Origin of the sequence: Streptomyces sp. NPDC002181, from assembly GCF_042890485.1 — a bacterium.
Taxonomy (GTDB): Bacteria; Actinomycetota; Actinomycetes; order Streptomycetales; family Streptomycetaceae; genus Streptomyces.
In genome coordinates this window covers 1-55,105 of the sequence record NZ_JBIASC010000009.1, presented here as the reverse complement: position 1 = coordinate 55,105, position 55,105 = coordinate 1, and the positions used below count along the sequence as shown (strand labels likewise).

The following is a 55,105-nucleotide window of genomic DNA, read 5'->3' as shown; positions in this document are numbered from 1 at the left end:
ATGGCCCGCGAAGGACATCCGGGTGCCGGGGGTGCGGATGTCGACGACCCCGCGCTCGGGGTCGTCGACGAACACCGTCTCGCTGTAGCCGAGTTCGGCGGCGAGGGCCTGCCGCGACGCGTCGTCGGGGCAGGTCCGGCCGTCACGGACGACGCCGAGCAGGTTGCCGTGCCGTCCGTCTCCCGCGCAGAAGACCTTGAGCACATCGAGATCGTTCACGCGGAAATTGAAACACGGTTCAGATCTGGGCCGCGCGCCGCCGGCGGGCGAGGAAGACGGCGCCGGCACCGGCCGCGACGACCGCGCCGGAGGTGGCGAGCAGGGCTCCGGCCGGGACTTCGGCGCCGGTGCTGGCGAGGTTGCCGCCGACGCTGCCGCCGCCGCCCACGGTGCCGCCCGTACCGCCCGTCCCGCCGGTCCCGCCGGTGGTGGAGGTGGTGGAGGTGGGCGCCGAGGTGGGGACGACCACGTCCTTGTCGACGGACACCGAGAGGGTGACGGGGTCGGTCGGCTTGCCCTCGGCGTAGTCCGGGCTCGGGGCGCCGATGGCGGTCGCGCCCTCGGCCGTGAAGGCGGCCGGGACGGCGTTCAGGGTGAGCAGACCGCCCGAGGTCCGGTACTCGGCCTTCGACAGGTCGAGGGTGGCGAAGGGGACGTTCGTCTTGGTGGCGGTGGGCGACTTGACGTCCAGGACGAGCGTTCCCTTCTTGCCCTCGGCGTTGATGCGCAGGTTCGAGAAGGTCATGTCGACGCCGTGGTCGGCCCGCTGGAAGCGCAGGTTGCCGGCGAAAGCGGCGCTCAGCTTCTGCTTCTTGACGTCGAGCTCGCCCTTGCCGAGGGCGAAGGCGAAGGTGTCGCCGCTCGCGACGGCCCCGTCGGCCGGGGTGACCGAGCCGCCACCCTTCACCACGTACGAGCGGAAACCTTCCTTCACGCCCCAGGTGAGGCGGCCGCCGAGGAGCTGCTGCGGGCCGTCGGCCGCGGGGGAGCTCGCGTTCTGCGAGGGTGTCGCGGAGTTCGACGGACCCGAGGGGGTCGGGGACGGGGAGGCGGAGGCGGAGGACGAAGGCGACGGGGTCACGGACGGGGACGGGGAGGGGGACGGCTGTCCGAACCGCAGGGCGGCCGTGAGCGGGTCGCCGGCCAGGCCGACGTACTTGTCCGAACCGAGCTGGTCCGCGGCCTCCTTGGTGAGGGTGGTGCCCAGCTTCTCCATGGACTGCCCGCCGAAGGCCACGTCGGCCATGGGGACGTTCGGGGTGAGGGTGCCGTTCTTGGTGACGTCGGCGGTCAGCTTCTTCGTGCCGGTGTCGAAGCGGAGGTTGGCGAGGGTCACCTTGAAGCCGTGCATGGGGGCGTCGAAGGTGACGCTGCCCTTGAAGGCGGCGGTCACGATGTGCCCGCCGTCCTTGTCGTACTGGCCGGTCGCCGAGCTGAAGCGGAAGGTGCCGTCCGCGTTCAGGGTGGCCCCGTCCGCCGGGGTGATCTTGCCCTTGGCGATGTTCAGGACGTACGAGCGGTAGCCGGCCAGGACTCCCCAGTCGAGGGTGCCGTTCACGATCGGCATCGGCGCGGAGGCGACGGCCGCGGAGGACTGCCCGCCGCCCACCGCCGTGGCGGGCAGGACGAAGGCGGTGGCGCCGAGTGCGGCTGCCGTGGCGACGGCGGCAGCGATTGCGAGCGAACGGCGGTGGGACGAGGACATGCGAGGGCCTCCTGGAAGGCAGCGGGGGTGACGGTCGGGACGGGGTGAGGAGAGGAGAGGCAAGGAGAGGAGAGGAGAGGAGAGGGAGCGCGTCAGGGCCGGGACGGCGGCGGCGCGTCGGCGGCTTCGGCGCCTCCGGCGGCTCCGGCGGCTTCCGACGCCTCCGCGGCGCGGTTGCGGCGCAGGAGGAGGAAGGCGGCGCCGGCGGCCAGCACCAGGACGGCCACGCCGAGGGCGGCGTACAGGCCGGCGTTCGAGGACTTCTCGGCCTTCGCCACGGGGGCGGGCGACGGGCCGGAGACCGCCGGTGAAGCGGGCGGGGCCGTCGAACCGAGGTCGGGCAGGGCCGGCAGCTTCGCGGTGGCGTCCAGCGCCACGGAGAGCGAGACGGGGTCCATCTCGGTGCCGGCCTTGTACATCGAGTTGAAGGCCTGCGCGCCGCCCTCGGTGAGGGTGGCGGGGGCCTCGGTGAGCGTGGCGAGCGCACCCTCGGCCTTGAGCCCCTTGGCGTCGAACTCCACCAGCGCGACGGCGTTCTTCGTCTCGGTGCCGGTCGTGACGTCGGCGGACAGCACTCCCCTGCCGTTCTCCACCTTGACGCCCAGCTTGCCGAGCTTCAGGTCCAGATGGGCGCCGGTGAAGTGGACCGTGCCCGCGAAGGCGGCGTCAAGCGTGCCCTTCCCGCCGTCGTACGTGCCCTTGCCCTGCGGGAAGCGGAACAGTGCGCCGCCGTCCTGGGCCCCTTCGGCGAGGGTCCACTTGCCCTGCCCGATGGCGCCGGTGACGTACTCGCGGAACGTACGCCGCACACCCCAGTCGACGGCGGCGTCGGCGAACGACCCCTGGGGGGCCTGCGCATCCTGCGAGGGCTGGGCGGGCGCGCTCGCGGACGGCGCGGGCTCGGCGGCAGGGGCGGCCTTGACGTCGGCGGAGAGCGAGACCGGGTCGAGCTGCGCGCCCGCCGAGTAATAGCCGGCGAAGGCCTTGGCGCCCTGTTCGGTGAGGGTGGCCGGGATGTTGTTCAGGGCGATGGGACTGCCGCCGCCCTTCATGTCGACCCCGCCGAGCCCGAGCGCGGCGAACGGCACCTGGGTCCGGGTGGTGACCGCGCCGGTGTCCTTGGCCTTGCTGGAGACGTCCGCGTAGAGGGTGCCGCTGCCGCCGCTGATCCTGACGGTGGGGCGGCTGAGCGTCAGGTCCAGCTCGTACGTGCCGTCGGGCTTCTGGTGGCCCTGGAAGCCGACGCCGCCGCTGAACGCCGCCTCGAACGCACCGGATTCCGGGTCGTAGGAGCCGGTGGCCGAGTGGAAGCGGAACAGGCTGCCGCCGACCGTGGCGGCTCCGTTCTTCAGCTTGAAAGCGCCTTTCGCGACGGGACCGGTGACATAACTCTGGAAAGACGACTTGATGCCCCAGTCCAGCCGGCCCCCTTGCACGGTGCGGCCGGCCGCATGGGCGGCGGTGACCGGAAGCAGGGCGCCGAGCAAGGCCGCCAGGATCGCCAACAGGGCGACTGCCGACGCGCGGGCGGGTCTTGCGGGCATGGATGTCCCCTCCAGGGCTGGTTAATAAGGTTAGGCTAACCTAAGCTACCTCCAGTCAGAGGGGAACCCCCGCTTCCCCGGAACCTCAGAGCCTGGAACCCCACAGCCCAGCCGGACGATCAGGACGGTGCCTTCGTGCCTACGCCCGCCGCGTCAACCCGCTTCCCCCGCCGCGCCCTTGCCCTCGCGGTCACCTTCTCCGCGCTGGCACTGGCCACCCTGACGGGCTGCGGAGGCACGTCCGCCACCGGACCCGGTGCGGCGGCCGCCGCCCGCCCGGCCTCCGCGCCCGACCGGGTGGAGCCGCTCACCCCGGCCCCGCTGCCCGTACTGCCCGTCACCGTGCCCTCGGCGGACGGCCGCCAGGTGACGGTGACGGCCGCGGACCGGATCGTTCCGCTGACCGGCAGCCTGAACGAGATCGTCCAGACCCTGGGCCTCGGCCCGCAGGTCGTCGCCCGCGACATCACGGCCACCTTCGAACAGGCCGCGCAGCTGCCGGTGGTGACCCGGGGCCATGACGTCTCGGCGGAGAGCGTCCTGTCGCTGCGCCCCACGCTGGTGCTGGCCGAGACCACCTCCGGCCCGGCCGAGGCGATCCGGCAGATCCGCGACGCGGGCATCCCGCTGCTCGTGGTGGCCCCGGCCAAATCGCTGGAGGACGTGCCCAAGCGGATCGAGACCGTCGCCGCCGCGCTGGGCGTCAAGGACGCCGGGGTCCGGCTCAACGAGCGCACCACCGAGCGGATCGCGGCCGCCCGCAAGGGGATCCCCGCCTCCGCGGCCTCCGGGAAGAAGCCCCGGGTGGCCTTCCTCTACCTGCGCGGCACCGCCTCCGTCTACCTGCTGGGCGGCTCCGACTCGGGAGCGGCCTCGCTTCTCGAAGCGGCCGGCGCGGTGGACACGGGCAAGGAGTCGGGGCTCGGCAAGGACTTCACCCCGATCACGAGCGAAGCGCTGGCGGCCGCCGCGCCCGACGCCATCCTCGTCATGTCCAAAGGGCTGGAGTCGGTGGGCGGTACGGACGGCCTGGTGAAGATCCCGGGCGTCGCCCAGACCCCGGCGGGAATGGACCGCAGGGTCGTCACCGTGGACGACGGGGTCCTGTTGAACTACGGCCCGCGCACCGACCAGGTGCTCAGCTCGCTGATCTCCCAGCTGTACGGAAAGACCGCGTGACGTGACGGAACAGAACACGGGGGCGGCCACACTGCCCGCGCCCGGCCCCCGAACACCCGCGCCCGGAACTCCGGCACGGCCGCGGGCCGCCAGGGCGCCCGGGGCCCGGACCGGCGCCGTGCTGATCGTGGCGCTCGTCCTCGCGCTCGCGGGGCTCGCCCTGGTGTCCGCCGGGGTCGGGGCCTACGGGATTCCCGTCGGGGACGTGCTCGGCTCGGTTCAGCACCGCCTCGGGCTCGGCGGGGCCGCGCTCGACCGGGTCGGCGAGAGCGTGCTGTGGAACGTACGGCTCCCCCGGGTCGTGCTGGCCCTGCTCGTCGGCGCCAGCCTGGGCTGCGCGGGGGCCCTGATGCAGGGTGTGTTCGGCAACCCGCTCGCCGAACCCGGGGTCATCGGGATCTCCGCGGGCGCCGCCGTCGGCGCGGTGGCCTCCATCGGGCTCGGGCTCAGCTTCTTCGGCAACTGGACGATCACCGCCTGCGCGTTCGTCGCCGGGCTCGTCACCGTCGCCTCCGTCTACCTCCTCTCCCGCAACGGCGGGAAGACCGAGGTGGTCACCCTCATCCTCACCGGCATCGCCGTCAACGCCTTCGCCGGCGCCCTGATCGGCCTGTTCGTCTTCTTCGCGGACAGCGGCCAGGTCAACCAGATCACCTTCTGGCAGCTCGGCTCCCTCGCCCAGGCCACCTGGCCCAAGGTGCTCGCCGTCCTGCCCTGCGCGCTCGCCGGCCTGCTGGTCGCCCCCTTCCACGCCCGCAAGCTGGACCTGCTCTCCCTCGGCGAACGCCCCGCCCGCCACCTCGGCGTGGACGTGGAGCGGCTGCGCCTCGCACTGATCCTCGTCGTGGCGCTGCTCACCGCGGCCGCCGTCGCCGTGGCCGGCATCATCACCTTCGTCGGGCTGCTCGTCCCGCACCTGCTGCGCATGGCAAACGGACCCGGCCACCGCTTCCTGGTCCCGGGCAGCGCGCTGGCCGGAGCCGTGGTCCTGCTCGCGGGCGATCTGGCCGCCCGGACCGTCGCCCGGCCCGCCGAACTGCCGCTCGGGGTGCTGACCGCGCTGATCGGCAGCCCCTTCTTCTTCTGGCTGCTGCGCCGCACCCGCCGCAAGCAGGGGGGCTGGGCATGAACATCCCGTTCCCGCGCCGGGGCAGGCGCACCCTCCCCACCCGCCCGGCCCCCGGCACGGCCTTCGCCGAAGCCGCCGGCCTCCGGGTCCGGCTCGGCGAGCGCGAGGTGCTGGCCGGGATCGGCCTGACCGTCCGGGCCGGCGAGGTGCTGGCGCTGGTCGGCCCGAACGGCGCCGGCAAGTCCACGCTGCTGGCCGCCCTCTCCGGGGACCTGCCCGCCGCCGGGGGGCTCGTACGGATCGACGGGCGCCCGGTGGGCGACTGGGCGGCCCCCGATCTGGCCCTGCGCCGCTCCGTGCTCCCCCAGTCGGCCGAGATGTCCTTCCCGTTCCCGGTCGGGGACGTCGTACGGATGGGCCGCGCCCCCTGGGCCGGCACCGAGCGCGCCGACGCCGACGGGGAGGCGGTGGCCGCCGCCATGGCCGCCACGGAGGTGGCCGGCTTCGCCGCCCGCCCCTTCTCGGCGCTCTCCGGCGGCGAACGGGCCCGCGTCGCGCTGGCCCGCGTACTGGCCCAGCGGGCCCCGCTGCTGCTGCTCGACGAGCCCACCGCGGCCCTGGACCTGCGCCACCAGGAGCTGGTGCTGCGGATCTGCCGTGAGCGGGCCGCGGCCGGGGACGCGGTGGTCGTCGTCCTGCACGATCTGGGCCTGGCCGCCGCGTACGCCGACCGGGCCGCCGTTCTGCACGACGGCCGGATTGCGGTGGACGGGCCGCCGGCCGAGGTGTTCGAGGGCGGACTGCTGAGCCGGGTCTACCGGCAGCCCGTGGAAGTGCTGCCCCATCCGCGGACCGGGGTTCCGCTCGTGGTCCCCGTACGCAACGGGGAGCGGGTTCCGATCCCGGATGACGACCGTCCCGCCGTACGGCACGGCCACCCCGCTTGACCTCCGCTTGACCCTCCCATGGGTTGGCCCTGAAGGCCCCGTGACGGCCCCGTGTCCGGCGGCCCGGCGTGTGCGCTGAATCACTGGACGTGCGGGTATGAGTCAGGTAAGCCTCGGTTAAGTTAGGTCCGCCTCACCGGCCGCCCCTCCCGATCGGGGCGGCCGTCTGCCGAACGCCAGACAGCCAGGAGCCCGCATGCGTCCCGCCCGCCTCACCGTCCTCACCGCGGTCGCCGCCGTGGCCGCGCTCACCGCCGTCACCGGCTGCGCCGAGAAGAGCACCGGCGGCGACGGCACGATCAAGGTGGCGGCCTCCGACACCGCCTGCGAGCTCTCCAAGACCGAGTTCCCGGCCGGCAAGGTCTCCATCGAGGTCGAGAACAAGGGCTCCAAGGTCACCGAGCTGTACGTCCTCTTCCCGGACGACCGCATCGTCGCCGAGCGCGAGAACATCGGCCCCGGCACCAAGGCGACCATCACCGCCGAGATCAAGGCCGGCGAGTACGAGTTCGCCTGCAAGCCCGGCATGAAGGGCGACGGCATCCGCCAGAAGGTCAAGGCCACCGGCGGCGCCGCCGAGAAGCGCAGCCCGGAGCTGGACGCCGCGGTCGCCGAGTACCGCAAGTACGTGCAGGCACAGGCCGACGAGACGCTCCCCAAGGCGCAGGCCTTCGCGGACGCGGTCAAGGCCGGTGACCTGGAGGCCGCCAAGAAGGCGTACGCCGCGTCCCGCATCGGCTGGGAGCGCACCGAGCCGGTCGCCGAGTCCTTCGGCGACATCGACCCGAAGGTCGACGTCCGCGAGGACGGTCTGGAGGCCGGTCAGGACCCGGCGAAGGACTGGACCGGCTGGCACCGCCTGGAGAAGGCCCTGTTCGCCGACAAGAAGATCGGCGACGACGAGAAGAAGCTCGCCGACCAGCTGATGACCGACCTCACCGAATGGCAGAAGAAGGTCGGCCAGGCGGAGATCACCCCCACCTCGATGGCCAACGGTGCCAAGGAGCTGCTGGACGAGGTCGCCAGCGGCAAGGTCACCGGTGAGGAAGAGCGCTACAGCCACACCGACCTGGTCGACTTCAAGGCCAACGTCGAGGGCGCCGAGAAGGCGTACGAGCTGCTGAAGCCGATCGCCGCGAAGAACGACCCGGCCCTCTCCGCCGAGCTGGACAAGCAGTTCGCCGCGATGAACACGCTGCTCGACAAGTACCGCGCCGACAAGAACGGCTACGACTTCGTGGCCTACGACACGGTCGGCAAGGACCAGCAGAAGGAGCTCTCGGACGCCGTCAGCGCCCTCGGTGAGCCGCTGTCCAAGCTCGCCGCGGCCGTCGCCAAGTAGCGCGCGATCAAGGGTAGGGACCATGTCTGACGACACCAGCACCACCGGCTCGGACGCAGGGGCCGCCGAACCGGCCGACTCGGCGGCCCCCGCCGCCGGCGGGCCGTCGCGCCGGTCCGTACTCGGCTGGGGCGGTGCCGGGCTTGCGCTCGGTGCCGCCGCGGCGGGCGGTACCGCCGCCGTACTGACCGGCGGCGGCGACCCCGTACCGGCCGCGCTCAGCGGCTCCGCGGTGCCCTTCCACGGAGAGCACCAGGCCGGCATCGCCTCCGCCGTCCAGGACCGGCTGCACTTCGCCGCGTTCGACGTGAAGACCAAGGACCGCGCCGAGCTCGTCCGGCTCCTGAAGGACTGGACGCGGGCGGCCGAGCGGATGACCGCCGGGCTGCCCGTCGGCGAGGGCGCCGTCGGCGGCCTCCCCGAGGCCCCGCCGGACGACACGGGCGAGGCCCTCGGCCTCAAGCCGTCCCGGCTGACGCTGACCGTCGGCTTCGGCGCCTCGCTCTTCGCCAAGGACCGCTTCGGCCTGGAGGGCAGGCGCCCCGAGGCCCTGGTCGACCTGGAGCAGTTCCCCGGCGACAACCTCGACCCCGCCAAGAGCGGCGGCGACCTGTGCGTGCAGGCCTGCGCGGACGACCCGCAGGTCGCGGTGCACGCCATCCGCCAGCTCGCCCGCATCGGGTTCGGCAAGGTCGCGGTGCGCTGGTCGCAGCTCGGCTTCGGCAAGACCTCCTCCACCACCCCGGACGAGCAGACCCCGCGCAACATGATGGGCTTCAAGGACGGCACCCGGAACGTCTCGGGCACCGACCAGACCGCCCTCGCCGAGTTCGTCTGGGTCGGGGACGAGGCCAAGGACGGCTCGGCGTGGATGGCCGGCGGCTCCTACCTGGTCGCCCGCCGGATCCGGATGCACATCGAGACCTGGGACCGCACTCCGCTCCAGGAGCAGGAGGACATCTTCGGCCGGGACAAGGGCGAGGGCGCCCCGGTCGGCAAGTCGAAGGAGCGCGACGAGCCGTTCCTGAAGGCGATGAAGCCGCAGGCGCACGTGCGCCTCGCGCACCCGGACACCAACAGCGGTGCCACGATCCTGCGCCGCGGCTACTCCTTCACCGACGGATCGGACGGGCTGGGCCGCCTCGACGCGGGCCTGTTCTTCCTCGCCTACCAGCGCGACGTCCGCAAGGGCTTCATCCCGATCCAGCGCAACCTCTCCAAGAACGACGGGCTCAACGAGTACATCCAGCACGTGAGCTCGGCCCTCTTCGCCATCCCGCCGGGCGTCCGCGACAAGGACGACTGGTGGGGCCGGGCGCTGTTCGCGTAGTTCCGCGGACTCGAAAGGAACCGACGTGTTCAGCAACTATCTGATCGGCCTGCGCGAGGGGCTGGAGGCCAGCCTGGTCGTCTGCATCCTCATCGCGTACCTGGTGAAGACCGGGAACAAGGACAAGCTGGGTCCGCTGTGGCTCGGCGTCGGCCTCGCGGCCGCGCTCAGCCTGGCCTTCGGCGCGGGGCTCGAATTCGGCACCTCGGAGCTGACGTTCCAGGCCCAGGAGGCGATCGGCGGCAGCCTGTCGATCGTCTCGGTGGCCCTGGTGACGTGGATGGTCTTCTGGATGAAGCGCACCGCGCGGCACATGAAGTCCGAGCTCCAGGACAAGCTCGACGCGGCCCTCGCGATGGGCACGGGCGCCCTGGTGACGACGGCGTTCCTGGCCGTCGGCCGGGAGGGCCTGGAGACCTCGCTGTTCGTGTGGCGCTCGGTGCACGCGGCCGGCGACGGCGCGGGTCCGCTGGTGGGCGTGCTGCTCGGCATCGGCTCGTCGATCCTGCTGGGCTGGCTGTTCTACCGGGGCGCGCTGAAGATCAACCTGTCCAAGTTCTTCACGTGGACCGGCGGGATGCTGGTCGTGGTCGCGGCGGGCGTGCTCGCGTACGGGGTGCACGACCTCCAGGAGGCCGAGTTCCTGCCGGGCCTGACGAACAAGGCCTTCGACGTCACCACGGCCGTCCCGCCGGACAGCTGGTACGGGACCCTGCTGAAGGGCACGTTCAACTTCCAGCCGGACCCGACCTGGCTCCAGACGGGCGTGTGGCTGGCCTACCTGGTCCCGACACTGCTGCTGTTCTTCGGGGTCTTCGCCCGTACGAAGGCGCCGGCGCCGGCCTCGCCCGCGCGGACCGGGAGCGGCTCGTAGGACTGCGGCTCGCAGGACTGCGGCTGGACGGCGTGCGGCCGGCACGGCATGCGGAAGGGGCCCGGATCATCTCGATCCGGGCCCCTTCCGCACGTCCGGGTCCGGGGCACGGCCCCGACCCGGTCACCACAGCCGGTCGACGAGCCCCGGGTACAGGGCGATCCGCGCACCCTCGAAGGCGGCGGCCCCGGTGTCCGCTCCGGGGAAGTCGGCCAGGACCTCCTTGGCGAACCCGGGCGCGTCCGTGGCCAGCGGCTGCCCCGGCGTCCCGCCGACCAGCACGGTCCCGGGCAGCCGGGTGAAACCGGCCGCCTCGTAGAAGGGGACGAGCGGCCGGTCGCAGCTGAACAGGACGAGGTCCACGGCCGGATCGGCGGCCAGCGCCGCCCGGGCCGCCGCCACGAGGTGCCCGCCGTACCCGCGGCCCCGCGCGGTGTCCCGGGTCACCACGGCGCTGAGCCCGGCGGCCCGGTACGTCCGCCCGCCGTGCCGGACCGGCTTGAACAGCAGCGCGAGGGAGGCGGCCACCGTGCCCTCCTCGTCGACGAGCACCATCGCCCGCGGGGCCAGCGCCGGGTCGTGCCCGAACGCGGCGCCGGGCCAGGCCTGTGCCTCCAGGCTCGCGACCTGCGCCGCGAGATGCGGCGGCAGCTCGGCTTCCGCGTACGTCAGCACCCTCATCCGATGCGGACCGCGCTGCCGCCCACCCGCACCCGGGGCTCCCCCGCGCGCAGTTCCACGGTCAGCACCCCCGGGCGGCCCATGTCCTCGCCCTGGCGGAGGGTGAGGACGGCGGCCGCCGGGATCAGGCCGAGCTCGCGCGCGTACGCGCCGAAGGCGGCCGCGGCGGCTCCGGTCGCGGGGTCCTCGACGACGCCGCCGACCGGGAAGGGGTCCCGTACGTCGAACTCGGCCGGGCCCGCGCGGTGCACCAGCTGGACCGTGGTGAGGTCCAGGCGCCGCATCAGCGCCTCCAGCCGGGGGAAGTCGTACGCGAGGTCCGCGAGGCGGGCCCGGGTGGCCGCGCCGAGCACCAGGTGGCGGGCTCCGGCGTAGGCGATCCGCGGCGGGACGCCCGGGTCCAGATCGGCCTCCGGCCAGTCCAGCGCGGCCAGCGCCTCGGCGAGGTCGGCCGGGGCGACGTCCTCGACGTACGGCTCGACGCTGGTCAGGACGGCCCGCAGGCCCTCCTCGGACGAGGTGACCGAGACGGGCACCGTACCGGCCGGGGTCGCGAACACCAGCTCGCCGGGCCCGATCCGCTCCGCCAGCGCCACGGCGGTGGCCACGGTGGCGTGCCCGCAGAACGGGACCTCCGCCTTCGGGCTGAAGTACCGCACGGTGAAGGACCTGCCCTCCGCACCGCCGTGGCCCTCGGGCGGCGCGGTCAGGAAGGCCGTCTCGCTGTAGCCCAGACCGGCGGCGATCCGGAGCATGCCGGCCTCGTCCAGCCCGGTCGCGTCGAGCACGACCCCGGCGGGGTTGCCCCCGGCCGGGTCGGCGGAGAAGGCGGTGTAACGCAGTACCTCAGTCATGATCGCCCCAACTCCCGGCCCGGCGCCCGCATTCCCGGCCGGGACCGGCCGGCACCCGGAGCGGCCCGGCCGGGCCCGCCCAGGGGGATCAGCCGCGCCCGATGTACGGCATCGCCGTCGCCATCACCGTCGCGAACTGCACGTTCGCCTCCAGCGGCAGCTCCGCCATGTGCAGCACGGTGCGCGCCACGTCCGCCGCGTCCATCACCGGCTCCACGGCCAGCTGCCCGTTCGCCTGGAGGATCCCGGTCTGCATCCGCTCGGTCATCTCGGTGGCCGCGTTGCCGATGTCGATCTGCCCGCAGGCGATCCGGTGCGGCCGCCCGTCCAGCGAGAGGGACTTCGTCAGGCCCGTCATCGCGTGCTTGGTCGCGGTGTAGGCGATCGAGTTCGGGCGGGGCACGTGCGCGGAGATCGAGCCGTTGTTGATGATCCGGCCGCCCTTCGGGTCCTGCGCCTTCATCTGGCGGAAGGCGGCCTGCGCGCACAGGAAGGCCCCGGTGAGGTTGACGTCCACCACCTGGCGCCACGCCTCGTACGTGATGTCCTCCAGCGGGACGCCGCCCGGGCCGAAGGTCCCGGCGTTGTTGAAGAGGAGGTCGAGGCGCCCGTACCGCTCCCGTACCGCCGCGAACAGCGCGGCCACGTCGTCCGGATCGCTCACGTCCGCCCGTGCGCACAGCACGTCCGCCCCGGCTCCGGCCGCCTTCGCCGTCTCCTCCAGCGGTTCGGTCCGGCGGCCGGCGACGGCCACGGACCAGCCGGCGGCGGCCAGGGTGAGGGCCACGGAACGGCCGATGCCCGAGCCCGCGCCGGTCACGACGGCGATCTTCTTCCCACTTGCGCTCATGGGGCCGCAGGGTACGTCACATGTCGCGTCGGTCCACGGACGTTCCGATAGCTGAGAGCATGGGGCGGTCGGGGGTGTGAAAAGACGACGAAAAGACTGGAGTTCCGCATGTCGGAGAGAGGCCCCGCGACGGCCCCCTCGCACGAGCCGCCGCACGAAGAGCCCTCCGCACCGCAGACCGCTGCCACGCCGAAGACCGTCGCCGTACCGCCGGGGGCCCCTTCCGCACCGCTCACGGCCGCCCGCCGTACCGGACTGCTCGTCACCTTCATACTCGGGGGGCTCAGTGCTCTCCCGCCGCTGTCCATGGACATGTACCTGCCGGCCCTGCCGCAGGTCACCGGCGCCCTGCACAGCCCGGCCGCCACGATCCAGCTCACCCTCACCGCCTGCCTCGCCGGCATGGCGCTGGGCCAGCTCGTCATCGGCCCGATGAGCGACAAGTGGGGCCGCCGCAAGCCCCTGCTGATCGGCATGGTCGTCTACGTCCTCGCCACCGCGATCTGCGCCCTCGCTCCGAGCGCCGAGCTGCTGATCGGCTTCCGGCTGCTCCAGGGCCTGGCCGGATCGGCCGCGATCGTCATCGCGCGTGCCGTCGTGCGCGACCTGTACGACGGGGTCGAGATGGCCCGGTTCTTCTCCACGCTGATGCTCATCTCGGGCGTCGCCCCGATCATCGCCCCGCTCATCGGCGGCCAGATCCTGCGCTTCGCGGACTGGCGCGGGGTGTTCGTCGTCCTCACCGGGGTCGGTGCCGTGCTCACCCTCGTCGTGTGGCGCAGCCTCGGCGAGACCCTGCCGCCCGAGCAGCGGCAGACCGGCGGCGTGGGCTCCGCGCTGCGGACCATGCGCGGGCTGCTCGGCGACCGCGTGTTCGCCGGGTACACACTGGCCGGCGGCTTCGCCTTCGCCACGCTGTTCTCGTACATCTCGGCCTCGCCGTTCGTGGTCCAGGAGATCTACGGGGCCTCGCCGCAGGCCTTCAGCCTGCTGTTCGGCCTCAACTCCGTCGGCCTGATCGCCGCCGGCCAGATCAACGGCAAGCTGCTGGTCGGCCGGGTCCGGCTGGACAAGGTGCTGGGCTTCGGGCTCGCCGTCATCACGGCGGCTTCCGTCTCGCTGCTCCTGATGTCCACCGGGGTCTTCGGGGAGGTCGGGCTGGTCCCGATCGCGTCGGCGCTGTTCGTGCTGATGTCCGCGATGGGCCTGGTCCTGCCGAACACCAACGCGCTGGCCCTGATGCGCACCCCGCACGCGGCCGGCTCGGCCTCGGCCCTGCTGGGCACCTCCTCCTTCCTGGTCGGGGCGATCGCCTCGCCGCTGGTCGGGATCGCGGGCGAGGACACGGCGGTGCCGATGGCACTGGTCCAGCTGGTGTGCTCGCTGCTGGCGGTGGCCTGCTTCGCCGCCATGTGCCGGCCCTGGCAGAACCGGGACGCCGCCGTCTGAGCCGGGCTTCCGGGGCGCCCGCGCGGCGTCCCGGACCCCGCGGGCGCCGTAAACTTCGCTGGTGAACGCCTCCGCTTCCGCCCCCGTGCCCACCACCGCCGAAACCCTGCGCACCGCGCTGGGCGGGCTGCTCGGCGGGCTCCCGCCGAAGCAGGCCACGGCCGCCGTCGACCGGCTGATCGCCAACTACCGCGGCCGGACCCCGACCGACGCGCCCGTCCTGCGCGACCGCTCCGACGTGGCGGCGTACGCGGCGTACCGGATGCCGGCCACCTTCGAGGCCGTACGGTCCGCCCTGGACGCCCTCGCCGAGGCCGCCCCGGGGTGGTCCCCGGGCTCCCACGTGGACGTGGGCGGCGGTACGGGCGCGGCGACCTGGGCCGTCGACGCCATCTGGGACGGGCCGCGCGACACCGCGGTCCTGGACTGGGCGGAGCCGGCTCTGGCCCTCGGCAAGGAGCTCGCGGCCTCCTCCGGCTCGCCGGTGCTGCGCGCGGCCGAGTGGCGCCGGGCCGTCATCGGGGCGGGGCTCGTCCTGCCGGAGGCGGATCTCGTGACGGTCTCGTACGTACTCGGCGAGCTGACGCCGGAGGCCCGCCGGGCCGTCGTCGCCGAGGCGGCCCGCGCCGGGCAGGCCGTGGTGCTGATCGAGCCGGGCACGCCCGAGGGGTACCTGCGCGTCCGCGAGGCCCGCGACCAGCTGATCGAGGCGGGGCTGAAGGTCGCCGCCCCGTGCCCGCACGACGGCACCTGCCCGATCGAGGTCGGCCAGGACTGGTGCCACTTCTCGGCGCGGGTCAGCCGCTCCTCCCTGCACCGGCAGGTCAAGGGCGGGTCCCTCCCGTACGAGGACGAGAAGTTCAGCTACGTGGCCGCGACCCGCTTCCCGGTGGAGCCGGCCCCCTCCCGGATCACGCGGAGGCCGCAGATCCGGAAGGGGCTCGTCCTGCTGGAACTGTGCGGTCCGCAGGACGGTGACTCATCGGGACTGACCCGGGTCAACGTGACCAAGCGCCACGGTGACCTCTACAAGGCGGCGCGGGACGCCGACTGGGGCCAGGAGTGGCCGCCGGCGGCCACCTCGTAACCCGACCCGCGGCGCTACATCCGCAGCTCCTGGGTGCAGCACTTCACGCTGCCGCCGCCCTTGAGCAGCTCGCCCAGGTCCATCGGCACCGGCTCGAAGCCCCGCTCGCGCAGGGGGTCGAACAGACCGGTCGCCGCCTGCGGGAGCAGCACGTTCAGGCCGTCCGAGACCGCGTTCAGGCCGAGGGCCGCCGCGTCCTCGTCGCCGGCGATCAGCGCGTCCGGGAAGAGCCGCTCCAGCACGGCGCGGCTGCCGGGCGAGAAGGCGGGCGGGTAGTACATGACCTCGTCGCCGTCGAGCACGCACAGCGCCGTGTCCAGGTGGTAGTAGCGCGGGTCCACCAGGTCGAGGCCGATGACCGGGCGGCCGAAGAACTCCTGGGCCTCGTCGTGCGAGAGCGGGCTGGAGCGGAAGCCCCGGCCGGCCAGGATGTAGGTGGCGGTGACGGCGAAATCGCCCTCGCCCTCGTTGACGTGGGACGGCTCGTGGACGTGCTCGAAGCCGTGGGACCGGAACCAGTCGAGGTGGATCTCCGCCTCGGCGGCGCGCTCGGGGTAGGCGAACCGGGCGCCGAGCACCCGGCCGTCGACGACGAGGGCGCCGTTCGCGGCGAAGACCATGTCGGGGAGCTCGGGGTCCGGTACGAGCGTCTCGACGGTGTGGCCGAGCGAGCGGTAGCGGTCCCGGAGGTCCTCCCACTGGGCCTGTGCGAGGGGCAGGTCCACCGGTTTCGTGGGGTCCATCCACGGATTGATGGAGTACGTGACCTTGAAGTGTGCGGGTGGGCACATCAAGTAGCGCCGGGGTGTGGCGACTCTGCGCAAAGAAGGCTCCTCACGGCTCACGAGAGATGTCGAGAGAATCGTCTCTCCTCAACGGAAACCGCGCAGTGAACTGATTGGGTGGTTTACGGAATGACACAAAGACGAGACGTCTCACGTTGATAATTTGTCCGAATGAGCAGCAGATCGCCTGACGCGAAGGCCCCCGACCCCGCCCGCCGCAGCGACCGCTCGCGGCGGGCCATCCTCGACGCGGCGCTCGCACTGGTCTGCGAGGTCGGCTACAACAAGCTGACGATCGAGGCCATCGCCGCCCGCGCGGGCGTCGGCAAGCAGACCATCTACCGCTGGTGGCCGTCGAAGGCGGCGGTGCTGCTGGACGCCTCGCTCGCGCTCGCCGACGACGCGAAGGCGGAGGTCGAGGGCGGCTGGACCGGCTTCCCGGACACCGGGGACCTCGCGGCGGACCTCAAGCTGGTGCTGCGGGCGACGGTGGACCAGTTCAACGACGGGAGGTACGAGGCGCCCATGCGCGCCCTGACCGCCGCCGGGGCGACCGATCCCGATCTGAGCGCCCGCTTCACCGAGCAGCTGCTGAAGCCGCAGCTGGCCCTGTACGAGGAGCGGTTGCGGGCGGCCCGGGAAACCGGGGGTCTCGCACCGGACGTGGACCTGCCCCTGACGGTGGAGATGCTGGTGGGGCCGCTGACGTACCGCTGGCTGATGGGGACGGCGCCGCTGACGCACGCGTTCGCGGACGAGCTCGTGGACCGGGTGCTGGGCGGGGTCGCCGGGGTGTCGAAGGTCACCGAGGGCTGAAGGGCCGGCCGCCGGCCGGAACAATTGGCCGAATTTCACCGGTATGTGACGGTATTCAGCCTGCTGGTGTGCGCTCCCCGTGCACCTGTCCCCCACCCCCCGGTGGGGGAGTGCGGTCACCCGGACCGCAGGATGGTGGGACCATGTGAGGGTCTGCCGGGGAAACGGTGAGGTGAGGGGATAGATGGGGTCTGAGTCCGGCCGCGTCAAACGCGGCGAGCAGAGCAGGATTTCCCAGTGGCTGCGCCGGCGGCCCAAACCCTCCCCCGAAGATCCCGAGCGCGCACGCGAGGCCCTTCTGCTGTCGGCGGCCGCCGCGGGCCTGCCGCTCGCCCCCGCCGCCCATCCCGCCGGCTACCGGTGTTCGTGCGACCGGATCGGCTGTCCCACCCCCGCACGGCACCCCCTCTCCTTCGCCTGGCAGACGCAGTCGACGACCGACCCCGCGCAGGTCGAACGCTGGGCACTCAACCAGCCGCAGGCGAACTTCATCACCGCGACCGGCATGGTCCACGACGTGCTGGACGTCCCCCTCGAAGCCGGGGCGAGCGCGCTGAGCCGCCTGCTGGCGGCGGGCGTGGAGGTCGGCCCGGTCGCGGAATCGGGCGGTACGGGCGACCAGGCCCGGATGCTCTTCTTCACGGCCACGCGCGGCACCCCCGAGGACGAGGACGAGTGGTGGCCGTGCGAGCTGGACTGCCACCCCGAGACGATGGACGAGCACCCGGGCCTGCGGTGGCACTGCCGCGGCAGCTACGTCCTGGTCCCCCCGGCCGCCCTTCCCGGTGACCTCGCGGTGACCTGGATCCGCGGCCCGGAGCACCCCCTCCCGGACCCCCTGACCCTCCTGGAAACCCTGACGGACGCCTGCGCCGCGTACGCGGTCGCGGCCGAGCAGTCCCCCTCGGCGGCCTGGCCCCTGAGCCGGTAGGACGTGTCCCCCGGCTCGCGGCGGGGCTGATGCCGGCCCCGCCGCCGGTCCCGCCGCCGGTCAGTGGATCTGGGTGACGACCACGTCGAGGGACCAGGCCCTGGCCGGCTTGGCGGGGGCATCGGCCTCGACGGCGTAACCGAGGTCGCGCAGCGCCGCGACCAGCTCGGCCGGGGACTCGGGGACCGCCCCGGCGACGAGCAGGTCCCGCACCAGCCGCCCCTTCGTCGCCTTGTTGAAGTGGCTCACCACCGACCGCTTCTCCACCCCGTCCACGATCTGCGAGTGCAGCACCCGCACCGTGGCCGTGCGCCCCGCCACCTCGCCCTTCGGCTTCCACGCCGAGGCGTAGGCCGAGGACCGCAGGTCGAGCACCAGTCCGTCCCCCGCCGCCTCCGGCATCACGGCCGCCATCGGCTCCCGCCAGTACGCCCCCAGCGCGCCCAGCCCCGGCAGCTTCACGCCCATCGAGCAGCGGTACGAGGGGATCCGGTCCGTCACCCGGACCGCGCCCCACAGGCCCGAGAACACCATCAGCGACCGCTCCGCCGCCGTCCGGGCCGCCGCCGGCAGGCCGGCCAGGCCCAGCGCGTCGTACAGGACTCCGGTGTAGACCTCCCCCGCGGGCCGGGCCGCCGCGGAGAGCAGCCCGGCGTTCTTCGCCACCTCGCCGCGCAGCCCCTCGCTCAGGCCGAGCACCTCGCGGGCCTTCAGCTCGTCACCCGCGCACAGCTCGACCAGTTCCTCCAGCACGGCCGCCCGCGCCCCGGCCAGTCCCGGCAGTGACAGCGTCTCCGGCTCCAGGGGCGCGCCGGAACCGCCGGCGGCCTTTCCCTCGGACGGCGGCAGCAGCACGAGCACGGTGGTTCTCCTTCAGTACGACACGGCGCAGGGGGTGCGGCCCCCGAGCCAGGGTAAGGCTCTCGCCGCGCCCCGGGCCGCCACCCGCCATACGCTCGACCCATGCCACGCCGTCATATGCACATGACCGGCGCAGACGGGGCTGCCCTGCGGGCCGCGCTGCGTGACCTGAGGACGGAGCTGGGCGTGCCCGGGGAGTTCCCGGCCCCGGTGCTGGCCGAGGCCGAGCGGGCGGCCGGCGCCCCGCGCCTCCCGGACCTCGACGCCACCGACCTCGCCCTGTTCACCATCGACCCGCCCGCCTCCCGCGACCTGGACCAGGCCATGCACCTGGCCCGGCGGGCGAACGGCGGCTACCGCGTGCACTACGCCATCGCCGACGTCGCCGCCTTCGTCACCCCGGGCGGGGCCCTCGACGCCGAGGCCGGCCGCCGCGTCACCACCCTGTACTTCCCCGACGGCAAGGTCCCCCTCCATCCCCCCGTCCTCTCCGAGGGCGCGGCCAGCCTGCTGCCCGGCCAGACCTGCCCGGCACTGCTGTGGCGCTTCGACCTGGACTCCGGCGGCCGCGTCGAGACCACGGACGTCCGCCGCGCCCTGGTTCGCAGCCGGGCCAGGCTGGACTACGACGGAGTCCAGCGGGCCGTCGACTCCGGCACCGCCGAGGAGCCCCTCGCCCTCCTGCGGGAGATCGGCCGGCTCCGCGAGACCCTGGAGCAGGAGCGGGGCGGGGTCTCGCTGAACGTGCCCGAGCAGGAGATCGTCGCCCGGGACGGCTCGTACACCCTCGCCTACCGGGCCCCGCTCCCCGCCAACGGCTGGAACGCCCAGATCTCCCTCATGGCCGGCATGGCCGCCGCCGATCTGATGCTCTCCGCGGGCACCGGCATCCTGCGCACCCTCCCCAGCGCCCCCGACGGCGCGGTGGGGCGGCTCCGGCTCACCGCCGCCGCCCTGCGGATCGACTGGCCGCACCACGTGCCGTACGCCGAACTCGTCCGCACCCTCGACCCGCACCTCCCCGCCCACGCCGCCTTCCTCCAGGAGTGCACGGCCCTGCTGCGCGGCGCGGGCTACACGGTGTTCACCGGCGGCAGGACCCCGGACCCCCTCCTGCACGCCGCGGTGGCGGCCCCGTACGCGCACTGCACGGCCCCGCTGCGCCGCCTCGTCGACCGGTACGCGGGCGAACTGTGCGTGGCGGCGGTGGCGGGGGCCGCGCCCCCGCAGTGGGCCACGGCCGCCCTCGACGCCCTGCCGCAGCGGATGGCGGAGGGCAGCAGGCTGGCCAACACGGCCGAGCGGGAGTGCGTGGACCTCGTCGAGGCGGCCCTGCTGAAGGACCACGTCGGGGAGAGCTTCGAGGCGACCGTGATCGACGTCAAGGAGCACGAACCGCAGGTGGGAACCGTCCACCTGGAGGAGCCGGCGGTGGTCGGCCGGGTCGAGTCCCCGTCCGGGCGGCTGCCGCTGGGCGAACGCATCAGGGTCCGGCTGACCCAGGCCGACCCGGGCCGGGCGAAGGTGCTGTTCGCCCCCGCGTGAAGCCACGGCCCACGCCGGCCCCGGCCCGCCCGCCCCGCCGGCCGCGGCCGGCGGGCCGTGCCCCGGCCCGTCACGAGGGTGCGGGTTGCCTCAGCGCGGCCACCAGGGCGCGCGGGTCGTCGGCGTGGAAGCGGATGGTGCGGGCCTGCGCCCGGGAGCCGAGGGGCCGGGTGAAGGGGAGCGGCCGGTTCAGCTCCAGGGTCACCGTGGTCTGGCTGCCCACGATCAGGTCGAGCACCCCGTCGTCGGAGAGCGCGACGAGCCGCCCCTGCGGATAGCGCCGGTCCACCCGGGCCGAAGCCACCGCCTCCGCCGGGACGACGAGGTCGAACAGGGCCCCGTACCGGATCCGCAGGGAGCCGTCCCGGCGGACCACGTGCGGCCGGGTCACGCAGGCGGCGTGCATCGCGAGCACCATCAGCACCCCGTACACGTCGAGGACGAGCACCACCCGGTGCACGGACGGCCAGGGGATCAGGACGGACAGCGCGACGGTCTCGATCAGCGACACGAACAGGAGCCCGTACATCATGGCCGTCTGCGGTCCGGTGTACGCGGCGGCGAGCTCGCCCCCGGCCACCCCGTGCGGTGGCCGGCGCAGCACCCACCTCCCCAGCGAGGCGACCGAGCGCAGCTCGTGCGCCAGCAGCCTGCGCACGGGCAGGGGTGCTCGGCCCCACGCCCTGTGGATTCCCGTCATTCCCGTCATTCCCCTCGTTCCCCTCATTCCCCGCCCCTCTCCGTGAAGGCCTCCATGACCCGGCGGACGACCTCCGCCTGCGCCGGGGTGAACTCCGCGAGCAGCGCCTCCTTGAACCCCTCCCCGGCCACCCGGCCGTGGGCCGGGATCGCGTCGAAGATCCCGTCGGGCACGGCCGCCACCATCGCGGCGGCGAGCGGCGCGATGCGCGGGTCGTCGACGGCGGCGCCGGCGAGTTCGTCGAGCCGCTCGTACAGGGCGAGGACCGCCGGATCGGCGGCCACCCGGCCGAGCGCCGCGTACAGCTCGGGGCCGCCGACGCCCGCCGAGTCCAGCAGCGTCAGGTGCTCGCGGTCCAGCGCGGCGGTCGGCGAGTCCGTCTCCGGGGCCTTGGCGAGCAGTGCGGCGAGGGCGGGCGAGAGCGGCCCGTCCTCCCCGGGCGGCGCGGCGCGCAGCGCTGCGAGCCGTCGGCGGCGCTCCCCGATCGCGGCCTCCTGCCGGGCCAGGTCGGCGTCGAGCTCTTCGAGTACGTCGGCCAGCTCGCGCCCCTCGTCGTCCGCGAGGACGTCCCGGACCTCGTCGAGGCCCAGCCCGAGCTCGGTGAGCCGGCGCACCCGCGCCAGCAGGACGGCGTCGCGCACGCTGTACGCGCGGTATCCGTTGGGGCGCCGCTGCGGCTCCGGGAGCAGCCCGACGTGGTGGTAGTGCCGGATGGCCCGGGTGGTGACCCCGACCAGCGCGGCGATCTCTCCGATCCGCATGCCCTCCAGTAGAAACCCTGCCGCTGCGTCAAGGTCAAGCGCGGCGCCGGGCGCGGGTAGCATGGTCCCTCGCAGAACAACCGGAGCGGGCGGCCGCGTCGGGATCCCCGGATCCCGCCGAGGAACGTCCGGGCTCCACAGGGCAGGGTGGTGGCTAACGGCCACCCGGGGTGACCCGCGGGACAGTGCCACAGAAAACAGACCGCCGGGGCTTCGGCCCTCGGTAAGGGTGAAACGGTGGTGTAAGAGACCACCAGCGCCTGGGGTGACCCAGGCGGCTAGGTAAACCCCACCCGGAGCAAGGTCAAGAGGAGTCGTTTTCGGACGGCTCTGCGCGAACGTTCGAGGGCTGCCCGCCCGAGTTCGCGGGTAGACCGCACGAGGCCGGCGGCAACGCCGGCCCTAGATGGATGGCCGTCTCCCCGGCGACCGCGAGGTCACCGGGCGACAGAACCCGGCGTACAGCTCCGGTTGTTCTGCACTCGACGAAGCCGAAGGGCCCGTCCCCGTCAGGGGGCGGGCCCTTCGGCGTCTCCGCCGTGCGTCTCGGCGCCTCCGCCGTACGTCTCGCCGTCTCCGCCGTACGTCTCGCCGTCTCCGCCGTACGTCTCGGCGCCTTCGCCGTACGTCCTCGACCCGGCCCGCCGTCGCCTAGCGCAGGTGCGAGGTGTCGTTCAGGAGGCGGACCGAGGCGTTGCCGTCGGCGTAGTAGGCCACCGCCGAGAGGGAGGCCGCGGAGAGCTCCATCTTGAACAGCGCCTCCGGCGGGGCGCCCAGCGCGAGCCGGACCAGGATCTTGACCGGGGTCACGTGCGTGACCAGCAGCACCGTGCGGCCCGCGTGCGCGGCCAGCAGCCGGTCCCGGGTCGCCGAGATCCGGCGGGTGGCGGCCGTGAAGCTCTCGCCGCCGCCCGTCGGGGCCGCCCTCGGGGAGTCCAGCCAGGCCTGGAGGTCCTCCGGGAAGCGCTCGCGCACCTCGCCGAACGTCAGGCCCTCCCAGGCCCCGAAGTCCACCTCGCGCAGCCCCTCCTCGACGGTGACCGTGAGGCCGAGGCGGTCCGCCACGGCCTGCGCGGTCTCCCGGCAGCGGCGCAGCGGGGAGCTGACGATCGTCTGGACGGTGCCGCGCGCGGCCAGGGCCTCGGCCACCGCCGAAGCCTGGCGGCGGCCGGCCTCGGACAGTTCCGGGTCGGTGCCGCCACTGCCGGAGAAACGCTTCTGCGGGGTGAGGGCCGTCTCCCCGTGGCGCAGCAGCACGAAGGTCGCCGGGGTCCCCATGTCGGGGCCCCAGCCCGGCGTGGCGGACGGGGCCTGGGCCGGGCCCGGTGCCGGGGCGGGGATGCGTCCCGGTGTGGTGGCGTCGTGCTCCGCGAACAGGGTGTCGGCCCCTGCCTCCTCGCGTGCCGGCGCGGTGGCCGGCGTACCGGAGGCGGTGGCGAGGGCCGCCCGTACGGCCGCGGCGCCCTTCGCGGCGTCACCGGGAGGGCCCGGCTCGGGCGGGGTCGCCAGGGCGCGCGCCGCCGAGGCGTCCAGGGCCGCCGAAGAGGCCGACGGCTCCCACTGCCTGCCGCGCTTGCCCGCGTCCATCGCCTCGTTGGCGAGCCGGTCCGCGTGCTTGTTGCGCTCGCGCGGGATCCACTCGTACGTGACCTGCGCGCGCGGCAGGATCTTCGCCGCCTCCGCCGCGAGCGGCTTCATGTCCGGGTGCTTGATCTTCCAGCGGCCCGACATCTGCTCGACGACCAGCTTGGAGTCCATGCGGACCTGCACCGCGGCGTCCGGGGACAGCTCGCGGGCCGCCTTGAGCCCGGCGATCAGGCCCTTGTACTCGGCCACGTTGTTCGTCGCGACGCCGATGTACTCGGCGCGCTCGGCCAGCGTCTCGCCCGTCGCCGGGTCGAGGACGACCGCGCCGTAGCCGGCGGGCCCCGGATTGCCCCGGGAACCGCCGTCCGCCTCCACGACGAACCGGACAGGCCCCTGCATCAGATGCCCGAGTCGGCCGTACGGACCAGGATGCGGCCGCAGTTCTCGTGGCGCACGACCTGGTCGCGGGCCGCGGCCTTGATCTCGTTGACCTCGGCCATGTCGAGCTCCAGGCGGCAGCCCTCGCAGCGGCGCTGGTACAGGCGGGCGGCGCCGACGCCGCCCTGCTTGACGCGGATCTTCTCGTACAGGGCCATGAGGTCGGCCGGCATCGACGCGACGATGACCTCGCGGTCCTTGGTGACCTTCGCGGCCTCGGCGTCGAGTTCGCCGGTGGCCGCGTCACGGCGGGCGGTGGCGTCCGTCAGCTTGGCTTCGAGGGCAGCGACCCGCTCGGTGAGCTCGGTGACCCGCTCCTGGGCGCCCTCCAGGCGCTCCATGACCTCCAGGACCACGTCCTCCAGGTCGGCCTGGCGCTTGGCGAGGGAGACGACCTCGCTCTGCAGGTTCGCCAGGTCGCGGGCGGAGATGCCCGCGCCGGAGTCGAGCCGCTGCTGGTCGCGGGCCGCGCGCTGGCGCACCTGGTCGACGTCCTGCTCCGCCTTGGTCTGCTCGCGGGCGGCGTCGCTCGCCTGCGTCTGGGCCGCCACGAGCAGGTCGCGCTGCTGGGTCAGGTCCTTGGTCAGGGACTCGACCTCGGTGTGCTCCGGCAGCGACTTGCGCTTGTGGGCGAGCTGAGACAGCCGGACGTCCAGGGCCTGGACGTCGAGGAGTCGGATCTGGTCGGCGGGCTCGGCGTTCAGTTGGGGGCTCCTGAGATAGAAGAGGGAGATGAAGGAAGATCGGACGGCGCGTGCACCGTCCAGGGGTCGGTGACCGTGCGCGAGACGTGGGTGCGCAGACCCCAGCCGTGGCGCTCGGAGATCGCGTCGAGCTGCGCGGCCGCCTGCTCGCACCAGGGCCACTCGGTGGCCCAGTGCGCGGCGTCGACGAGGGCGAGCGGGCCGCGCTCGCGGGCCTCGGACACGGGGTGGTGGCGCAGGTCGGCGGTGAGGAACACGTCCACGCCGGCGGCCCGGACCTGGTCGAAGAGGCTGTCACCGGAGCCGCCGCTGACGGCGACGGTGCGCACGAGCGCTTCCGGGTCGCCGGCTGCCCGGATGCCCTGGGCGGTCCGCGGCAGCCGGGCGGCGGCGCGCGCGGCGAACTCCCGCAGGGTCTCGGGACGGTCCAGCTCGCAGATCCGGCCGAGGCCCCGCCGGCCCTCGGGGTCGGTGGGGTCGGGGACCAGCGGGCCGGTGATGCGCAGGTCGAGGGCGCCGGCGAGGGCGTCGGAGACGCCGGGGTCGGCGGTGTCGGCGTTGGTGTGGGCGACGTGCAGCGCGATGTCGTTCTTGATCAGCGTGTGCACGACGCGGCCCTTGAAGGTGCCCGCCTCGACGGTGGTGGTGCCGCGCAGGTAGAGGGGGTGGTGGGCGACGACGAGGTCGGCTCCCAGCTTCACGGCCTCGTCGACGATGTCCTGCACGGGATCCACGGCGAACAGGACGCGGGAGACCTCGGCGTCGGGATCGCCGCAGACGGTTCCGACGGCGTCCCACTGCTCGGCCTGCGAGGGGGGCCAGAGGGCGTCCAGCGCGGCGATGACTTCGGAGAGACGGGGCACAGGCCAAGGCTACCGTCCGTACGGGAGCGGGTCCGTCCCCGCGGGGTGGCGGTCGCACGAGGTCCCGGGTGCCAGGCCCCGAAGGCGGCGGTCTTGCGGACGGCCTCGGAGGGGCGTGCCGGATCCCCCGGGGCGGGGGCACGGGCACGTCAGGTGAACCCGACCGACCCGGCTCACCCTGAACGCCCCGCCATCGCACAGCACAATCGCTTCTGCCGACAGGCGCGAACCGCCGGGCGGCCACCCGTATGTGTGAAGCGGGGTAGGTCGTGTTGTTCGGGCCGAACAGCGAAAACTAGCTTCCTCCCCGGAGGTGACGCACGGATGACTGTCTGTGCCATCGAGATCACGACGACGGCCCCGTTCACCATCGCCGCGGACGGGTCGTACGCGGCCCGGCTGGCCGGGGACGGGGAGGCCCGGTACCCCGAGCGCTGGACGCTGGCCGGGCCCGAGCCGTACGCGGTTCCGCTGCCGCTGGCGCAGCCCGAGGAGGCCGACAGCGAGGTGCTGGCGCTGGCCGACGGGCGGGTGCTGATCCACCGCCGGGTCGAGCGGCGGCACGCCTTCGCGCTGCTGTACCCGACGGGCGGGGCCGCGGACGGGCCGCGGACCGGGGAGCTCCCGCTGGGCTCGGTGGAGCCGGGGGACGAGGGGATGCGGATCTGCCTGCTGCCCCCGTCCCCGGACGGATACGGGGCCTTCGCCCTGGCCGCCTCGGCCACCGGGACCACGGTCTGGCGGGTGGCCGGGGGCCCCTTCGGGCCCGTCGCCCGGATCCCGGGGCGGTGCTCCGGCGGCGTCTGGCTGGACCGGGCCGGCCGGCTGCTGGCCCTGGACCGCGAGCTGGACGGCACCACCAAGGCCGTCGCGGTGGACCTGGCCCGCGGTGGCGAGGTCTCCCCGCTGCTCCAGATCGCGGAGGGCAGTGACGACCGGCTGCTGCTGGCCGACCCCGACAGCGGGCTGCTGCTGATCCGCTCGGACGCCCCGGGCGAACCGCGCCTGGGCTGGGGGGTGCTGGGCAGTTCGCTGCCGGTGCGCTTCCCGGAGTGTCTGCGCGGGGAGGCGGGTACCCCGTTCGCGGTGCAGCCGGGCCAGGCCCTGATGCCGGAGACCTGCGGGGTCGCGCTCCGGCTGGAGGAGGGCGGGGGCACCCCCGGCGGTGGCGGGGGGATGATCGGGCTGTGGCGTCCCGCCGACCGGCACGTGTTCCGGCTCGCGGCGCCCGACGGCTGGCTCGGTACCGGGCTGTGGAGCCCGCAGGGCCGCCTGCACCTCCCGTACGCCACCCCCGAAACCCCGTGCGGGCTCGCGGGGTTGACCCTGCCGGTGGCCCCGCCGCCCCCGGTCCGGCTGGACCCGCCGGCGGCGGCCGCGCCCCGGCCCGTACCCCTGCAACAGGCTCCGCTGTAGCGGGAGCCCGGGGGCGCCCGCCGTAGCGGGAGCCCGGGGGCGGCGGGATCCGCCGCGAGGTCAGCGAGGGCTGAGGAGGCAGAACTCGTTGCCCTCCGGGTCGGCCAGAACCGTCCAGGAGATCGCGGACTGGTCGATACCGGGGTCGGTGGCACCCAGGGCGCGCAGTCGGGCCCCCTCCGCCGCCAGGTCGTCACCGCGGTAGGGGGCGACGTCGAGGTGGACGCGGTTCCACACGCTCTTGCCGTCGTTCGTGCGGACGAACTCCAGATAGGGGCCGACACCCCGGGCGGAGCGCATGGTCGCGTGGTCGTCGGCGGCCTCGTGCAGCGTCCAGTCCATCGCCCCGTCCCAGAACCGGGCCATCGCCCGGGGGTCGGCGCAGTCGACCACCACCGCGGCGATCGGCCCGGTGTCCCGGTAGACCGGGCGCGGCTCCAGCACGCAGAACTCGTTGCCCTCCGGGTCGGCCATGACCGTCCAGGGGACGTCGCCCTGGCCGACGTCTGCGAGCGTCGCGCCGAGATCCTTCAGGCGTGCGACCAACTCCGCCTGATGGGCGGTCGAGGTGGTGGCCAGATCGAGGTGCACCCGGTTCTTCACCGTTTTGGGTTCCGGGCGGGCGATGATGTCGATGCAGACGGCCGCGGGGTCGGGGTAGGCGAAGCCGACGGGTTCGAGGTTCGTCACGCCGGGCCCCTCGCTGTCGACGCCCCAGCCGAGCGCCTCCGCCCAGAACCGGCCGAGCACGGAGTCGTCTTGGGCCTTCATGTTGACCTGCACGAGTCTTGTTGCCATGCGGCAGATCCTAAGCGGTGCCCGCCAGGCGTTTTCGATCTTCGAAGGGGGCGGACGGGCACCGGCGAGGGCGTCAATGAATTCTTGACAACTCGGCCGCGTCAATGTTTTCTTGACGCATGTCGATCTTGCACACGAAGTCCCGGCACCGGGTGGCCTTTCCCGCCGCCCCGTCCATGGCCGCCGCACTGCCGCTCGCCATCAGCCTGCCCGCCATGACGGTGGTGTTCGGCGACCGGCTCGGCACCTTCGCCACCGTCGCCCTGATCGTCGTGAGCCTCGTGCTCATCGCCTGCACGGCAGGCCTGGCCGCCCGGACGGCGGCCCTCGAAGCCGAGCGGACCCGCCGTGACGAGGAAGTCCTCGACGCCCTCGAACCGCTGGCGGGACTGCGCCGGTGAACGACGTGAACGACGGACCCCTGCTCCACCCCGCGGAGATGGACCGGATCCGGGAAGGGATCGCCGCAGCCGTCCTCGGCGCCCCCGAAGGGCTGGCCGACTCGCTCGAGCACGACCCCCACGGATACCTGCGCCTGGTGGGCGCCTCGCGCGTCGGAGCCGAGGAGGCGAGCCGGCTGCTGCGCGAGGCCGTCCAGGGCGCCCGGGCCGCCGGCCACAGCTGGGACACGGTGGGGCGCGTCCTGGGGGTGAGCCGCCAGGCCGCGCAGCAGCGCTTCGCGAGCAAGGGCGCGGGCCCGGCGCCGCGGGCCGCCGAGGGACCGGACGCTCCGAAGCGCCGCACCCTCGGCGGACTGACCGCGTTCAACGAGATGGCCGCCCTGGACGAGGCCGGCCGCGACGGCTGGCACATGGTCGGCTACGGCCCCTTCTTCCACGAGGTGGAGGCGTCCGGCCACCCCTGGGAGCACTGCCGGGTGACCCTGCCCTCCATCGCGCGGCACCGGCGCATGGAATCGGAAGGCTGGATCCCGGTCGGCGCCGGCTGGTTCCCGTGGCGCTACTACAAGCGGCCCCTTCCCCCTAGCCGTGCTTGAGGCCCAGGACCTCCGCCGCGGCGAACGTCTCCCCCGCCGGGCGGGAGTCGTAGTGCGGGGTGAGCAGCTCGTCGAGCTCCTCGAAGGAGAAGGCTTCCTTGGAGGTGTCGAACTTCGCGGCCACCTTGGGCCGTTCCATCACGACCACGATCCCGCCGTGCACGACGAACAGCTGTCCGTTGGCCTTCGCCGAGGCCGGTGAGGCCAGGTAGCCGACGAGCGGGGCGACGTGCTCGGGGGCCAGCGGGTCCAGCTTGCCGTCCTCCGGGAGCTGGAAGCCGGCGAAGACGTCCTCCGTCATCCGGGTCCGGGCGCGCGGGCAGATGGCGTTGGCCGTCACCCCGTACTTGGCCAGCGCCAGGGCGGTCGAGGTCGTCAGGCCCACGATGCCGCCCTTGGCCGCCGCATAGTTGGGCTGGCCGGCCGAGCCGCCGAGGAAGGCCTCGGACGAGGTGTTGACGATCCGGCCGTACACCGGGCCGCCCGCCGCCTTCGAGCGCTCGCGCCAGTGCACGGAGGCGAAGTGGGTGGTGTTGAAGTGGCCCTTGAGGTGCACCCGGATCACCGAGTCCCACTCCTCCTCCGACATGGAGAAGACCATCCGGTCGCGCAGGATGCCCGCGTTGTTGACCAGGACGTCCAGCTTTCCGAAGCTGGACACCGCCAGGTCGACCAGCTCGCGCGCCTGTCCGAAGTCGGCCACGTCGCCGAGGTGCGCCACCGCCTGCCCGCCCGCGGCCCGGATCTCCGCGGCCACCTCCTCCGCCGGGGCCGCCGAGGCCTCGCCGGAGCCGTCCCGGCCCGGCTGCCCGAAGTCGTTGACGACCACGCTCGCGCCGAGCCGCGCGAGCTCGACCGCCTCGGCCCGGCCGAGCCCGCGGCCGGCGCCGGTGACGATGGCGGACAGCCCCTCAAGTGGGAGTGACATCTACCGGATTCCTCTCAGAGTTCGATGCAGGTGCGCAGGGCCACGCCCGTGCGCATCTGGTCGAGGGCGTCGTTGATCTCGGCGAGGTGCACCCGGTGCGTGATCAGACCCGCCAGGTCCACCCGGCCCGCCCGCCACAGCGCGATGGTGCGCTCGTACGAACGGAGCACGTCCCCGCCCCCGTACATGGACGGGAGGATCTTCTTCTCGTCGAAGAACAGCGAGAACATGTTGACCGAGTAGTTGTCGTCGAGCGCGCCCGCGCCGACCACGACGACCGAGCCGCCGCGCCGGGTCATCTCGTACGCGGTCTGCGTGGTCGAGGACTTGCCGACGACCTCGAAGACGTAGTCGAAGCCCTCGCCGGCCGTGATCCGGTTCTTGGCGTCGCCGAAGGCCTCCGGCGCGACCGCCTCGGTGGCGCCGAAGCGCAGCGCCGCCTCGCGCCGGGAGGCCACCGGGTCCACGGCGATGATCTGCGCCGCGCCCTGCACCTTGGCGCCCTGGATGACGGAGATGCCGACGCCGCCGCAGCCGATGACGGCGACCGAGGATCCGGCCTCCACCTTGGCGGTGTTGATGGCGGCGCCGAGGCCGGTGGTCACCCCGCAGCCGATCAGCGCGGCGATGTCGTACGGCAGGTCGTCGGGGATCGGCACGGCGCACGCGGCGGGCACCACCATCTCCTCGGCGAAGGTGCCGGTGCCGGCGAAGCCGAAGATGTCCCCGCCGCCGGTGCGGCGGAAGTTGGGCGTGGCCACGTTCGCGAAGGACTCCAGGCACAGGTGGCCCTGGCCGCGCTTGCAGGCGGGGCAGTGCCCGCACGGCGGCAGCCAGCAGACGAGGACCCGGTCGCCGATGGCGTGGGTGGTGACCCCGTCGCCGACGTCGACGATCTCGCCCGAACCCTCGTGGCCGGGTATGAAGGGGGCGGGCTGCGGCAGCACGCCGCTCATCGCGGAGAGGTCCGAGTGGCACAGGCCGGTGGCCTTGATGCGGATCCTGACCTTGCCGGGGCCGAAGCCCGCGGTCTCCATGTCGTCGACGACTTCGAGCTTGTCCTGGCCTATCTCGCTCTGCAGTGCTGCGCGCACGGTGCGGCTCCTTGGCTACGTCTCGTGGATTACGCGTGTTCGACGACGGTGTCGGCGAGGACCGGCGCGTCGTCCCGTTCGACGGCGCTCACCGCGACCCGGACCTGCCCGGGCTCCTCCCACATCCGGATCCGCAGGGTCTCGCCCGGGAAGACGATCCCGGCGAAGCGCGTGCGGTAGGCGCGGACCCGCGAGACGTCCCCGCCGAGCGCCGTGTCCACGACGGCCTTGAGGGTCATCCCGTACGAGCACAGGCCGTGCAGGATCGGCCGGTCGAAGCCGGCCATCTTGGCGAACTCGGGGTCGGCGTGCAGCGGGTTCCAGTCGCCCGACAGCCGGTACAGGAGCGCCTGCTCCTCCCGGATGTGCCGCTCCTCGACCCGGTCGGGCGCCCGCTCGGGCAGCTCGGAGGTGACGGACGGGCCGCGCTCGCCGCCGAAGCCGCCCTCGCCGCGCACGAAGATCTGCGCGTCGCTGGTCCACAGCGGCCCGTCGGCGTCGGCGACCTCCGTGCGCAGCACGATCACGGCCGCCTTGCCCTTGTCGTAGAGGGCGGCGACCTTGGCGGAGGAGGTGGCGCCGCCCTTGACCGGGATGGGCCGGTGCAGCTCGATGGTCTGCCCGCCGTGCAGGACGTTGGCGAGGTTGACGTCGATGCCGGGGGCGGCGAGGCCGCCCATCATGGCCATGCCGGCGCCGGCGACGGTCGCGAAGCTGGGCAGTACGTGGAGCTTGGACTCCAGGGTGTAGCGCAGTTCGTCGGGGTCGGTGGCGGGGCGGCCGGCCCCGAGGCCGAGGTGGTAGAGCTGGATGTCCTTGTGGTCCCAGGCGATGGTCCCCTGGCGGGGTTCTGCGGCGAGGGCCCTGGCGGCATCGATCGGCATTGAGGATGCTGCTCCTTGTTCGGTTCTTCGGTTCCCATTGCGTGGAAGACCTCGGTGCGGCCGTCCGCACCGTCGGCCGCACCGAGGTCGTTTGCGGGACCGGTTCGGTTCTAGAACGCGTTCTAGGATCGAGCGGTGAGGAATGTATAACGCACGCCCCAGCAGTTGGGAAGACTCCTGACTCCACGTCAGAACGAGCTTGGCCGAGGCGTGTTGCCCACGACGTGAGGCGCGGCCGCTCTAGGCTGGCCGGGTGGACGAGATGCCCCGGAATTTCCGCACGGCGAGGTCGTTGCGGGTCCTGCTGGCCGAGGGGCCGGGGACCTCGGCCGGTGCGCTGGCGGTCCTGCTCGGGCTGGAACCGGACCTCGACGTGGTCGCACGGGTCGCCCCCGGTGCGGACGTGGGCGCCGCGGCGCTGACCTCCTGTCCGGCGGTGGCACTGGTGGACGCGGACCGGCCGGACGTGCTCGCCGAGGTGGCCGCGGTGTGCCGCGAGGCCCCGGAGTGCCGGGTGCTGCTGCTCGCCGGGTCGGCCAGGCCGGGCCTGGTCGAGGGGGCGCTCGCCGCGGGGGCGGCGGGGGTGGTGCTGCGGGACGACCCTCCCGCGGCGCTGGCCGACGCCGTCCGCCGGGCCGTGACGGGCGAGGCGGTCACGGACCCCACGCTCGAACCGTAGCGCGGCCGGGCGGGGCTGCGTTCCGGCCGGTGATTGACGGATTCCACCGCAGCGCCGCAGCGCGCACCGGGCCAGGATGAGACTCCCGCACCCCGGCTTCACGGAGGAACCATGCGCGTGTCCGCCCTGCCCGCCGCCCTCGCTCTGGTGGCCGCCGCGCTCGCCGGAGGAGCGGCTCCGGCCGCTGCCGACACCCCGGCCGGCCCGGTCCTCACGCTCGACCTGGAGGCCGGCACCGCCAGCCTCCACCACAACACCGCGAGGGTGACCTACGAGCGCGTCGACGGCGCGGTGAACTCGGTCAGGATCATCTCGGTGGAGATCGTCAGCGGCGAGCGCGACTGCGCCTGGGTGGCGTGGAACGACCCGCACAACGTGAACGGCTGGTCCAATCTGACCAGCGAGCCCTCCTGCAACGGCACCGGCCTGATCGAGTCTCACGACCAGGTCATCAAGGCACCGGCCGGCCACCCCCTCAAAGTCCGCCTGGCCGGCGACCACCTCGGCGAGATAGTGCACAAGGACATCGAGAAGCTCTGACCGGGGGCCGGCGGCGGGCCCGTGCGGGTGGCGGGCAGGGGCCGGCCCCACCCGCCGCCGCCCGCACGGGCCCGAGGGCGGCAGCCCCGGCGCAGCAGCGTCAGCCCCGGCGCAGCAGCGTCACCACCGCCGCGCCGCCCAGGCCTATGTTGTGGGCGAGGCCGACGCGGGCGCCGTCGACCTGGCGCGGGCCGGCGGCGCCGCGCAGCTGCCAGACCAGTTCCGCCGCCTGCGCCAGGCCCGTCGCGCCCAGCGGGTGGCCCTTGGAGATCAGGCCGCCGGAGGGGTTCACCACCCACCGCCCGCCGTATGTGGTCGCGCCCGACTCCACCAGCTTCCCGGCGGCACCGTCCTCGCACATGCCCAGCGCCTCGTACGTCAGCAGCTCGTTGATCGAGAAGCAGTCGTGCAGCTCGATCACGTCCACGTCCTCGATCCCCAGCCCGGAGGACTCGAAGACCTGCCGGCCCGCCGCCCGCGTCATCGGCTTGCCGACCACGTCGATGCAGGAGCCGGAGGCGAACGAGGCCTCCGTGTCCGTCGTCATCGCCTGCGCGACGATCTCCACCGCCTTGTCGTGCAGCCCGTGCCGCACGACGAACCGCTCCGAGACGACGACCGCGGCCGCCGCCCCGTCCGAGGTCGGCGAGCACTGGAGTTTCGTCAGCGGCGTGTGGATCGGCTTGGCCCCGAGGATCTCCTCGACCGTGTACACGTCCCGGAACTGCGCGTTCGGGTTGTCCGCCGAGTGCCGGTGGTTCTTCGCCCCCACCATCGCCAGCTGCGCGGCCGTGGTCCCGTACCGCTCCATGTGCTCGCGGGCCGCGTTCCCGAAGATCTGCGCGGTCGGCGGGGACATCTCGAAGCCGTGCCCGGCGGCCATGATCCCGTAGTGCCGGGCGACCGGCGAGGTCTTGAAGTCTCCCCCGTCGGCGCCTCCGCCCAGCGCGCCCCTCTTCATCTTCTCGAAGCCGAGCGCCAGCACGCAGTCGCTGATCCCACCCTCCACGAACTGCCGCGCCATCATCAGCGCGGTCGATCCCGTCGCGCAGTTGTTGTTCACGTTGTAGACGGGCACCCCGGTCAGCCCCAGCTCGTACGCGGCCCGCTGGCCGGCCGTGGAGGCCTGGAAGCAGTACCCCACCGGGACCTGCTGCACCTGGTCGTACGCGACCCCCGCGTCCGCCAGCGCCGCCGTCCCGGCCTCCTTCGCCATGTCCCAGTACTGCCAGTCCCGCGACTCCGGCTTCTCGAACTTCGTCATGCCGACGCCCACGATGTACGACTTCATCACTGCTGCCCTTCAGTCCCTGGGGAGGCCGAGGATCCGCTCGGCGACGACGTTGAGCTGGACCTGCGTGGTGCCCCCGGCGATGGTCAGGCAGCGGGACATGAGCATCCCGTGCACCGCCCGCTCCCCCGCCCCCTCCCGCACCGCGCCCGCCGGGCCCAGCAGTTCGAGCGCGAGCTCGGCGGTCCGCTGCTGGTGCGGGGTCTGGACGAGCTTGCGTACGGAGGCACCGGCCCCCGGCTCCAGCCCCGACACCTGCTGGAGCGTGGTGCGCAGCCCGATGCAGGCCAGGGCGTGCGCCTCGGCGGTGAGCGCCCCGATCCGCGCCCGGTACGCCCCGTCGAGCTCGGCGGAGCGGGCGATCAGCGCCTCCAGCCCCGTATCGAAGGTCATCTGGTCGGCCATGTGGACCCGCTCGTTGCCGAGGGTGTTGCGGGCGACCTTCCATCCGCCGTCGGGGGCCCCGACGAGGGCGTCCGCGGGCAGCTCGACGTCGTCGAACCAGACCTCGTTGAACAGGGCCTCGCCGGTGATCTCCTTGAGGGGGCGCACGTCGATGCCGGGGGTGTGCCGCATGTCGACCACGAAATAGCCGAGCCCCTTGTGCTTGGGGGCGGCCGGGTCGGTCCGGGCCAGCAGGATTCCGAAGTCGGCGCTGTGCGCGGAACTCGTCCACACCTTCTGTCCGTTGACCTTCCAGGAGCCGTCCGCCATCCGCTCCGCCCTGGTCCGCAGCGAGGCCAGGTCCGAGCCCGCCCCCGGCTCGGAGAAGAGCTGGCACCAGGTGACGTCCCCGCGCAGGGTGGGCAGGACGTAGGCCTCCCGCTGCGCCTCGGTCCCGTAGGCGAGCAGCGAGGGGACGACCCAGGTGGCGATCCCGAGGTCGGCGACCTTGACCCCGGCCGCCGCCAGCTCCTGCTGGACCACGAGCTGTTCGACGGGTCCGGCGCCGATCCCGTACGGGGGCGGCAGATAGGGGGCCGCGTAGCCGGTGGGCGCCAGGATCCGGCGGGCGGCTGCCGGGTCGAGGCCGCGCACGTCCTCGATCGCGGCCTTCGCCCGCTCCCGGTACTCCTCGGCCCGCGCCGGAAGTTCGAGGCGCAGCTCCCGCCGCGCGCCGCCGGCCGCGAGCCGCACCGCCCGTACGCGGTGCCCGTCCCCGGCGCCGAGCAGCTGGCGGGCGACGATCGCGCGCCGCAGGTGGATGTGGGCGTCGTGCTCCCAGGTGAAGCCGATCCCGCCGAGGATCTGGATGCAGTCCTTGGCGCAGGAGTAGGCGGCGTCGAGAGCGCTCCCGGCGGCGAGCGCGGCCACGAGCGAGCGCACGTCCGCCGGCTCGTCGGCCGCCTGGGCGGCGTCCCAGGCCAGGGCCCGGGCCTGTTCGAGGCGTACGAGCATGTCGGCGCACAGGTGCTTGACGCCTTGGAACCGCCCGATCGGACGCCCGAACTGCTCGCGGACCTTCGCGTACTCGGCGGCGGTGTGCAGCGCCCAGTCGGCGGTGCCGCAGGCATCGGCGGCGAACAGCGCGCAGGCCAGGTCCCGGACGAGGGCCGCGTCGAGGCCGAGGGCCCGGTCGGCCGTGACGGTGACCCCGCGGGCGCGCACCTCGGCGGTGGGCCGGGTCGGGTCGGCGCTGTCGTGCGTACGGATGTCCAGCGCGGCCGCGTCCACGGCGAACCAGCACGTGCCGTGCGCGGCTTCGGCGGCGAGCAGGACGAGGTCGGCTTCGCCGGCGCCGAGCACCGGGGGCGCGAGCCCGTCGAGGAGGTGCCCGCCGCCCTCGACGGCGACGGCGGTCAGGCTGCCGGGGCCGAGGGCGACGGCGCCGACCCGCCCCGAAAGGGGCTCGGCCCCGGCCCGGTCCAGCAGTACGGAGGCCAGCGCGCTCGGCAGGAAGGCCCCGGGCAGCGCCGCCCGGGCGGCCTCCTCGACGACCACGGCCAGGTCGAGCAGGGTGCCGCCCTCCAGGTGCGGCTCCAGCAGCCCCTGCGCGGCCATCGCGTCCCAGTACGCGGGCCGCACCCCGGTCTGCGGCGGGGTGTCGAGCAGCTTGCGCACCTCCTCGGGCGGCACGGCGCGCGCCACCCAGCCGCGTACGGCCCCGGCCAACTCCCGCTGCACTTGCGTGATTCCGATGCCCATGCGCGGCAGACTAGAACACGTTCCAATCTGACGGAAGGTCAGATGAAGGTGTTCCTGCGCCCGGGTGCCGCGGGCACGGGATCAGGACCGCTGGTAGTAGTAGCCGTCGCCGTGCGCGGGCCCCACGTTGTGCTGGACTCCGCTCGGCTCGCTCTTCGTGAAGAACGACGCGTCCAGCACCCCGCAGAACTGGCTGCTCGACTTGCTCTTGTCCACGGCCGCCGAACCGATGTTGATCCGGCTGCCGCCGGAGGCCACCGAGACCACCTTGGCGATGTTCTCGCAGTGCCCCATCTGGGTGTCGCTGATCAGGCGGACGGCCCCGGACCGCGCGATGGTCACCGTGACCGGCTGGTCGATGTTGAACTGGGCCGCGTAGTTCCAGGAGCCGACGAAGTACGAGGGGACCGCGTCGCCCCCGGTGGAACCCCCGCCGCCCGGCGTACCCGAGCCGCCGGGAGTCGAGCCCGAGCCGCCGCCTCCCTGGGCTCCCCCGGCCGCGGCCCCTCCCCCGGCCGCCGCGCCGGACCCCTTGGCCGGGTCCGTCCCCGTACCCCCGGCCCCGCCGGGATTGCCGGAACCGCCGCCCTGCGCTCCCCCGCCGGGGGAGCCCGCGCCGTCCGGGGCCGCTCCGCCCGCGGCCGCGCCGCCCGCCGCCGCCCCGCCGACCTGGCCGGGCTGCTCGCCCGGGACCGACGGGCTCGGGGAACCCGGGGAGGCGGAGCCGCCCGCCGCCCCGGACGGGGTCCCGGCGCCCGGGGTCACGGGCCCGCTCGCGGCCGGGGGCGCCGCCTTCGTGTCATCACCGGCGCCGTTGCCGAACGGCTCGATCAGCGCCACCGTCCCGCCGCCGACCGCGAACACGAGGACCACCGGCACCCCGATCCGCCACCGCCGCCGCTCGCGCCGCCCACCCCCGGAGGTGGTGCCACCGACCACCGGACCCACGAGCGGCCCGGCACCCGGCTCCTCCGACGCCCCGGTCCCCTTCCGCAGGTCGAGCGTCGCCCGGTCGACGGCCCCGGAATCGCCTTCCGGCGCGCTCTCCCGCTGCGGCAGCGCCTCCGCGTCGAGCAGCCGCCCCGCCTGCCGGGCGAGGCGCGCCACCACCTTGGGCGGCAGCCAGGCCCCGGCCCGCTTCGCCGGACGGACCCGCTCCGGATCCGCCAGCAGCTCGTCCACGCCGGGCCGCTCGTCGACGCCCTTGGCCAGGCAGCGGCCGATGAACGCGCGCAGCGCCTCGTCCTCGACCTTCTCCAGCGCGGGCTCGCCCTCGACGATCTGGAACATCACGGCGTGCTGGTTGCCGGCCCCCTGCCCGAACGGCAGCTCGCCCGTGGCCGCGTACATCAGGACGCAGCCGAGCGTGAACACGTCGCTCTTCGCCCCGACCCGCTGCCCGCGCACCTGCTCGGGCGACATGAACCCGGGCGAGCCGACGGCCATGCCGGTGCTGGTGATCAGCGACTCGACGGAGGTCTCCAGGGCGCGCGAGATGCCGAAGTCGATGACGCGGACGCCCTCGACGGTCAGCATCACGTTCGACGGCTTGAGGTCGCGGTGCACGATCCCGGCCGTGTGGATGTCCTTGAGGGCGCGCAACAGCCCTTCGGCGAGGGCGTGCACGGAGTCCACGGGCAGCGGACCGTGGCGCCGCACGATCTGCTCCAGCGAGAGCCCGGGCACGTACCCCGTGGCCACCCAGGGCCGGTCGGCATCGGGATCCGCGTCGAGGACGGGCGCGGTGTACCGCTCGCCGACGCGCCGGGCGGCGTCGATCTCGCGCCGGAAGCGGGCCCGGAACTGCGAGTCCGACACGTGCTCCTCGTGCACCACCTTCACCGCGACGGTGCGCCCGCTCTCGGACCGGGCCAGGAAAACCCGCCCCATGCCCCCGGCCCCGAGCCGCCCGAGCAGCAGGTACGGCCCGATCCGGGTCGGATCCTGGGCCGCGAGCGGCTTGATGCCCCCCTCGACGTTGTCGTCGTCGTCCAGCGCGTTGCTCATACTGCCCCGTCCCCCGTCGGTCCCCTACGGCAAGCCCGGATGGTCGTCCGGCCGTTCGAACTCAGGACAGGGTAGGGGGATTTGGATGCAGGACGAAGGCAAGGGCAGCCGGGTCAGAGACCGCGCACGAAGGCGGAGAAGGCGGCGGGGCTCACGGTGAAGGCGGGCCCTTCGGGGTTCTTGGAGTCCCGGACGGCGACCAGGCAGGGCTGGGCGGCGACCTCGACGCACTCGCCCCCGGTGTCACCGCTGTACGAGGCCTTGCGCCAGGCTGCGGCGCCGAGGGGGGCGCACTCGACACAGTCGCCGCCGTTGGTGCCGCTGTAGGACGACTTACGCCACTGCGCATCGGCCAGATGCAGGCTGGTCCCCATAACGTTCCTCCATTACGCGAGCGATGAGCACTGCCGAGTCCTCTGGGGACAGGGCCATGGCCTGCAAGCGAGCGTATCCGACCGAACGCTCCCTGATCACTTGCGGATTGGCCGTCATATGGCCCGAGTCATAGCTCTCCGTGTAGAAGAGATCAGGGTCGCGGTCGAAGCGGAGAACATTGAACGACCCCATCATCCCCGCGTGCTCCCCGGCCGAGAAGGGCAGGATCTGGACCTGCACCCATGGCCGCCGCCGGAATCCCAACAGGTGGGCCAGTTGGTTCCGCATAACCTCGGGGCTGCCGACCTGTCGGTGCAGGAGCGCCTCATCCAGCACCGCGCACAAAACCGGCGGCTGCTCACGTGCCAGGATGCGCTGCCGCTCCATCCGAGCCGCCAGCTGCTCGTCCTCGCCATCCGGATAGCCGACGCGCAGCAACGCCCGCGCATAGTCCTCCGTCTGCAGCAAGCCGTACACCACCTGCGCCTGGAAGGTGGAGATGTACGCGGCCTTCGCCTCCATCTCCGCGTACGGCTGGAACCACGTCGGCAGCTGACTCCGCAGCACCAGCCCCACCAGCCGCGAGAACGCCCCGTTCGTCCCCAGCGCCGCGTCCACGCGCTCCGAGAACTCCCGCGTCGGCACCTTCCGCGCCGTCTCGATCTGGCCGATCAGGGAGGCCGTGCAGAAGACGATGCGTCCCAGCTCCCCCTGTTTCAGCTTGGCCTCCTCCCGCAGCCGGCGGAGCTCCGAGCCGTAGTAGTCCAGCGGGGAGGCGCTGGGGTCGAGATCGCGGATGTTGACCATGAGGCGGTCACCCCCAAGTACACGCCTCGCGGCGTTCGTTTCGGTCTGTAGCCGAGCGTAACCACGGCACCGCAGCCTGGTGCCGTGAATCACGTAACTGAGCATTCAGCACCCGCACTTGGCGAGAGCTACCGCATGACCTTCACCGTCAGTGAGCACTCGGCCCGGCACATGCGGCGCGTCCTGCGGATCCACCTGGCCAGCTGGGGCCTGGCCGGGCTGACCCATGCCGCCGAGCTGGCCCTGACCGAGCTGGTCTCCAACGTGGTGCGGCACGTGCCCGGCCGGAGCTGCTCGGTGCTCATCCTGTGCGGGCCGCAAGGGCTGCGGGTCGAGGTGTCGGACGACTGCCCGGGGCCGGTGCGCCCGGCACGCGGCGGGGAGCTCGCCGACGGCGGGCGGGGGCTGCTGCTGGTCGAGGCCGTGACCGACCGCTGGGGCGCGGAGCCGACCGCCACCGGGAAGACGGTGTGGTTCGAGTGCCACTGGACCCGAACCAGTCATGTCCGGAAATCGCTCTAGATCCCTCCGCGCCAAATGACCGAATCTGGGGCGTTGACGCGGAGCCCAATTGATATCAGGAAGGAAATGCCCGTGAATTGCCTCACCTATGTGGACCTCCACCGGCGCGTGGCGCAGGACATCCAGGCGGAATTGGAGGCCGCCGTCTCGACCCTCACTCCCGCCTCCGGGGCGAGCGGCGCCGGTAACGCCGTACGCAGACTCCTCGGTCATCAAAAAATGCGGCATCCCCTCTCCGTGCTCCCGATGATGGTGCACGCCATCGAGACGGGGGATCCCGGTCCGGCCGCCCCCCTGGCCGCCGTGCACGTGCTCTGGTGGACCTCGGCCTGCTACATCGACGACCTCTTCGACGGGCACGGCACGGCCTCGTCCGGCGGCATCGACCAGTACGAAGCCCTGATCGCCTCGTCGCTCAGCGGCATGGTGCTGCCGATCCGGATCGTCCGTTCGCTCCCGGTCCCGGCCGCGCTCCAGGTCACGCTCACGGCCGAGATCGCCACCGGCTGGGCCATGGGCGCCGAGGGGCAGCTGACCGATATCGATGTCGACACCGCGTGCGCCACCCGGAACTCGGTGATCGAGACCTACCGCGGGAAATCCGGCGGGCCCTACTCGATGATCACGGCGATGGCGGCATTACTGTCGGGCGCGAGTGACGAAAGAGTCGAACTGTGGCGGGAGTTCGGTTACATATTCGGCATTCTGTGGCAGTTGTTCAACGATCAGGAAGACATCCTGACCGGGCGCAATGAAGACCTCCTCAACGGGACGGTCACCTACCTGCTCGCCTGCGCCCTCGACGAAGCGGCCACACCCGCGACCCGGGAGGAGCTCCTGGAGCGGAGCACGGCGGCCCGCCGCTGCGGGCAGGCCCGCGCGGAGCTCGGCCGCGCCCTCCTCGCACCGGACGTGCTCGACCGGTACGCCGCGGACCTCGACGCCTTCCGCCACGAGGCCCACCGCCTGCTCTCCGCGCTCGGCGGCGACGAGCGCCACCTGCCGGTCATGCGGCACCTCGTGGACCACTCGGCCCGGATGCTCCTGCGGGCACGCCCCGTCCCGGCCGCGGCCGCCGTGTAGGAGGCGTCAGTCGGCGCAGCCGGCGAACACACCGGGGGCGCAGTTGGTGGGGAAGTTGCCGGCCACGGTGGTGGCCGTCAGCGAGACGGTGCTCGCGTGGTTGAAGATGCCGCCGGGGGCGCCGCCGGCGTAGTTGTCGGTCACCGAGCTGTTCCGGAGGATGAGGGAGGCGCCGGAGATGTTGGAGATGCCGCCGCCCGTCGCCCCGGTCTCGATGACCCGGTTGGCGATGACCGTGGTCCGCTCCAGGGTCAGGGTCGACTGCCGGTTGAGGATCCCGCCGCCGCCGTCGTTGTCCGAGGCCGTGTCGTTGCCCTGGACGAGGGTGTCCGTGACCGTGCCCGTCAGCATGAAGGCGGCGATGCCGCCGCCGTCGAGCCTGGCCGCGTTGTCGGTCACCCGGCTGCCGCCGAGGGTCAGGCTGCCGCGCGCGTCCAGCCCGCCGCCGGTGTCCTTGGCGGTGTTGCCGGTGATGGTGGTGTTCGAGATGTTCGCGGTACCGGAGCTGTAGACGCCGCCGCCGTTGTTCGTGGAGACGTTGTGGCTCACGGTGCTGTTGCGGAGGTTGAGCGTGCCGGAGCTGACGATGCCGCCGCCGGCTCCGGAGATCGCCGAGACGTTCCCGGTCACCGTGACGGAGTCGAGGGTGAGCTCGCCCTGGCTGGCGATGGCGCCGCCGCCCGCGCCGCCGCTCTCCGACCGGCCGCCGCTGATCGTCAGGTTGTTCAGGGCGAGCCTGCCGCCGGAGGCGGTGACCTCGAAGATCCGGAACCCGGCCGCCGACCGGCGGCGGATCGTGCTGCCGTTGCCCACGACGGTGATGTCGCTGGTCACCCGCGGCAGACCGTTGCCCGGGTTGTCGGGGTTGTCGGGTGCCGTGAGGGTGTACGTGCAGCCGGGCGAGAGGAGGAGGTGCGCCGGCCCGGCGATCGTGTTGGCCGTGGTGATGGCGCTCTTCAGGGCGGCGGCGGTGCACGGGACGAACTGCTGCGCCTGGGCCTCGGCGGCGGGCGGGGCGACCGCGGTCGCGAGGGCGGCCGCCGCGGCGGCGAGGACTCCGAGTCGGAACATGGCCGCCAAAGTACGCATATCGGATAGGCGGACCACGGCACGCGAGGGGGACGCGCCGCAGCCGGTCCCCCTGAGGAGGGAGCCCCACCCGCCACTCGGGCGGGGGGCGGCCCCGCCGGCCCGTACGGCCCCGCCATGGTGCGCTACCAGCCGGTAGGGCACCATGGGCGCCCAGCCACCCACAGCACAGCCGGAGGAACCCCATGGCGCCCGCCACCCCCAAGCCGGAGATCCTTGCCGCCTTCGAGGCCGCCAAGGGGTTCATGCCCGTACGCGAGGGCCTCGCCCTGTACGAGGCGGCCGCCGCCGCGGCGGCGCTGGGGCTGCCGCTCCTGGAGGTCGGCACGTACTGCGGGCGCTCCACCATCCTGCTGGCCGACGCCGCCCGCGAGGCCGGGGTGGCCGCGATCACCGTCGACCACCACCGCGGCAGCGAGGAGCAGCAGCCGGGCTGGGAGTACCACGACCCGACCGTCGTGGACCCGGAGGTCGGGCTGATGGACACCCTGCCGACCTTCCGCCGCACCCTCCACAAGGCGGGCCTCGAAGACCACGTGATCGCCATCGTGGGCCGCTCCCCGCAGGTCGCGGCGGCCTGGGGCGGCAAGCTCGGCTTCGTCTTCGTCGACGGCGGCCACACCGACGAGCACGCCGGCGGCGACTACGAGGGCTGGGCCCCGCACGTCGCCGAGGGCGGGACGCTCGCCATCCACGACGTGTTCCCCGACCCGGCCGACGGCGGCCAGGCCCCGTACCGGATCTACCTGCGCGCCCTGGCGTCCGGCGCCTTCGAGGAGGTCTCGGTGACGGACTCCCTGCGCATCCTGCGCCGCACCGGCACGGGCATCTGAGGGCCGGGCGCCCGCCCGGCGGCGGGGCGCGCACGAGCGAAGGCGCGCGCACGAGCAGGGGCGCGCGCACGAGCAGGGGCACGCGCACGAGCAGGGGCACGCGCACGAGCGGGGCGCACATATAAGCGGACAAGCGCACCACGCCCCCGTATGGCCCACGGTCCGCGCCCGCCGCGGACCGCCGGTCTAGCATCGCGAACGTGCGCAACGACGACAGTCCCCCCTCCCCCGAGTCCGCCTCCTCGGTCAGCCCGGACCGGCGATGGTTCACGCGCCGCTCCGGTCTGGCCGTCGGGGCCGCCGTACTCGCCCCGACCCTCATGGCGGGATGGGTCCTGGTCCAGCTGACCACCGGAGCGGGGGCGGACGACGCCCGCCCGCCCCGGATCGTGATGCCGGCCGCGGCCTCCTCCCCCGCTCCGGCCTCATCCCCCTCCGCGACCGCCCCCGAAGCCAAGGGCCCGCTCGCCGGCAAGACGGTGGTCATCGACCCCGGCCACAACACCGGCAACTTCAAGCACACCTCCGAGATCGACCAGAAGGTCGACATCGGCACCAACCGCAAGGAATGCGACACCACCGGCACCACCACGAACTCCGGCTACATGGAAGCCGAGTTCACCCTCGACGTGTCGCGCAGGCTGCGCACCGTCCTGGAGGCCAAGGGCCTCAAGGTGGTCCTCACCCACGAGGCCGGCACCGCCCGCCCCTGGGGCCCCTGCATCAACGAGCGCGCCCGCATCGGCAACGAGGCCGCCGCCGACGCCGTGGTCTCGGTCCACGCGGACGGCGTCTCCTCGGGCAACCGCGGCTACCACGTCATCCTCCCGGCCAAGGTCAAGGGCGGCGCCGCGGACACCGCCAAGATCGTCGGCCCCTCGCGGGACCTCGGCGAGAAGATCGGTTCGAACTTCGCCCGCACCACCGGTTCCGCCCCCGCCAACTACCTCGGCAGCGGAACCGGTTTGGTCGTCCGCGACGATCTGGGCGGACTCAATCTCTCGACCCGGCCCAAGGTGTTCATCGAATGCGGCAACATGCGTGACGCCAAGGACGCGGCGCTGCTGACGAGTCCTGAGTGGCGGCAGAAGGCTGCCCAGGGCATCGCGGACGGCATCGTCGGCTTCTTGGGCGGGTAATCCCCCCGGGACAGCCTGCCGCCCCGATCCTCTCGGTTGCCGGGAACCTCCGTACCATGGTCCCGCCCGCCCCGCTCCTGCACGTGCGCGACCGCGGCACCACGAGACGACCGAGACCGAGAAGGACACCTAACACGTGAACATCCGCTCCCTCACTCGAGGCGACGGCGTGGTGATCGGAGCAGCGGTGCTGCTGTTCATCGCCTCGTTCCTCGACTTCTACTCCGCGACCGGCCTCGACCTGCCGAGCGTGTGGGACACCGACGTCTACCGTCTGGCGCTCCCCAGCATCTTCCTGCTCGGCTTCATCGCGGCCGGTCTGCTCATCGCCGCCCGCTTCCAGCCGGAGACCCGCAAGCTGGCGGGCCTCCCGCTGGCCGCGTGGGGGACGGTGCTCGCGGTCGCCGCCGCCTGGTCCGCCCTCTGGTCCCTGATCACCAGCCCGAGCGGCGCCGACCTCGGCGCGGGCTGCATCATCGCCTTCCTCGCCACCCTGGCGCTGGCCGGCGTGGCCGTCGCGGGCGCGAAGATCCCCGCGCTCGCCGGCGGCCTGGTGCCCGAGCCGAAGCCCGTCGCCCCGGCGCCGTACGGGGCCCAGCCCCAGCCCGGCACCGGGTACGGCTACCCGGGCGCCGGCGCCCAGCAGGGCCAGCCGTACGGATCCACCCCGCAGCCGGTCCCGCCGTACGGCGGCACCCCGAACCCGGCCCCGGCGCCGGGTCCGGGTCCGCAGGACGCGGCGGCCGCCCCGGCGGCGGACTTCACCCCGTTCTGGTTCGCGGTCCCGGTGGCCCGCCCCCTCTTCCCGGAGGACGGCTCCCCCACCCCGATCGCCGAGCTCGCGCCGGGCACCTGGTACCTGGCCGTCGACCAGCGCGGCCCGGCCACGCTGATCGCCCAGACCCAGGACGGCCGCCGCGGCGTCCTCAACGACACCTCGGGCATCCAGCGCGGCTGACACCGCCTCCCGCGCACGGCCGACGGCCCCCCGCCCTTCCGGGTGGGGGGCCGTTGCCCTACAGTCACCTGACGCACCGTCAGATACGGCTGGAGGGGACGACGCACATGCGACTCGGACTCGCACTCGGCTACTGGGGCCGCGGCCCCGACCGGACCCACCTCGACCTCGCCGCCGAAGCCGAGAACCTCGGCTACGACTCGGTGTGGACCGCCGAGGCCTGGGGCTCGGACGCCTTCACCCCGCTCACCTGGATCGCCGCGCACACCTCGCGGATCCGACTCGGCACCGCCATCGCCCAGATGGCCGCCCGCACCCCCACCGCCACCGCCATGCACGCCCTCACCCTGGACCACCTCTCCGGCGGCCGGATGATGCTGGGCCTGGGCCTGTCCGGCCCCCAGGTGGTCGAGGGCTGGTACGGGCGCCCCTTCCCCGCGAGCCCGCTCACCGCCACCCGCGAGTACGTCGACGTCATCCGCCAGGTGCTGCGCCGCGAGGGGCCCGTCGCGCTCGACGGCCGCTTCCACCAGCACCCGTACCGAGGGGAGGACGGCACCGGCATCGGCAAACCGCTGAGGCCCATCACCCACCCGCTGCGCGCGGACCTGCCGCTCCTGCTGGGCGCGGAGGGTCCGAAGAACATCGCCCAGACCACCCGCATCGCGGACGGCTGGCTCCCCCTCTACTGGTCGCCGACCCGCACCGACGTCTACCAGGCCTCGCTGGCCGAGCTCCCCGAGGGGTTCATGATCGCCCCGATGGCCCGGGCGAAGGTCTGCGACGACGTCGCCGAGGGCCTGCTCCCGGTCAAGGCGATGCTCGGCTTCTACATCGGCGGAATGGGCCACGCGGCCCGCAACTTCCACGCCGACCTGATGGCGCGGATGGGCTACGAGGAGGAGGCCCGCCGCATCCAGGAGCTGTTCCTCGCCGGGCGCAGGGAGGAGGCGGTCCTCGCCGTCCCGGACGCGTTCGCCGACGAGATCTCGCTCATCGGACCGCGCGAGCGCATCGCCGAACGGCTCGACCTGTGGCGCAAGGGCCCGGTCACCGACCTGCTCGTGACGGCCCCGGACCCGCACACCCTGAGGGTCCTCGCCGAGCTCAACAACTAATCACATGTGACAGAGACTGACCGAAAGTAGATGATGATCGTCGCCATTCATCTCCTGCCGGAAAGAACCTCCTGGTGCGTCCCACTCGTACGACCGTCCTGCTGACCGCGGGCCTGGTCACCCTCCTCGGGGTACCGACCGCCGCCGCGGCCGACACCCCGTCCACGCTGTACGTGAACAACTCCGCCTCCGCGCCCAGGTGCTCCGATACCGGACCCGGATCCGAGGACGCTCCGTTCTGCACGATCTCGGCGGGCGCCAAGGCTGCACGGCCCGGCCAGACCGTGCAGGTCCTCGCGTACAAGTCGTACGACGAGACCGTCATCGTCGACCGCTCCGGGGAGCCGGGCAAGCCCATCTCCATCGTCATGCGGCCGAACACCGGCGGCCCCGTCCGGGTCAAGGGCCTCAAGGTCCAAGGCGCCTCCCACGTGGTGGTGCGCGGGCTGACCTCCACCGGAGGGGTCCAGGTCAGCGGTTCCACCGACATCGAGCTGGACCGGATCACCCTCGCCTCGCAGACCGAACCCGTCGTCATCGGCGCGGAAAGCGTCGACGTGCGCGTGACCAGGAGCAACCTGCTCTCCCCCGTCCGGATCGAGGGCGGCTCCCGGGGCACCGTACTGAGCCGCAACCAGATCCGCGGCGGCGTCACGGCGGCGGTCGACGCGGTCTGGGGCCCGGGCACCATCGTCACCAACAACACCCTCTTCCTCAGCTGTGATGCGGGCGTCTCCTTCCGCAGCGCTTCCACCGGTTCCGGGGCGTTCAACAACCAGATCGACATCAGCGCCCCCAAGCCGTGCGTCAACCCCGACCCCCGCAGCGGCATCCTCGTGAGCCAGGACTCCGCGGCCGGCACCCGCGCCGACTACAACCTGCTGACCGGCTTCCCGGCGAACGGGCTGGTCCCCTACAAGTGGGCCGACGTCGTCCACGCCACCCCGGCGGCCCTCCGGGCGGCGACCGGCCAGGGCGCGCACGACATCCTGACCCCGGCGGCCTGGGACGTCGGCCCGTGGGACCGCTCCCCCCACGTCGACTCCGGCGACTCGACCGCGCCCGGCGTCCTGCCCACCGACTACAACGGGTACCCGGTGGTGGACGACCCGCTCGCGCCCAACACGGGCAAGGACGGCGGCTTCATCGACCGCGGCGCCCACGAGCTGCAGGACACGGTGCGCGACGTCCAGCTGGAGATCGCCCAGAACTGGGCCCCGGTCGGCACCACCGTCCAGGCGAAGGCCGTGGCGGACAACAACTGGCCCGGCACGCTGACGTACCGCTACGACTTCGGTGACGGGACGGCTCCGGTCGTCACCAAGGAGGCCACCGCCGAGCACGTCTACCAGTCGCCCTGCGCGTGCACGGTCAGCGTGAAGGCCATCACCGCCGCGGGGAAGGAGGCCTACCGCCAGCAGCCGGTCAAGGTGACCCCGGCCTCGCCGCTGGCCACGGCCTTCACCGCCCAGCCGTACCTGCCGACCGAGAGCGACCCGAACCGGCTCGTGACGCCGCTGACCGTCGAGGTCGACCCGCAGAGCACCGCCGCCCCGTGGCCGATCGCGCGGATGACCGTGGACCACGGCGACGGCGCGAAGGACACCGCCGGCAACGCGGACCCGGTCCGGCACGCCTACAAGCAGCCCGGCAGCTACAAGGTCACCGTGACCCTCACGGACGTCAAGGGCGCCGTCTCCACCGCCGAGCGGACCGTGCAGGTCGCCTACACCCCGGCCGGCTACGTCCCCGTCCACCCGGCCCGCGTCCTGGACACCCGTACGACCGGCTCCCCCGTCCAGGGCGGCACCGCCACCCCGATCGACGTTCCCGTGCACTACTACAGCTCCGGCCCGCACCACACGGCCGGCGCCTCCGCCGTGGTCCTGAACGTGACCGTCACCGGTGCCACCGAGGACACGCACCTCAGCGTCTGGCCCTCGGGCCAGCCCCGCCCGGTCACCTCGAACGTCAACGTCAAGGCGGGCGGCACCTCCTCCAACACCGTCACCGTGCCGGTCGGCGCCGACGGCCTGGTCTCCGCACAGCTGAACTCCGGCAAGGCCGCGCTCATCGTGGACTTCGTCGGCTACTACCAGCCGAACGCCGGGCAGCGGTTCACCCCGCTCGCCCCGACCCGCGTCCTCGACACCCGCACCGCGGGCGGCGCGCTCGGCGGCGGCCAGACCCGTACGGTGAAGGTCGCCGGCGTGAACGGCATCCCCGCCGACGCCACCGCCGTCGCCTTCAACCTGACCGGCACCGGCTCCACCGAGAACGCGCACGTCATCGCCTACCCGGAGGCGGACAAGCGCCCGGCGACGTCGAACCTCAACCTGGAACCCGGCAAGGACAAGTCGAACCAGGCCATCGTCCCCGTCGGCCCGAACGGCACCATCACCCTCTACACCAACACCGGCTCCACCCACCTCGTGCTGGACGCGGTCGGCTACTACGCCAAGGACGGCAAGGGCCTGTTCACCCCCGCCGTCCCGCAGCGCCTCGCCGACACCCGCAGCACCGGGAAGCTGGCCCCCGGCGCGACCACCACCGTCACCGGGATCCCGGCGGGCGCGATCGGCGCGGCCCTGAACGTCACCGCGACCGACTCCACCGCCCCCGGCTTCCTCACCGTGTACGGATACGGCACCGCCCGCCCCGAGGCCAGCAGCCTCAACACCCGGGCCGGGGAGACCGTCCCCAACCACGTCACCACCCCGGTGGGCGACGGCGGCCGCGTCACCATCGCCAACAGCTGGGGCGGCGCCAACCACGTGATCGCCGACCTGCTCGGCTGGTTCACCCAGGGCTGACCCCGCCCGCAGCACACCGGAGCCCCGGCCACCGCGCACACCGCGGGGGCCGGGGCTCCCGGCGTGTCAGGCAGGGGCGGTGTCCGCGCCCGCATCGGACCGGGGGACGGCCCCCAGCAGTTCTCGCAGGTCCAGCGGCATGACGGCGATCTCGATGCTCCCGCCGACGCCACCGGTCCCGTACGTACAGGCCACGATCCGCGAGCCGGGGTTGATGGCCATGCCCTCCTTCACGGAGGGCGGTCGTACTCCCGTCGCGCGCCCGGCGGGCAGCGGTACGGGTTCACCGCGCCGGGGCACCCAGCGCGCCCCGCCCGGGCCGGTGAGCACCCGGCCCATGCGCCAGCGGCCGGCGCCGGCGGGATGGCGCGCCATGCAGGGGATCCCGTCCGGTGTCAGGGCGGCGAGGCGTTCGCGCCGCTTGCGCCGCAGAAAATCGATCATTTGTCCATTGAAGCAGGCCGACGGGACGACCGGGCGACGCTGCCCGGCCGCCCCGCGGCGTACGAGGGGGCGGGGGCTAGCCGCCGCTCAGCTGGGACAGGCTCGGGACCTTGTCGGTCACCGTGGCGCCGGCGCCCGCACCCGCACCCTTGACGCCGGTGATGACGTCCTGGAGGGAGCTCAGATCGGCGTCGCTCGCATCGCCCTTGCGCAGTTTGGAGCCCAGCCCCTTGAGGGACTCGATGCCCGCCGTCAGGGGGGCCACCGCCTTCGACAGCAGCGGGTCGCCCTTGGCGTTGTCCGCGGCCGCCTTCAGCCGGTTGTACGCGAAGGCGCCCGCCAGGCCCGCCTTCACGAGGGCGAAGGTACGGCCCTTGGCGCCCTTCTTGAACTTGCCCGCACGGTACGGCTTGATGATCCACTGGTAGGTGGCCCCGGCCGCGAGCCCCGCGTTGGCGACGAAGCGCGTCTTCGCGAACTTCTGCTTCTCCGCGGAAGTGGTGGGCGCGGGCGTGGCGGCTGCCGCCGCCTCGTCGGCGGTCTCCTGCCAGGCGGCCGCCTGCGCGGTCAGCGCCTGCACCGCCAGCGCCTCGTCGGTCGCCTCCTGCTGCGCGGCCACGGACAGCGCGACGCCCGCGCGTGCGGGCTCACCGCCGCCGGATCCACTGGCGGAGCCGCTGCCGCAGGCGGTGGCGCCCGCGAGCAGCGCGCCGGACACGAGCAGGGCCGTGACGGCGCGGCGGAACCGGGTGCTGGTGGATATGGACTCGCTGGGTTTCGACACGGTGGACCTCCGGGGAGTGAGGTGTCTCCCGCAGCGTCACCCGGGCCCCGGTGCTGCGCCACTTGGCTGACCCGTTCGGGTTTGCTTCACCCGGACGGGGCAAGACGCGCTGCATGCGCACACACACCGGAGTACACGCCCGAGGAGGCGTTCAAGCCGGCCGGGTCGTCGCCGCGGTGGCGGACGTCATGGCCTTCACGATCGGCTTGTGGGTCCTTCTCTACTTCCTCGAAGCCAACCGGGGCAATGGCCTCGTGGAGTTCGTCCACGACGCCGCCACCTGGCTGGCCGGATGGTCCTACGACCTGTTCACCTTCGACCGGGAGTGGGTCCAGGTCGTGGTCGGCTACGGCGTGGCCGCCGTGGCCTACCTGGTCATCGGCCACTTCATCGCGGGCCGGCTCTACCGCCGCTGACCTCGCGTCCGGGTACGGGCAGGCCCCCGTCCGCGGCGGCCTGCCCGCTCCGCGCGCTCAACCCTGCCGGCAGCAGTCGGGCTCCAGACCGGACGGCAGCTCCAGCCCCCCGAACACCGCGCCGGTGGCCTCGTCCCCGCCCAGCGCCGCCACGGCGAGCAGCAGCGACCCGGCCGTCCAGGTCGTCTGCTCGACCGGCCACACGGTCTTGTCATCGAAGACGTAGCCCGTCCAGTACATGCCGTTGTCCGCGCGCAGGTGCGTGATCGAGCGCAGGATCTCCAGTGCCCGGTCCGACTCGCCCATCGCCCACAGGGCCAGCGCCAGCTCACAGGACTCCCCGCCCGTCACCCACGGGTTCGGCAGGACGCAGCGCACGCCGAGCCCGGGCACCACGAACTCGTCCCAGCGCTCCTCGATCCGCGCCTTCGCCTGCGCGCCGCCGAGCGCGCCGCCCAGCACCGGGTAGTACCAGTCCATCGAGTACCGGGACTTGTCCAGGAACCGCTCCGGGTGGAGCCGGATCGCGTGCCCGAGGGCCCCCGCCGCCAGCTCCCAGTCGGGCTGCGGCTCCTCGCGGTGCTCGGCGATCGCCAGCGCGCAGCGCAGCGCCTGGTGGATCGAGGAGGAGCCGGTGAGCAGCGCGTCCGTGACGGGAGTCCCGTCGGCCTCGCGCTTCCAGCCGATCTCCCCGCCCGGCTGCTGGAGCGCGAGGACGAACTCGGTCGCCGCCATGACGACGGGCCACATGCGGTCCAGGAACGGGTCGTCGCCGGTGGCCAGGTAGTGGTGCCAGACCCCGACGGCTATGTACGCGACGAAGTTGGACTCCCGGCTCGCGTCCTGCGGCTCGGCGGTGTCCACCCCGTCGGGCCGGTCCGCGTACGCCGCGTACCAGGAGCCGTCGGCGTTCTGGTGCCGGGCCAGCCAGTCGTACGCCCGCTCCGCGGCCCCGTGCTCGCCGGCGGCGTCGAGGGCCATCGCGGCCTCGGTGTGGTCCCACGGGTCCAGGTGGTGGCCCCGGAACCACGGGATGGCCCCGTCGGAGCGCTGCGCGGCGAGGATCCCGGCCACCGTCGCGGCGGCCTCATCGGCGGTCAGCACCCCGTCCAGGACCAGGCGTTCGGTGCGCCCGGGCGAGCTCACTTCGCCGCGCCGACGGGAAGGTGCGGCTTGGTCGCGTACGCCACGAAGCTCTTGCCGATGACCGGGTTGAGCGCCTGTTCCGCGAGGCGCGTGGCCAGGGGCTTCTTCATGATGTCCCAGACCAGGAGCTTGTGGTACGCCTTCACCGGCAGCGCCTTGTCGTTGTCGACGCCGAACGCGCACTTGAGCCACCAGTACGGGGAGTGCAGCCCGTGCGCGTGGTGGGTGCCGTACGGCTTGAGGCCGGCGGCCTCCATCTTCCCGAGCAGCTCGTCGGCCTTGTAGATGCGGATGTGCCCGCCCTCGACCTCGTGGTACGCGTCGCTCAGCGCCCAGCAGATCTTCTCCGGGCCGTAGCGCGGGACGGTGATGGCGATGCGGCCGCCGGGCTTGAGGACGCGGACCATCTCGGCGAGCACGCCCTTGTCGTCGGGGATGTGCTCCATCACCTCGGAGATGATGACGACGTCGAAGGACTCGTCCGGGAAGGGCAGGGCCAGCGCATCGCCCTCCATGGCGGTGGCGGTGGCGCCGGCCGGGGCCTCACCGGCCTCCTTCATGGCGGCGAACCACTTGGCGACCTCGCGGATCTCCTCGCCGTTGCGGTCGACTGCGACCACCTGGGCGCCGCGCCGGTAGCACTCGAAGGCGTGCCGGCCGGCGCCGCAGCCCAGATCGAGCACACGGTCGCCTGCGGCGAGCGGGAACCGGGAGAAATCGACGGTCAGCACGGGGTCCTGCCTTCGCGGTCGCGGGGGTGTACGGGGGTGGTGGTGTGGAACAGGCGGAAGGTCACCGCGCGCGGCGGCTGCGGGCGGCCCGCTCGATGGCGGCGCGGTAGTGCGCGGCGGTCCCCTCGGCGGCTCTGGCCCACGTGAACCGGGCCAGCACCCGCTCCCGCCCGGCGGCGCCGAGGCGGGTCCGCAGCTGGGCGTCGCCCAGCAGCCGGCCCAGCGCGGCCGCCAGCGCGCCCGGGTCACCGGGCGGCACCGCGAGGCAGGTCTCCCCGTCCGGTCCCGTGACCTCGGGGATCGCGCCGCCGGTGGTGGCGACCAGCGGGGTGCCGGTGGCCATGGCCTCGGCGGCGGGCAGCGAGAAGCCCTCGTACAGCGAGGGCACGCAGGCGATCTGCGCGCTGCGCACCAGGTCGACGAGCTCGGCGTCGGTGATGCCCTTGACGAAGCGGACCGCGTCCTGGAGCCCGTACGTTTCGATCGCGCGGGCGACCGGGCCCTGCTCGGCGCGCTTGCCGACGACGACGAGGTGCGCCTCGGGCTGCTCGGTGCGCAGCTTCGCGAGCGCCTCGACGAGGTGGACGAGGCCCTTGAGCGGGACGTCGGCGCTGGAGGTGGTGACGATCCGCCCCGGTACCTCGGCGACGGACGCGTCGGGCGACCACAGGTCGGTGTCGGCCCCGATGTGGACGACGTGGATGCGCTCGTCGCGCACGCCCAGGTGCTCGGCGATCTCCTGCCGGGAGGAGCCGGAGACGGTCAGCACGGAGGGCAGCCGGCGGGCGACGCGGCCCTGCATGCGCGTGAAGCCGTACCAGCGCCGTACGGAGGCCCGCTTGCGGCGGCTCTTGGCGGCGGCCAGGTCCAGTTCGCGGTCGACGGTGATGGGGTGGTGGATGGTGGTGACGAGCGGGGCGCCGAGGTCGGCGAGGAGGCCGTAGCCGAGCGTCTGGTTGTCGTGGATGACGTCGAACTCGCCGGCACGGGCGGCGAGATGGCGCCGGGCCCGCAGCGAGAACGTCAGCGGCTCGGGGAATCCGCCGGTCCACATCGTGGCGACCTCGACGGCGTCGATCCAGTCCCGGTACTCGTCGCGCTTCGGCGTGCGGAACGGGTCGGGGGACCGGTACAGGTCGAGGCTCGGCAGCTCGGTGAGCGTGGCACCGGTGTCGAGGACCGGGTACGGCTGCGCGCCGATGACTTCGACGCTGTGGCCGAGCTTCACGAGCTCCCGCGAGAGGTGCCGGACGTAGACGCCCTGGCCGCCGCAGAACGGGTTCCCCTTATAGGTGAGGAGTGCGATGCGCAACGGGCGGTCGCCGTCGGTGGCGGAACCCGCGAAAGGGCTCGTCACCATGGCCTCAGCGGTCACTCTCGGCCCCCTTCTCCCTGCACTTTCGCCGGAGCGTAACCGCTCGCATAATGTAGAACAAGTTTCAGACTTGATCCGTCGAAGACCATTGAATCTACCGGCCGGAAACCACACCGTAAGAGGCGGAGCAGGTGATTCGCGCCACGGCTCGGACGCCTGAGATGCTGACTGCCGATCACCGGTCGGCCACCCGCCGAACACGACGCGAACAGCCCGGAAAACAGCACCGCAACGACACGGAACGCCATGGAACGGGACAGATGACAGCGGACGCGAAAGCCGTCGCCACGACGGCGTCCCCTCCCCTGACGGAGCGCCAGGAGGCGCGCCGCCGCCGGATCCTGCACGCCAGCGCGCAGCTGGCCAGCCGGGGCGGCTTCGACGCCGTCCAGATGAGGGAGGTCGCCGAGGCGGCCGGGGTCGCGCTGGGCACTCTGTACCGGTACTTCCCTTCGAAGGTGCACCTGCTGGTCGCAACGATGCAGGACCAGCTCCAGCACATGCACACGACGCTCCGCAAACGCCCCCCTGCGGGCGACGATCCGGCGGCCCGGGTCGCGGAAACCCTGATGCGCGCGTTCCGCGCCCTCCAGCGGGAACCGCACCTCGCGGACGCGATGGTCCGCGCACTGACGTTCGCGGACCGCAGCGTGAGCCCCGAGGTGGACACGGTGTCCCGGCTGACCACGGCGATCATCCTGGACGCGATGGGCCTGGAGGCCCCGCCGACGGCGGAGCAGCTCTCGGCGGTCCGGGTGATCGAGCACACCTGGCACTCGGCGCTCATCACCTGGCTCTCGGGCCGCGCCTCGATCGCCCAGGTCAAGATCGACATCGAAACGGTCTGCCGCCTGATCACCCTGACGGGGGTGGGGGCGGGGGCGAGATCCCCGAATTCGGCCTGAAGAGGCGGGTGGAGGGTGGCGGAGGCGGTCGGGGCGGCCGGGGCGGGGGCTTCGCGGGCGGGGGCTTCGCGGGCGGGGGCGTCGTGGGCGGGGGCGTCGCGGGCGGGCCGAGGAACCCGGGGCCGGGACGGGCTGACGGGGACACCGGCACAGGACGCATGTACCCGGGACCGTGAGAGCGGACGGGGCATCGAGGGCAGGACCCGTCGACCCGGGGCCGGGCAGGTCCCGGGGGCGTCCCGACAGTCCACTGTCCTTCCGTGTCGGTCCGGGCCCTCAAGGGCGCTCCCTGCGGTCGCGTCGCTCCGCGATGTCGCTGCGCTCCACCCTTGACCGCCCGGCCCGCCCCGGAATGCCACAAGACTGCCGGGAAGCCCCCGAAGGAATGGCCGGGAGGTTCACGTTCCCATAAGGGCCCATCAGAGATGCCGACCTCCCCACCCGGTTCAGCCACATCCCACCCCACCAGCACCACAAGCCCCGGCCAGGACGGGGGCGCCCCAGATCGCTACGCGCTCCTCACCGCATAGCGTCCAACGACCGCCTGTGGCTGGACATAAGCCGCCCACGACCAGCCCCACACCCCTCCGGCCCGCGAGAGCGGGCTGTTTGTCCCTATTTGACCGCCGATCGGGACCCACAAAGGCCCTTGCCCGACCGAGAGGTTGAAAAGTCCGGCATCAGGCTCCCCCACACCCGCTCTTCACCCTCGACACCCGCCCATGACCCCGAAACAGGCCGCAGACGCCGAAATAGCCGTCCGTGGATGACGTCTGGGCGGCCTATGTCCGGCCACAGACGGTCGTCGGACGCTGAGACGTGAGGAGCGCGTAGCGATCTGACGCGTCCCGACGTCCTGGCCGGGGATGGTGGCCCCGGGACGGGA

General features: G+C 73.2%; 53 protein-coding genes and 1 other RNA gene (1 of these 54 cut by a window edge). 26 read left to right on the top strand and 28 right to left on the bottom strand.

Features of this window, described 5'->3' with window-relative positions:
- From ACFYXV_RS22055 to ACFYXV_RS22045, 3 genes are all read right to left on the bottom strand, one after another.
- Positions 1 to 219 carry the beginning of a PhzF family phenazine biosynthesis protein gene (locus ACFYXV_RS22055; protein ID WP_389383805.1) on the bottom strand. The gene continues 468 nt to the left of window position 1, outside the view, so 219 of the gene's 687 nt are visible here — the first part of the coding sequence; the start codon lies at positions 217 to 219; the stop codon falls past the left edge of the window.
- Positions 220 to 238: 19 nt separating this feature from the next.
- Entirely contained in the window at positions 239 to 1,705 is a 1,467-nt protein-coding gene (locus ACFYXV_RS22050; RefSeq protein WP_389383804.1) for an HtaA domain-containing protein, read from the bottom strand.
- A gap of 92 nt (positions 1,706 to 1,797) precedes the next feature.
- Positions 1,798 to 3,249, bottom strand: coding sequence for an HtaA domain-containing protein (locus ACFYXV_RS22045; RefSeq protein ID WP_389383803.1), 1,452 nt, complete (start codon positions 3,247 to 3,249; stop codon positions 1,798 to 1,800).
- A 135-nt stretch (positions 3,250 to 3,384) separates the two neighbouring features.
- On the opposite strand from ACFYXV_RS22045, the gene ACFYXV_RS22040 reads away from it, so the two are divergent.
- The 6 genes from ACFYXV_RS22040 to efeU all read left to right on the top strand — a co-directional run bounded on the left by ACFYXV_RS22040 (position 3,385) and on the right by efeU (position 9,990).
- Positions 3,385 to 4,428: a hemin ABC transporter substrate-binding protein gene (locus ACFYXV_RS22040; RefSeq protein ID WP_389383802.1), complete on the top strand. Its 1,044-nt coding sequence runs from the start codon at positions 3,385 to 3,387 to the stop codon at positions 4,426 to 4,428.
- A gap of 31 nt (positions 4,429 to 4,459) precedes the next feature.
- Positions 4,460 to 5,557 (top strand): FecCD family ABC transporter permease, encoded by a 1,098-nt coding sequence (locus ACFYXV_RS22035; protein WP_389383890.1) that lies wholly within the window; start codon positions 4,460 to 4,462, stop codon positions 5,555 to 5,557.
- Positions 5,554 to 6,444, top strand: coding sequence for a heme ABC transporter ATP-binding protein (locus ACFYXV_RS22030; RefSeq protein WP_389383801.1), 891 nt, complete (start codon positions 5,554 to 5,556; stop codon positions 6,442 to 6,444). The genes ACFYXV_RS22035 and ACFYXV_RS22030 overlap by 4 nt, the downstream gene beginning before the upstream one ends.
- A 196-nt stretch (positions 6,445 to 6,640) precedes the next feature.
- Entirely contained in the window at positions 6,641 to 7,786 is a 1,146-nt protein-coding gene (gene efeO, locus ACFYXV_RS22025) for an iron uptake system protein EfeO (protein ID WP_385470753.1), read from the top strand.
- Positions 7,787 to 7,808: 22 nt separating this feature from the next.
- Positions 7,809 to 9,116, top strand: coding sequence for an iron uptake transporter deferrochelatase/peroxidase subunit (gene efeB, locus ACFYXV_RS22020; RefSeq protein WP_389383800.1), 1,308 nt, complete (start codon positions 7,809 to 7,811; stop codon positions 9,114 to 9,116).
- A gap of 25 nt (positions 9,117 to 9,141) precedes the next feature.
- Entirely contained in the window at positions 9,142 to 9,990 is an 849-nt protein-coding gene (gene efeU / locus ACFYXV_RS22015) for an iron uptake transporter permease EfeU (protein ID WP_385470757.1), read from the top strand.
- A 123-nt stretch (positions 9,991 to 10,113) separates the two neighbouring features.
- On the opposite strand, the gene ACFYXV_RS22010 is transcribed toward efeU, so the two are convergent.
- The 3 genes from ACFYXV_RS22010 to ACFYXV_RS22000 all read right to left on the bottom strand — a co-directional run bounded on the left by ACFYXV_RS22010 (position 10,114) and on the right by ACFYXV_RS22000 (position 12,375).
- Positions 10,114 to 10,671 (bottom strand): GNAT family N-acetyltransferase, encoded by a 558-nt coding sequence (locus tag ACFYXV_RS22010; RefSeq protein WP_389383799.1) that lies wholly within the window; start codon positions 10,669 to 10,671, stop codon positions 10,114 to 10,116.
- Positions 10,668 to 11,525, bottom strand: a complete 858-nt coding sequence (locus ACFYXV_RS22005; RefSeq protein ID WP_389383798.1) for a PhzF family phenazine biosynthesis protein — start codon at positions 11,523 to 11,525, stop codon at positions 10,668 to 10,670. The genes ACFYXV_RS22010 and ACFYXV_RS22005 overlap by 4 nt, the downstream gene beginning before the upstream one ends.
- Before the next feature lie 88 nt (positions 11,526 to 11,613).
- The gene (locus ACFYXV_RS22000) at positions 11,614 to 12,375 is read right to left on the bottom strand and encodes an SDR family oxidoreductase (protein ID WP_383345518.1); all 762 of its coding nucleotides are present in this window, start codon (positions 12,373 to 12,375) and stop codon (positions 11,614 to 11,616) included.
- A gap of 108 nt (positions 12,376 to 12,483) precedes the next feature.
- Here ACFYXV_RS22000 and ACFYXV_RS21995 point away from each other — a divergent pair, with 108 nt between their 5' ends.
- Positions 12,484 to 13,824, top strand: coding sequence for a Bcr/CflA family multidrug efflux MFS transporter (locus tag ACFYXV_RS21995; RefSeq protein WP_383493488.1), 1,341 nt, complete (start codon positions 12,484 to 12,486; stop codon positions 13,822 to 13,824).
- Positions 13,825 to 13,885: 61 nt separating this feature from the next.
- A complete protein-coding gene (locus ACFYXV_RS21990; protein WP_389383797.1) occupies positions 13,886 to 14,911 on the top strand; it encodes a small ribosomal subunit Rsm22 family protein in 1,026 nt (341 codons plus the stop codon).
- Positions 14,912 to 14,925: 14 nt separating this feature from the next.
- On the opposite strand, the gene ddaH is transcribed toward ACFYXV_RS21990, so the two are convergent.
- Positions 14,926 to 15,756, bottom strand: coding sequence for a dimethylargininase (gene ddaH / locus ACFYXV_RS21985; protein ID WP_359178859.1), 831 nt, complete (start codon positions 15,754 to 15,756; stop codon positions 14,926 to 14,928).
- 111 nt (positions 15,757 to 15,867) lie between these two features.
- On the opposite strand from ddaH, the gene ACFYXV_RS21980 reads away from it, so the two are divergent.
- Together ACFYXV_RS21980 and ACFYXV_RS21975 are read left to right on the top strand one after the other, a co-directional pair.
- Positions 15,868 to 16,512: a TetR/AcrR family transcriptional regulator gene (locus ACFYXV_RS21980; protein ID WP_389383796.1), complete on the top strand. Its 645-nt coding sequence runs from the start codon at positions 15,868 to 15,870 to the stop codon at positions 16,510 to 16,512.
- Positions 16,513 to 16,696: 184 nt separating this feature from the next.
- On the top strand, positions 16,697 to 17,443 hold the full coding sequence (locus ACFYXV_RS21975; RefSeq protein ID WP_385470769.1) for a bifunctional DNA primase/polymerase: 747 nt from the start codon (positions 16,697 to 16,699) through the stop codon (positions 17,441 to 17,443).
- Positions 17,444 to 17,503: 60 nt separating this feature from the next.
- On the opposite strand, the gene yaaA is transcribed toward ACFYXV_RS21975, so the two are convergent.
- Positions 17,504 to 18,304 (bottom strand): peroxide stress protein YaaA, encoded by an 801-nt coding sequence (yaaA, locus tag ACFYXV_RS21970; protein ID WP_389383795.1) that lies wholly within the window; start codon positions 18,302 to 18,304, stop codon positions 17,504 to 17,506.
- 102 nt (positions 18,305 to 18,406) lie between these two features.
- On the opposite strand from yaaA, the gene ACFYXV_RS21965 reads away from it, so the two are divergent.
- A complete protein-coding gene (locus ACFYXV_RS21965) occupies positions 18,407 to 19,849 on the top strand; it encodes an RNB domain-containing ribonuclease (RefSeq protein ID WP_389383794.1) in 1,443 nt (480 codons plus the stop codon).
- Positions 19,850 to 19,919: 70 nt separating this feature from the next.
- Here the strand turns inward: ACFYXV_RS21965 and ACFYXV_RS21960 are convergent, their stop codons facing one another.
- A complete protein-coding gene (locus tag ACFYXV_RS21960; RefSeq protein ID WP_389383793.1) occupies positions 19,920 to 20,558 on the bottom strand; it encodes a hypothetical protein in 639 nt (212 codons plus the stop codon).
- Between the two features lie 14 nt (positions 20,559 to 20,572).
- Complete coding sequence (locus ACFYXV_RS21955; RefSeq protein WP_389383792.1) at positions 20,573 to 21,310, bottom strand: MerR family transcriptional regulator; 738 nt, start codon at positions 21,308 to 21,310, stop codon at positions 20,573 to 20,575.
- A 77-nt stretch (positions 21,311 to 21,387) separates the two neighbouring features.
- Between ACFYXV_RS21955 and rnpB the strand changes: the two genes are divergently transcribed.
- Positions 21,388 to 21,788, top strand: an RNA gene (gene rnpB, locus ACFYXV_RS21950) — RNase P RNA component class A.
- A 173-nt stretch (positions 21,789 to 21,961) separates the two neighbouring features.
- On the opposite strand, the gene ACFYXV_RS21945 is transcribed toward rnpB, so the two are convergent.
- From ACFYXV_RS21945 to ACFYXV_RS21935, 3 genes are read right to left on the bottom strand one after another with little or no spacing between them, the layout of a single operon-like run.
- On the bottom strand, positions 21,962 to 23,296 hold the full coding sequence (locus tag ACFYXV_RS21945) for a bifunctional RNase H/acid phosphatase (RefSeq protein WP_385470779.1): 1,335 nt from the start codon (positions 23,294 to 23,296) through the stop codon (positions 21,962 to 21,964).
- On the bottom strand, positions 23,296 to 24,039 hold the full coding sequence (locus ACFYXV_RS21940; protein WP_199813711.1) for a zinc ribbon domain-containing protein: 744 nt from the start codon (positions 24,037 to 24,039) through the stop codon (positions 23,296 to 23,298). The genes ACFYXV_RS21945 and ACFYXV_RS21940 overlap by 1 nt, the downstream gene beginning before the upstream one ends.
- Positions 24,036 to 24,902: a Nif3-like dinuclear metal center hexameric protein gene (locus ACFYXV_RS21935; protein ID WP_389383791.1), complete on the bottom strand. Its 867-nt coding sequence runs from the start codon at positions 24,900 to 24,902 to the stop codon at positions 24,036 to 24,038. The genes ACFYXV_RS21940 and ACFYXV_RS21935 overlap by 4 nt, the downstream gene beginning before the upstream one ends.
- Before the next feature lie 324 nt (positions 24,903 to 25,226).
- On the opposite strand from ACFYXV_RS21935, the gene ACFYXV_RS21930 reads away from it, so the two are divergent.
- A complete protein-coding gene (locus ACFYXV_RS21930; protein ID WP_385470783.1) occupies positions 25,227 to 26,318 on the top strand; it encodes a hypothetical protein in 1,092 nt (363 codons plus the stop codon).
- A 60-nt stretch (positions 26,319 to 26,378) separates the two neighbouring features.
- On the opposite strand, the gene ACFYXV_RS21925 is transcribed toward ACFYXV_RS21930, so the two are convergent.
- Positions 26,379 to 27,116, bottom strand: coding sequence for a VOC family protein (locus ACFYXV_RS21925; protein ID WP_389383790.1), 738 nt, complete (start codon positions 27,114 to 27,116; stop codon positions 26,379 to 26,381).
- Between the two features lie 119 nt (positions 27,117 to 27,235).
- On the opposite strand from ACFYXV_RS21925, the gene ACFYXV_RS21920 reads away from it, so the two are divergent.
- Both ACFYXV_RS21920 and ACFYXV_RS21915 read left to right on the top strand, forming a co-directional pair.
- A complete protein-coding gene (locus ACFYXV_RS21920; protein ID WP_385470787.1) occupies positions 27,236 to 27,517 on the top strand; it encodes a hypothetical protein in 282 nt (93 codons plus the stop codon).
- A 5-nt stretch (positions 27,518 to 27,522) separates the two neighbouring features.
- The gene (locus tag ACFYXV_RS21915; RefSeq protein ID WP_389383789.1) at positions 27,523 to 28,113 is read left to right on the top strand and encodes a hypothetical protein; all 591 of its coding nucleotides are present in this window, start codon (positions 27,523 to 27,525) and stop codon (positions 28,111 to 28,113) included.
- On the opposite strand, the gene ACFYXV_RS21910 is transcribed toward ACFYXV_RS21915, so the two are convergent.
- The 3 genes from ACFYXV_RS21910 to ACFYXV_RS21900 are packed head-to-tail and all read right to left on the bottom strand — an operon-like array spanning position 28,100 to position 31,019.
- Positions 28,100 to 29,041, bottom strand: a complete 942-nt coding sequence (locus ACFYXV_RS21910; RefSeq protein ID WP_385470791.1) for a 3-oxoacyl-ACP reductase — start codon at positions 29,039 to 29,041, stop codon at positions 28,100 to 28,102. The genes ACFYXV_RS21915 and ACFYXV_RS21910 overlap by 14 nt on opposite strands.
- A gap of 14 nt (positions 29,042 to 29,055) precedes the next feature.
- Positions 29,056 to 30,135, bottom strand: a complete 1,080-nt coding sequence (locus ACFYXV_RS21905) for a Zn-dependent alcohol dehydrogenase (RefSeq protein WP_383493526.1) — start codon at positions 30,133 to 30,135, stop codon at positions 29,056 to 29,058.
- A gap of 29 nt (positions 30,136 to 30,164) precedes the next feature.
- Positions 30,165 to 31,019 (bottom strand): MaoC/PaaZ C-terminal domain-containing protein, encoded by an 855-nt coding sequence (locus ACFYXV_RS21900; protein WP_383493529.1) that lies wholly within the window; start codon positions 31,017 to 31,019, stop codon positions 30,165 to 30,167.
- A 262-nt stretch (positions 31,020 to 31,281) separates the two neighbouring features.
- On the opposite strand from ACFYXV_RS21900, the gene ACFYXV_RS21895 reads away from it, so the two are divergent.
- Both ACFYXV_RS21895 and ACFYXV_RS21890 read left to right on the top strand, forming a co-directional pair.
- On the top strand, positions 31,282 to 31,698 hold the full coding sequence (locus ACFYXV_RS21895) for a DNA-binding response regulator (protein ID WP_389383889.1): 417 nt from the start codon (positions 31,282 to 31,284) through the stop codon (positions 31,696 to 31,698).
- A 111-nt stretch (positions 31,699 to 31,809) separates the two neighbouring features.
- A complete protein-coding gene (locus ACFYXV_RS21890; protein WP_385470794.1) occupies positions 31,810 to 32,238 on the top strand; it encodes a hypothetical protein in 429 nt (142 codons plus the stop codon).
- A 100-nt stretch (positions 32,239 to 32,338) separates the two neighbouring features.
- Here the strand turns inward: ACFYXV_RS21890 and ACFYXV_RS21885 are convergent, their stop codons facing one another.
- The 5 genes from ACFYXV_RS21885 to ACFYXV_RS21865 form a co-directional block, all read right to left on the bottom strand.
- On the bottom strand, positions 32,339 to 33,529 hold the full coding sequence (locus ACFYXV_RS21885; protein WP_389383788.1) for a lipid-transfer protein: 1,191 nt from the start codon (positions 33,527 to 33,529) through the stop codon (positions 32,339 to 32,341).
- A 12-nt stretch (positions 33,530 to 33,541) separates the two neighbouring features.
- Positions 33,542 to 35,674: an acyl-CoA dehydrogenase gene (locus ACFYXV_RS21880; protein WP_389383787.1), complete on the bottom strand. Its 2,133-nt coding sequence runs from the start codon at positions 35,672 to 35,674 to the stop codon at positions 33,542 to 33,544.
- Positions 35,675 to 35,755: 81 nt separating this feature from the next.
- Positions 35,756 to 37,681, bottom strand: a complete 1,926-nt coding sequence (locus tag ACFYXV_RS21875) for a serine/threonine-protein kinase (protein ID WP_385470800.1) — start codon at positions 37,679 to 37,681, stop codon at positions 35,756 to 35,758.
- A gap of 113 nt (positions 37,682 to 37,794) precedes the next feature.
- Positions 37,795 to 38,055, bottom strand: coding sequence for a DUF397 domain-containing protein (locus tag ACFYXV_RS21870; protein ID WP_389383786.1), 261 nt, complete (start codon positions 38,053 to 38,055; stop codon positions 37,795 to 37,797).
- Positions 38,015 to 38,863 carry a helix-turn-helix domain-containing protein gene (locus ACFYXV_RS21865; RefSeq protein ID WP_389383785.1) on the bottom strand — a complete coding sequence of 283 codons (849 nt, stop codon included), beginning with the start codon at positions 38,861 to 38,863 and terminating at the stop codon, positions 38,015 to 38,017. Before ACFYXV_RS21865 ends, ACFYXV_RS21870 begins: the two co-directional genes overlap by 41 nt.
- 135 nt (positions 38,864 to 38,998) lie before the next feature.
- Between ACFYXV_RS21865 and ACFYXV_RS21860 the strand changes: the two genes are divergently transcribed.
- Both ACFYXV_RS21860 and ACFYXV_RS21855 read left to right on the top strand, forming a co-directional pair.
- Positions 38,999 to 39,385 carry an ATP-binding protein gene (locus ACFYXV_RS21860; protein WP_389383784.1) on the top strand — a complete coding sequence of 129 codons (387 nt, stop codon included), beginning with the start codon at positions 38,999 to 39,001 and terminating at the stop codon, positions 39,383 to 39,385.
- Positions 39,386 to 39,457: 72 nt separating this feature from the next.
- Complete coding sequence (locus tag ACFYXV_RS21855; protein WP_385470808.1) at positions 39,458 to 40,468, top strand: polyprenyl synthetase family protein; 1,011 nt, start codon at positions 39,458 to 39,460, stop codon at positions 40,466 to 40,468.
- A 6-nt stretch (positions 40,469 to 40,474) separates the two neighbouring features.
- Here the strand turns inward: ACFYXV_RS21855 and ACFYXV_RS21850 are convergent, their stop codons facing one another.
- Entirely contained in the window at positions 40,475 to 41,539 is a 1,065-nt protein-coding gene (locus ACFYXV_RS21850) for a right-handed parallel beta-helix repeat-containing protein (protein WP_385470810.1), read from the bottom strand.
- 203 nt (positions 41,540 to 41,742) lie between these two features.
- Between ACFYXV_RS21850 and ACFYXV_RS21845 the strand changes: the two genes are divergently transcribed.
- The 5 genes from ACFYXV_RS21845 to ACFYXV_RS21825 all read left to right on the top strand — a co-directional run bounded on the left by ACFYXV_RS21845 (position 41,743) and on the right by ACFYXV_RS21825 (position 48,418).
- Positions 41,743 to 42,390, top strand: a complete 648-nt coding sequence (locus tag ACFYXV_RS21845) for a class I SAM-dependent methyltransferase (RefSeq protein ID WP_385470812.1) — start codon at positions 41,743 to 41,745, stop codon at positions 42,388 to 42,390.
- Between the two features lie 200 nt (positions 42,391 to 42,590).
- Complete coding sequence (locus tag ACFYXV_RS21840) at positions 42,591 to 43,529, top strand: N-acetylmuramoyl-L-alanine amidase (protein WP_385470814.1); 939 nt, start codon at positions 42,591 to 42,593, stop codon at positions 43,527 to 43,529.
- 136 nt (positions 43,530 to 43,665) lie between these two features.
- Complete coding sequence (locus tag ACFYXV_RS21835) at positions 43,666 to 44,487, top strand: hypothetical protein (RefSeq protein WP_385470816.1); 822 nt, start codon at positions 43,666 to 43,668, stop codon at positions 44,485 to 44,487.
- Positions 44,488 to 44,594: 107 nt separating this feature from the next.
- Positions 44,595 to 45,605 (top strand): LLM class F420-dependent oxidoreductase, encoded by a 1,011-nt coding sequence (locus ACFYXV_RS21830; RefSeq protein WP_385470818.1) that lies wholly within the window; start codon positions 44,595 to 44,597, stop codon positions 45,603 to 45,605.
- Between the two features lie 74 nt (positions 45,606 to 45,679).
- A complete protein-coding gene (locus ACFYXV_RS21825; RefSeq protein WP_389383783.1) occupies positions 45,680 to 48,418 on the top strand; it encodes a PKD domain-containing protein in 2,739 nt (912 codons plus the stop codon).
- A gap of 66 nt (positions 48,419 to 48,484) precedes the next feature.
- Here the strand turns inward: ACFYXV_RS21825 and ACFYXV_RS21820 are convergent, their stop codons facing one another.
- Both ACFYXV_RS21820 and ACFYXV_RS21815 read right to left on the bottom strand, forming a co-directional pair.
- Positions 48,485 to 48,862, bottom strand: coding sequence for a hypothetical protein (locus ACFYXV_RS21820; RefSeq protein ID WP_389383782.1), 378 nt, complete (start codon positions 48,860 to 48,862; stop codon positions 48,485 to 48,487).
- A gap of 76 nt (positions 48,863 to 48,938) precedes the next feature.
- Positions 48,939 to 49,646: a hypothetical protein gene (locus ACFYXV_RS21815; RefSeq protein WP_385470824.1), complete on the bottom strand. Its 708-nt coding sequence runs from the start codon at positions 49,644 to 49,646 to the stop codon at positions 48,939 to 48,941.
- Positions 49,647 to 49,759: 113 nt separating this feature from the next.
- On the opposite strand from ACFYXV_RS21815, the gene ACFYXV_RS21810 reads away from it, so the two are divergent.
- Positions 49,760 to 50,062 (top strand): hypothetical protein, encoded by a 303-nt coding sequence (locus ACFYXV_RS21810; RefSeq protein WP_385470826.1) that lies wholly within the window; start codon positions 49,760 to 49,762, stop codon positions 50,060 to 50,062.
- A gap of 57 nt (positions 50,063 to 50,119) precedes the next feature.
- Here ACFYXV_RS21810 and ACFYXV_RS21805 read toward each other — a convergent pair whose 3' ends face one another.
- The 3 genes from ACFYXV_RS21805 to ACFYXV_RS21795 all read right to left on the bottom strand — a co-directional run bounded on the left by ACFYXV_RS21805 (position 50,120) and on the right by ACFYXV_RS21795 (position 53,314).
- Positions 50,120 to 51,208, bottom strand: coding sequence for a prenyltransferase (locus tag ACFYXV_RS21805; RefSeq protein WP_389383781.1), 1,089 nt, complete (start codon positions 51,206 to 51,208; stop codon positions 50,120 to 50,122).
- Complete coding sequence (locus tag ACFYXV_RS21800) at positions 51,205 to 51,939, bottom strand: class I SAM-dependent methyltransferase (RefSeq protein ID WP_030156375.1); 735 nt, start codon at positions 51,937 to 51,939, stop codon at positions 51,205 to 51,207. Before ACFYXV_RS21800 ends, ACFYXV_RS21805 begins: the two co-directional genes overlap by 4 nt.
- A gap of 61 nt (positions 51,940 to 52,000) precedes the next feature.
- On the bottom strand, positions 52,001 to 53,314 hold the full coding sequence (locus ACFYXV_RS21795) for a glycosyltransferase family 4 protein (RefSeq protein WP_389383780.1): 1,314 nt from the start codon (positions 53,312 to 53,314) through the stop codon (positions 52,001 to 52,003).
- 260 nt (positions 53,315 to 53,574) lie between these two features.
- On the opposite strand from ACFYXV_RS21795, the gene ACFYXV_RS21790 reads away from it, so the two are divergent.
- A complete protein-coding gene (locus ACFYXV_RS21790) occupies positions 53,575 to 54,219 on the top strand; it encodes a TetR family transcriptional regulator (protein ID WP_389383779.1) in 645 nt (214 codons plus the stop codon).
- Positions 54,220 to 55,105 lie beyond the last annotated feature (886 nt).

Excerpts from the sequence above, each read along its gene's own strand:
- ACFYXV_RS22005 (WP_389383798.1), bottom strand. The coding sequence starts at position 11,525 with ATGACTGAGGTACTGCGTTACACCGCCTTCTCCGCCGACCCGGCCGGG.
- ACFYXV_RS21975 (WP_385470769.1), top strand. The coding sequence starts at position 16,697 with ATGGGGTCTGAGTCCGGCCGCGTCAAACGCGGCGAGCAGAGCAGGATT.
- ACFYXV_RS21890 (WP_385470794.1), top strand. The coding sequence starts at position 31,810 with ATGCGCGTGTCCGCCCTGCCCGCCGCCCTCGCTCTGGTGGCCGCCGCG.
- ACFYXV_RS21930 (WP_385470783.1), top strand. The coding sequence starts at position 25,227 with ATGACTGTCTGTGCCATCGAGATCACGACGACGGCCCCGTTCACCATC.
- ACFYXV_RS21900 (WP_383493529.1), bottom strand. The coding sequence starts at position 31,019 with ATGCCGATCGATGCCGCCAGGGCCCTCGCCGCAGAACCCCGCCAGGGG.
- ACFYXV_RS21910 (WP_385470791.1), bottom strand. The coding sequence starts at position 29,041 with ATGTCACTCCCACTTGAGGGGCTGTCCGCCATCGTCACCGGCGCCGGC.
- ACFYXV_RS21965 (WP_389383794.1), top strand. The coding sequence starts at position 18,407 with ATGCCACGCCGTCATATGCACATGACCGGCGCAGACGGGGCTGCCCTG.
- ACFYXV_RS21875 (WP_385470800.1), bottom strand. The coding sequence starts at position 37,681 with ATGAGCAACGCGCTGGACGACGACGACAACGTCGAGGGGGGCATCAAG.
- ACFYXV_RS21880 (WP_389383787.1), bottom strand. The coding sequence starts at position 35,674 with ATGGGCATCGGAATCACGCAAGTGCAGCGGGAGTTGGCCGGGGCCGTA.
- efeB (WP_389383800.1), top strand. The coding sequence starts at position 7,809 with ATGTCTGACGACACCAGCACCACCGGCTCGGACGCAGGGGCCGCCGAA.
- ACFYXV_RS21820 (WP_389383782.1), bottom strand. The coding sequence starts at position 48,862 with ATGATCGATTTTCTGCGGCGCAAGCGGCGCGAACGCCTCGCCGCCCTG.
- ACFYXV_RS21810 (WP_385470826.1), top strand. The coding sequence starts at position 49,760 with ATGCGCACACACACCGGAGTACACGCCCGAGGAGGCGTTCAAGCCGGC.
- ACFYXV_RS21790 (WP_389383779.1), top strand. The coding sequence starts at position 53,575 with ATGACAGCGGACGCGAAAGCCGTCGCCACGACGGCGTCCCCTCCCCTG.
- ACFYXV_RS21850 (WP_385470810.1), bottom strand. The coding sequence starts at position 41,539 with ATGTTCCGACTCGGAGTCCTCGCCGCCGCGGCGGCCGCCCTCGCGACC.
- ACFYXV_RS21885 (WP_389383788.1), bottom strand. The coding sequence starts at position 33,529 with ATGAAGTCGTACATCGTGGGCGTCGGCATGACGAAGTTCGAGAAGCCG.
- ACFYXV_RS21830 (WP_385470818.1), top strand. The coding sequence starts at position 44,595 with ATGCGACTCGGACTCGCACTCGGCTACTGGGGCCGCGGCCCCGACCGG.
- ACFYXV_RS21995 (WP_383493488.1), top strand. The coding sequence starts at position 12,484 with ATGTCGGAGAGAGGCCCCGCGACGGCCCCCTCGCACGAGCCGCCGCAC.
- ACFYXV_RS21865 (WP_389383785.1), bottom strand. The coding sequence starts at position 38,863 with ATGGTCAACATCCGCGATCTCGACCCCAGCGCCTCCCCGCTGGACTAC.
- ACFYXV_RS21960 (WP_389383793.1), bottom strand. The coding sequence starts at position 20,558 with ATGACGGGAATGACGGGAATCCACAGGGCGTGGGGCCGAGCACCCCTG.
- ACFYXV_RS21870 (WP_389383786.1), bottom strand. The coding sequence starts at position 38,055 with ATGGGGACCAGCCTGCATCTGGCCGATGCGCAGTGGCGTAAGTCGTCC.
- ACFYXV_RS21945 (WP_385470779.1), bottom strand. The coding sequence starts at position 23,296 with ATGCAGGGGCCTGTCCGGTTCGTCGTGGAGGCGGACGGCGGTTCCCGG.
- ACFYXV_RS22050 (WP_389383804.1), bottom strand. The coding sequence starts at position 1,705 with ATGTCCTCGTCCCACCGCCGTTCGCTCGCAATCGCTGCCGCCGTCGCC.
- ACFYXV_RS21920 (WP_385470787.1), top strand. The coding sequence starts at position 27,236 with ATGTCGATCTTGCACACGAAGTCCCGGCACCGGGTGGCCTTTCCCGCC.
- ACFYXV_RS22030 (WP_389383801.1), top strand. The coding sequence starts at position 5,554 with ATGAACATCCCGTTCCCGCGCCGGGGCAGGCGCACCCTCCCCACCCGC.
- ACFYXV_RS21845 (WP_385470812.1), top strand. The coding sequence starts at position 41,743 with ATGGCGCCCGCCACCCCCAAGCCGGAGATCCTTGCCGCCTTCGAGGCC.
- ACFYXV_RS21925 (WP_389383790.1), bottom strand. The coding sequence starts at position 27,116 with ATGGCAACAAGACTCGTGCAGGTCAACATGAAGGCCCAAGACGACTCC.
- ACFYXV_RS22010 (WP_389383799.1), bottom strand. The coding sequence starts at position 10,671 with ATGAGGGTGCTGACGTACGCGGAAGCCGAGCTGCCGCCGCATCTCGCG.
- ACFYXV_RS21980 (WP_389383796.1), top strand. The coding sequence starts at position 15,868 with ATGAGCAGCAGATCGCCTGACGCGAAGGCCCCCGACCCCGCCCGCCGC.
- ACFYXV_RS22045 (WP_389383803.1), bottom strand. The coding sequence starts at position 3,249 with ATGCCCGCAAGACCCGCCCGCGCGTCGGCAGTCGCCCTGTTGGCGATC.
- ACFYXV_RS21955 (WP_389383792.1), bottom strand. The coding sequence starts at position 21,310 with ATGCGGATCGGAGAGATCGCCGCGCTGGTCGGGGTCACCACCCGGGCC.
- ACFYXV_RS22000 (WP_383345518.1), bottom strand. The coding sequence starts at position 12,375 with ATGAGCGCAAGTGGGAAGAAGATCGCCGTCGTGACCGGCGCGGGCTCG.
- ACFYXV_RS21895 (WP_389383889.1), top strand. The coding sequence starts at position 31,282 with ATGCCCCGGAATTTCCGCACGGCGAGGTCGTTGCGGGTCCTGCTGGCC.
- ACFYXV_RS21860 (WP_389383784.1), top strand. The coding sequence starts at position 38,999 with ATGACCTTCACCGTCAGTGAGCACTCGGCCCGGCACATGCGGCGCGTC.
- efeO (WP_385470753.1), top strand. The coding sequence starts at position 6,641 with ATGCGTCCCGCCCGCCTCACCGTCCTCACCGCGGTCGCCGCCGTGGCC.